At 37.0% G+C, this 57,671-nt stretch carries 49 protein-coding genes and 1 pseudogene (2 of these 50 running past the window's edge); 7 read left to right on the top strand and 43 right to left on the bottom strand.

Annotation, left to right across the window (positions count from 1 at the left end; genetic code table 11):
* Window positions 1-1,312 carry the 3' portion of a catalase gene (locus HBN42_RS02735; protein WP_165993485.1) on the top strand. Its footprint begins 398 nt before the window's first position, so only the last 1,312 of its 1,710 coding nucleotides appear in the window; its start codon lies beyond the left edge, outside the window; the stop codon is at window positions 1,310-1,312.
* Window positions 1,313-1,376: 64 nt separating this feature from the next.
* Here the strand turns inward: HBN42_RS02735 and HBN42_RS02740 are convergent, their stop codons facing one another.
* From HBN42_RS02740 to metK, 29 genes and pseudogenes are all read right to left on the bottom strand, one after another.
* Window positions 1,377-2,246, bottom strand: coding sequence for a CPBP family intramembrane glutamic endopeptidase (locus HBN42_RS02740; RefSeq protein ID WP_165993487.1), 870 nt, complete (start codon window positions 2,244-2,246; stop codon window positions 1,377-1,379).
* A gap of 90 nt (window positions 2,247-2,336) precedes the next feature.
* The gene (locus tag HBN42_RS10280; RefSeq protein WP_165993489.1) at window positions 2,337-2,684 is read right to left on the bottom strand and encodes a CPBP family intramembrane glutamic endopeptidase; all 348 of its coding nucleotides are present in this window, start codon (window positions 2,682-2,684) and stop codon (window positions 2,337-2,339) included.
* 865 nt (window positions 2,685-3,549) lie between these two features.
* The gene (locus HBN42_RS02750; protein ID WP_165993491.1) at window positions 3,550-4,584 is read right to left on the bottom strand and encodes a S66 family peptidase; all 1,035 of its coding nucleotides are present in this window, start codon (window positions 4,582-4,584) and stop codon (window positions 3,550-3,552) included.
* Window positions 4,585-4,871: 287 nt separating this feature from the next.
* The gene (locus HBN42_RS09970; RefSeq protein ID WP_207927370.1) at window positions 4,872-5,117 is read right to left on the bottom strand and encodes a hypothetical protein; all 246 of its coding nucleotides are present in this window, start codon (window positions 5,115-5,117) and stop codon (window positions 4,872-4,874) included.
* Window positions 5,118-5,171: 54 nt separating this feature from the next.
* The gene (locus HBN42_RS09975) at window positions 5,172-5,513 is read right to left on the bottom strand and encodes an MBL fold metallo-hydrolase (protein ID WP_328804319.1); all 342 of its coding nucleotides are present in this window, start codon (window positions 5,511-5,513) and stop codon (window positions 5,172-5,174) included.
* A 524-nt stretch (window positions 5,514-6,037) separates the two neighbouring features.
* Window positions 6,038-6,553, bottom strand: a complete 516-nt coding sequence (locus HBN42_RS02760) for an HNH endonuclease (protein ID WP_165993493.1) — start codon at window positions 6,551-6,553, stop codon at window positions 6,038-6,040.
* Window positions 6,534-7,163 (bottom strand): hypothetical protein, encoded by a 630-nt coding sequence (locus tag HBN42_RS02765; protein WP_165993495.1) that lies wholly within the window; start codon window positions 7,161-7,163, stop codon window positions 6,534-6,536. Before HBN42_RS02765 ends, HBN42_RS02760 begins: the two co-directional genes overlap by 20 nt.
* Window positions 7,164-7,418: 255 nt before the next feature.
* Window positions 7,419-7,490: pseudogene (locus HBN42_RS10285) on the bottom strand (cysteine-rich KTR domain-containing protein); the annotation flags it as partial.
* 138 nt (window positions 7,491-7,628) lie between these two features.
* Window positions 7,629-8,987: a 23S rRNA (uracil(1939)-C(5))-methyltransferase RlmD gene (gene rlmD, locus HBN42_RS02775; protein ID WP_165993496.1), complete on the bottom strand. Its 1,359-nt coding sequence runs from the start codon at window positions 8,985-8,987 to the stop codon at window positions 7,629-7,631.
* A 76-nt stretch (window positions 8,988-9,063) separates the two neighbouring features.
* On the bottom strand, window positions 9,064-10,482 hold the full coding sequence (locus tag HBN42_RS02780) for an LCP family protein (protein WP_165993499.1): 1,419 nt from the start codon (window positions 10,480-10,482) through the stop codon (window positions 9,064-9,066).
* Window positions 10,483-10,662: 180 nt separating this feature from the next.
* Window positions 10,663-11,154: a shikimate kinase gene (locus HBN42_RS02785; RefSeq protein ID WP_165993501.1), complete on the bottom strand. Its 492-nt coding sequence runs from the start codon at window positions 11,152-11,154 to the stop codon at window positions 10,663-10,665.
* Window positions 11,147-12,430 carry a 3-phosphoshikimate 1-carboxyvinyltransferase gene (gene aroA / locus HBN42_RS02790; RefSeq protein WP_165993502.1) on the bottom strand — a complete coding sequence of 428 codons (1,284 nt, stop codon included), beginning with the start codon at window positions 12,428-12,430 and terminating at the stop codon, window positions 11,147-11,149. Before aroA ends, HBN42_RS02785 begins: the two co-directional genes overlap by 8 nt.
* Window positions 12,431-12,519: 89 nt before the next feature.
* On the bottom strand, window positions 12,520-13,455 hold the full coding sequence (locus tag HBN42_RS02795; RefSeq protein ID WP_165993504.1) for a YihY/virulence factor BrkB family protein: 936 nt from the start codon (window positions 13,453-13,455) through the stop codon (window positions 12,520-12,522).
* 2 nt (window positions 13,456-13,457) lie between these two features.
* Window positions 13,458-14,318 carry a methionyl aminopeptidase gene (locus HBN42_RS02800; protein ID WP_165993506.1) on the bottom strand — a complete coding sequence of 287 codons (861 nt, stop codon included), beginning with the start codon at window positions 14,316-14,318 and terminating at the stop codon, window positions 13,458-13,460.
* A gap of 21 nt (window positions 14,319-14,339) precedes the next feature.
* On the bottom strand, window positions 14,340-15,623 hold the full coding sequence (gene spxR / locus HBN42_RS02805) for a CBS-HotDog domain-containing transcription factor SpxR (RefSeq protein ID WP_165993508.1): 1,284 nt from the start codon (window positions 15,621-15,623) through the stop codon (window positions 14,340-14,342).
* Window positions 15,616-16,167 carry a GNAT family N-acetyltransferase gene (locus HBN42_RS02810; protein WP_165993510.1) on the bottom strand — a complete coding sequence of 184 codons (552 nt, stop codon included), beginning with the start codon at window positions 16,165-16,167 and terminating at the stop codon, window positions 15,616-15,618. Before HBN42_RS02810 ends, spxR begins: the two co-directional genes overlap by 8 nt.
* A 473-nt stretch (window positions 16,168-16,640) precedes the next feature.
* A complete protein-coding gene (locus HBN42_RS02815; RefSeq protein WP_165993512.1) occupies window positions 16,641-18,365 on the bottom strand; it encodes a glycoside hydrolase family 3 protein in 1,725 nt (574 codons plus the stop codon).
* A gap of 27 nt (window positions 18,366-18,392) precedes the next feature.
* Window positions 18,393-20,183 (bottom strand): glycoside hydrolase family 3 protein, encoded by a 1,791-nt coding sequence (locus tag HBN42_RS02820; protein WP_165993514.1) that lies wholly within the window; start codon window positions 20,181-20,183, stop codon window positions 18,393-18,395.
* Between the two features lie 45 nt (window positions 20,184-20,228).
* Entirely contained in the window at window positions 20,229-21,035 is an 807-nt protein-coding gene (locus tag HBN42_RS02825; protein ID WP_165993516.1) for an HAD family hydrolase, read from the bottom strand.
* A gap of 128 nt (window positions 21,036-21,163) precedes the next feature.
* Window positions 21,164-22,690, bottom strand: a complete 1,527-nt coding sequence (locus HBN42_RS02830; protein ID WP_165993518.1) for a beta-glucuronidase — start codon at window positions 22,688-22,690, stop codon at window positions 21,164-21,166.
* A 69-nt stretch (window positions 22,691-22,759) separates the two neighbouring features.
* Entirely contained in the window at window positions 22,760-23,599 is an 840-nt protein-coding gene (locus tag HBN42_RS02835; RefSeq protein WP_165993520.1) for an SDR family oxidoreductase, read from the bottom strand.
* Between the two features lie 14 nt (window positions 23,600-23,613).
* Window positions 23,614-24,708 carry a mannonate dehydratase gene (uxuA, locus tag HBN42_RS02840; protein ID WP_165993522.1) on the bottom strand — a complete coding sequence of 365 codons (1,095 nt, stop codon included), beginning with the start codon at window positions 24,706-24,708 and terminating at the stop codon, window positions 23,614-23,616.
* 118 nt (window positions 24,709-24,826) lie between these two features.
* Window positions 24,827-26,224, bottom strand: coding sequence for a glucuronate isomerase (gene uxaC / locus HBN42_RS02845; protein ID WP_165993761.1), 1,398 nt, complete (start codon window positions 26,222-26,224; stop codon window positions 24,827-24,829).
* A 27-nt stretch (window positions 26,225-26,251) separates the two neighbouring features.
* Window positions 26,252-26,869: a bifunctional 2-keto-4-hydroxyglutarate aldolase/2-keto-3-deoxy-6-phosphogluconate aldolase gene (locus HBN42_RS02850; RefSeq protein ID WP_165993524.1), complete on the bottom strand. Its 618-nt coding sequence runs from the start codon at window positions 26,867-26,869 to the stop codon at window positions 26,252-26,254.
* A 120-nt stretch (window positions 26,870-26,989) separates the two neighbouring features.
* Window positions 26,990-27,664: a FadR/GntR family transcriptional regulator gene (locus HBN42_RS02855; protein ID WP_165993526.1), complete on the bottom strand. Its 675-nt coding sequence runs from the start codon at window positions 27,662-27,664 to the stop codon at window positions 26,990-26,992.
* Between the two features lie 159 nt (window positions 27,665-27,823).
* The gene (locus HBN42_RS02860; RefSeq protein ID WP_165993528.1) at window positions 27,824-28,849 is read right to left on the bottom strand and encodes a sugar kinase; all 1,026 of its coding nucleotides are present in this window, start codon (window positions 28,847-28,849) and stop codon (window positions 27,824-27,826) included.
* A gap of 70 nt (window positions 28,850-28,919) precedes the next feature.
* Window positions 28,920-30,464, bottom strand: coding sequence for an MFS transporter (locus HBN42_RS02865; protein WP_165993529.1), 1,545 nt, complete (start codon window positions 30,462-30,464; stop codon window positions 28,920-28,922).
* Between the two features lie 239 nt (window positions 30,465-30,703).
* The gene (locus HBN42_RS02870; RefSeq protein WP_165993531.1) at window positions 30,704-31,963 is read right to left on the bottom strand and encodes a UDP-N-acetylglucosamine 1-carboxyvinyltransferase; all 1,260 of its coding nucleotides are present in this window, start codon (window positions 31,961-31,963) and stop codon (window positions 30,704-30,706) included.
* 466 nt (window positions 31,964-32,429) lie between these two features.
* Window positions 32,430-33,617: a methionine adenosyltransferase gene (gene metK, locus HBN42_RS02875; RefSeq protein ID WP_165993533.1), complete on the bottom strand. Its 1,188-nt coding sequence runs from the start codon at window positions 33,615-33,617 to the stop codon at window positions 32,430-32,432.
* 423 nt (window positions 33,618-34,040) lie between these two features.
* Here metK and birA point away from each other — a divergent pair, with 423 nt between their 5' ends.
* On the top strand, window positions 34,041-34,982 hold the full coding sequence (gene birA, locus HBN42_RS02880; protein WP_165993535.1) for a bifunctional biotin--[acetyl-CoA-carboxylase] ligase/biotin operon repressor BirA: 942 nt from the start codon (window positions 34,041-34,043) through the stop codon (window positions 34,980-34,982).
* On the opposite strand, the gene HBN42_RS02885 is transcribed toward birA, so the two are convergent.
* The 5 genes from HBN42_RS02885 to udk form a co-directional block, all read right to left on the bottom strand.
* Entirely contained in the window at window positions 34,957-35,160 is a 204-nt protein-coding gene (locus tag HBN42_RS02885) for a DUF3272 family protein (protein ID WP_165993536.1), read from the bottom strand. The two genes, birA and HBN42_RS02885, sit on opposite strands and share 26 nt — an antisense overlap.
* 53 nt (window positions 35,161-35,213) lie before the next feature.
* Window positions 35,214-36,893: a DNA polymerase III subunit gamma/tau gene (gene dnaX, locus HBN42_RS02890; protein ID WP_165993538.1), complete on the bottom strand. Its 1,680-nt coding sequence runs from the start codon at window positions 36,891-36,893 to the stop codon at window positions 35,214-35,216.
* Window positions 36,894-36,895: 2 nt separating this feature from the next.
* Window positions 36,896-37,390 carry a GAF domain-containing protein gene (locus tag HBN42_RS02895; RefSeq protein WP_165993540.1) on the bottom strand — a complete coding sequence of 165 codons (495 nt, stop codon included), beginning with the start codon at window positions 37,388-37,390 and terminating at the stop codon, window positions 36,896-36,898.
* Window positions 37,391-37,509: 119 nt separating this feature from the next.
* Window positions 37,510-37,791, bottom strand: coding sequence for a DUF1294 domain-containing protein (locus tag HBN42_RS02900; RefSeq protein ID WP_165993542.1), 282 nt, complete (start codon window positions 37,789-37,791; stop codon window positions 37,510-37,512).
* Between the two features lie 12 nt (window positions 37,792-37,803).
* Window positions 37,804-38,436 carry a uridine kinase gene (gene udk, locus HBN42_RS02905; protein ID WP_165993557.1) on the bottom strand — a complete coding sequence of 211 codons (633 nt, stop codon included), beginning with the start codon at window positions 38,434-38,436 and terminating at the stop codon, window positions 37,804-37,806.
* Between the two features lie 148 nt (window positions 38,437-38,584).
* Here udk and HBN42_RS02910 point away from each other — a divergent pair, with 148 nt between their 5' ends.
* The gene (locus HBN42_RS02910) at window positions 38,585-39,667 is read left to right on the top strand and encodes a DEAD/DEAH box helicase (protein WP_165993559.1); all 1,083 of its coding nucleotides are present in this window, start codon (window positions 38,585-38,587) and stop codon (window positions 39,665-39,667) included.
* A gap of 148 nt (window positions 39,668-39,815) precedes the next feature.
* Here HBN42_RS02910 and HBN42_RS02915 read toward each other — a convergent pair whose 3' ends face one another.
* The 4 genes from HBN42_RS02915 to HBN42_RS02930 all read right to left on the bottom strand — a co-directional run bounded on the left by HBN42_RS02915 (window position 39,816) and on the right by HBN42_RS02930 (window position 44,855).
* Window positions 39,816-41,102, bottom strand: coding sequence for a polysaccharide deacetylase family protein (locus HBN42_RS02915; RefSeq protein ID WP_165993561.1), 1,287 nt, complete (start codon window positions 41,100-41,102; stop codon window positions 39,816-39,818).
* A 188-nt stretch (window positions 41,103-41,290) separates the two neighbouring features.
* Window positions 41,291-42,718, bottom strand: coding sequence for an NADP-dependent glyceraldehyde-3-phosphate dehydrogenase (locus tag HBN42_RS02920; protein ID WP_165993563.1), 1,428 nt, complete (start codon window positions 42,716-42,718; stop codon window positions 41,291-41,293).
* Between the two features lie 135 nt (window positions 42,719-42,853).
* Entirely contained in the window at window positions 42,854-44,587 is a 1,734-nt protein-coding gene (ptsP, locus tag HBN42_RS02925; protein ID WP_165993565.1) for a phosphoenolpyruvate--protein phosphotransferase, read from the bottom strand.
* A gap of 4 nt (window positions 44,588-44,591) precedes the next feature.
* The gene (locus HBN42_RS02930; RefSeq protein ID WP_012515399.1) at window positions 44,592-44,855 is read right to left on the bottom strand and encodes a phosphocarrier protein HPr; all 264 of its coding nucleotides are present in this window, start codon (window positions 44,853-44,855) and stop codon (window positions 44,592-44,594) included.
* A 529-nt stretch (window positions 44,856-45,384) separates the two neighbouring features.
* Between HBN42_RS02930 and nrdH the strand changes: the two genes are divergently transcribed.
* From nrdH to HBN42_RS02950, 4 genes are all read left to right on the top strand, one after another.
* Window positions 45,385-45,603, top strand: a complete 219-nt coding sequence (gene nrdH, locus HBN42_RS02935; RefSeq protein WP_165993567.1) for a glutaredoxin-like protein NrdH — start codon at window positions 45,385-45,387, stop codon at window positions 45,601-45,603.
* Between the two features lie 19 nt (window positions 45,604-45,622).
* Window positions 45,623-47,782: a class 1b ribonucleoside-diphosphate reductase subunit alpha gene (gene nrdE, locus HBN42_RS02940; protein ID WP_165993569.1), complete on the top strand. Its 2,160-nt coding sequence runs from the start codon at window positions 45,623-45,625 to the stop codon at window positions 47,780-47,782.
* A 363-nt stretch (window positions 47,783-48,145) separates the two neighbouring features.
* Complete coding sequence (nrdF, locus tag HBN42_RS02945) at window positions 48,146-49,105, top strand: class 1b ribonucleoside-diphosphate reductase subunit beta (RefSeq protein ID WP_165993571.1); 960 nt, start codon at window positions 48,146-48,148, stop codon at window positions 49,103-49,105.
* Window positions 49,106-49,370: 265 nt separating this feature from the next.
* Complete coding sequence (locus HBN42_RS02950) at window positions 49,371-50,642, top strand: chloride channel protein (protein WP_165993573.1); 1,272 nt, start codon at window positions 49,371-49,373, stop codon at window positions 50,640-50,642.
* Between the two features lie 21 nt (window positions 50,643-50,663).
* Here HBN42_RS02950 and alaS read toward each other — a convergent pair whose 3' ends face one another.
* The 5 genes from alaS to pepF all read right to left on the bottom strand — a co-directional run.
* Window positions 50,664-53,282, bottom strand: a complete 2,619-nt coding sequence (gene alaS, locus HBN42_RS02955; protein WP_165993575.1) for an alanine--tRNA ligase — start codon at window positions 53,280-53,282, stop codon at window positions 50,664-50,666.
* A gap of 409 nt (window positions 53,283-53,691) precedes the next feature.
* Window positions 53,692-54,639, bottom strand: a complete 948-nt coding sequence (gene prsA, locus HBN42_RS02960; protein WP_165993577.1) for a peptidylprolyl isomerase PrsA — start codon at window positions 54,637-54,639, stop codon at window positions 53,692-53,694.
* 61 nt (window positions 54,640-54,700) lie between these two features.
* Window positions 54,701-55,408 (bottom strand): O-methyltransferase, encoded by a 708-nt coding sequence (locus HBN42_RS02965; protein WP_165993579.1) that lies wholly within the window; start codon window positions 55,406-55,408, stop codon window positions 54,701-54,703.
* Window positions 55,409-55,553: 145 nt separating this feature from the next.
* The gene (locus tag HBN42_RS02970) at window positions 55,554-56,195 is read right to left on the bottom strand and encodes an HAD family hydrolase (protein WP_165993581.1); all 642 of its coding nucleotides are present in this window, start codon (window positions 56,193-56,195) and stop codon (window positions 55,554-55,556) included.
* A gap of 111 nt (window positions 56,196-56,306) precedes the next feature.
* Window positions 56,307-57,671, bottom strand: the 3' portion of a protein-coding gene (pepF, locus tag HBN42_RS02975; RefSeq protein ID WP_165993583.1) for an oligoendopeptidase F. 438 nt of this gene lie beyond the right edge of the window; only the last 1,365 of its 1,803 coding nucleotides appear in the window; the start codon falls outside the window, past its right edge; its stop codon occupies window positions 56,307-56,309.

The following is a 57,671-nucleotide window of genomic DNA, read 5'->3' on the forward strand; positions in this document are numbered from 1 at the left end:
TGCCCTTAAATTCTATACTGAAGAAGGCAACTGGGACATGGTTGGTAACAATACACCCGTCTTTTTCTTCAGAGATGGTAAACACTTTATTGACCTTAACCATGCTGTGAAACGTGATCCAAGAACCAATATGCGTTCTGCCAATACCAACTGGGACTTTTGGACTTCATTACCAGAAGCTCTGCACCAAGTCACCATTGTCATGTCTGACCGAGGTATTCCTTCATCTTTTCGTTATATGCATGGCTTTTCTTCACATGCCTATTCTTTAATTAATGCTCAAAATAAACGTGTCTGGGTTAAATTCTTCTTCAGATCCCAACAAGGAATTCAAAACTATACTGATCAAGAAGCTGAAATGGTAGTTGCTAAAGACCGTGAAGCTTCGCAACGCGATTTGTATGAAGCAATTGAAAAAGGAATGTATCCAAAATGGAAGATGTATATTCAAGTGATGACTGAGGATGAAGCTAAACAATTGCCTTATAATCCTTTTGATCTGACAAAAGTCTGGTACAAAGAAGATTTCCCACTGATTGAAGTAGGAGAATTTGAATTAAACAGAAATCCAGAAAATTACTTTGCTGATGTTGAACAAGCAGCCTTCTCACCAGCAAATATTGTCCCTGGTATTGGTTTTTCCCCAGACAAAATGTTGCAGGCACGTCTAATGGCCTATCCAGATGCTCATCGTTATCGTTTAGGAGTTAATCACCATCAAATTCCAGTCAACTATCCAAGAGGTGTTGAACACTACCATCCCTTCCATCGTGACGGACAAGTTCGCGTAGATGGCAACCTAGGCTCTGAGCTTCACTATGCCCCAAATTCCTATGGCAACTGGAAAGATCACCCAGAAATGAAGGAGCCTATGCAAGAAGGAGGACAGATCTTTGCCTATGATTTCCGTGAAGATGATCACGACTACTTCACCCAACCTGGCAAACTCTTTAATGCCATGACTGATGAACAAAAACTGGTTCTCTTTGAAAACACGGCACGTAATATGGCCGACTCAACTCTTCAAATCAAGTATCGCCATATAAACCACTGCTATCAAGCTGATCCTGAATATGGTAAAGGGGTTGCTAAAGCATTGGGACTTAAGCTTGATGATATTGATTTGACCCCAATGGAACACAAGACAAGAGAAGAAAATGACCGTGACAACGCACGAAATGCTGACTTACAAGAGCCAACCATGCCAGCAGATCCAGAATCAGCACGAGACCTTCCAGCAGAAGGCCGTGACACTAATGCAGCTGATCCAAAATCACTAAGCTCATGGGAAGACGACCCTTATCTTCTGTAAAAAAGTAAGTACCATCATAGTAAAAAGAGGCTTTAACAAGCCTCTTTTAAAATTTACATAAGTTCTAATAGGTAAGCAGTTTTTTCTCTTTATTTTTCCAAACATATAGCACTATGCAAGAAATAGTCATTAGGACTGCAGATAAGATGGTACCTTCTAGTCCAAAGGCAGTATTATATGCAAAGCTGGCATGAGTATTGTTAGCATTTAACTGGAAAATAGAATAGGGGAAACTTTCTCCGCTATTTGGCAGACCTAAGAGTATGCTCTGTGTAAAATTCCAGCTTGTATGAATCGCCATTGCCATCCATAAGCTATCAAAATAATAAACCACAAGGGAAAAGAAAATTCCTGTCATAAGCAAATCATAGAAAGCTAAAAAACTAATACCATCATTTGCCAAGTGAATAACTGCAAAAAACAAAGAATTAAGTAGGACAGCCCAAATAGGCTTTTCATTGGCATGTAAGAGTCTTTGATAGATAAATCCTCTACACAAGACTTCTTCTGCTGAAGATTGAACAAATACAGCAATAAATAAACCTAATACAGGAAGGAAATCAAAGGACAGAAATTTTAATTGAATATCACCATGAAGCCCTGCTATTAAGGCACATAGACCATTTAGTAAAAAGCCTAGAAGAAAACCAAAAAGTAAAAAGGAAAGAGTATTGCCTTTACTGTTCATCATGATGGTATCTTTCATATAACGATTTTTTTCAAAACAAAAAATCGCAATCAAAACAGAAACCCAGGTTGGTAAAAATTCCATATATGCCATCAATGTAAATAAGTAGGATTGACTTTCATGAACTTCTGGTATCACAAACATAGCCAGTAAATCCCCACCAAACATCACCAGAGACCCTGCTATTATTATCCAAATAATATTATCACGCCATTGTTTTTTCACTGCTGTGATTTTTTCTTCCATTAAGAAACTCCTTATCTTTTTGATCATATAACAATTTTAAAGTTTAGTTCCAATTACTAGAATATCTCAGATTATTAGCCACAGAAGACCTCAAGTGGCCTTTAAACAAAGCTTCGAAAGTGACATTAGGGCTTTAACTGATGGAAACTTATCATTTTGAGAATAAAAGAGCCAGGCTATTGTTGGTAAAATGTAATAAAATGACCAATCCAAACGATCAGTTTTTAAGTACAACCAGCCAAATATAAGGCCTGAATAACCATATAAAATCAGCTCAATGATATTTGAAGGACTGTGTATTAGGGCAAATCCAAGAGACGTGACAAAAAGGCCTAACCAATAGTGATTTCGAAATACTCCTTTTAATAAAAATCCTCTAAAAATCGGTTCCTCTAGTAGGGCTGGGATGACAGCATTAGTGATTAAACTTAAGCACAAAGGATAGTTGTTAACTGCTTTTTCTACTAAGGCCTAGTTTACCGTCGTACCCTTATTGAAATGTTTTAAAATAGGATCTATAAAGGTAATCCATAAATAAGAATGAACCACTAAATGGATCTGATTAAATGTCACTGCTTCTTTATGAAACAGTTTAAGTTTTCACTTGTAGATTAAGTAAAAGCCAATAATGGGAAACAGTATTCCAACTGTCATAGCAAAATAATATTTCTTAAAATACATGTCTATGGCTGCTGTTCCAGGTATGATAAGAAGAGCTAATAAAACAGATTGAACAAATAAAAGGCTGGATTTTTTATCACTGATAGGTTCGATACTATTATAATCTAAACTGAGAACGTCTTTAAAATCTTTCCAAAACTTCTTCCTTCATACTATATCCTTCTTCACTCTGAAAGATAAACCTGTCCTTTCTTACTTGGAAAAACCTCATTTTTAATATATTATTCTTTAATGATAAGTTGTAAACAAAAAAATTATACTATTATAATAATACGAAATCAAGTTATTTCAAAAAAAGTTTGATATTTAGCCTTTCAAAAAGCTATATTCTTTCTTGCTTAATTTCTTTTTCCACTGATGGTTCACTGGTTCTTAAACACATTTAATAGCATTTATTGCCAAACTTATATACCTAACCATGACTAATATCAATAAAAAATAGAGCCTGAGAATCTTTTTCTCAGACCGGACTTTCTTTTAGCTTTTCATATGTTTATGACAATTTTTTCTTTGAAAATAAGTAAGATTCTATCTTTATAGATCTACTTGACACTGTTTTGCACCTACTGTTTTCTGTGAGCATTCCCCAAAACAGATATTTTCAGGCTATCAATGGTTTTTCCTACTTATAATCAAAACTAATGACTTGGTCTGTTACATCTACTTTGGCATCAACTCCAAATGGAATAATAGATCTAGGTGTCGCATGGCCAACATTTAGGTTATAAACGATAGATAAACTCTTATTTGAAATTTCTTCTAATAAAATCTTCTTATATTCATCATAGTAGGTTTCATTCTGAGGTTTTCCTACTAAAAGCCCCGATATGACATCAAATATTCCAAATTTCTTTAATGCCCTGATCATTTTTCTATATTCTTCTGGGCCTGGCTTTTCTTCGCTAGTTTCAAGCAGTAGAATCTTATGCCTCCAATTATCGAGCTTTGGAAATAGCTGATATTTCTGGCATAGAGAGACGGTGTCTTCAAATCTAGAATTATCAAAAATGTCATAAATGGACTCTAAGCAACCTCCTAATATTTGTCCTTCAAAAACAGGATTTCCTCTAATTAATTCAAAACCAAGATTGGGGTAACTCTTCATAGTAAGACCAACAGCTTTATCACTAAAGTCTTCTCTTTCTTGATACCAAACAGAGCTGGGACGCACTTCTTTTATTCTTCCTGTTTGAATTAATTCTTCAAAATAAGTCTTTGTATAGGGTAATATTTCATTAGAAAGCTCACAGATATCTGGCAAGAATGCTTGACCGTAAAAAGTTTTTATTCCTACTTTATGTAACATCAAGTGATTCATTGTTGTATCAGAAAAACCTAGAAAAATCTTCTGTTTGACAGCATTTTTTAAGGCATTATTCTCAAACAAATAAGGTAATAACCTATAGGTATCTTCACCACCAATGGCACATAAGATCATATCAATAGAATCATCTTTGAAGGCAGCTAGCAAATCTTCGGCTCTACTTTCAGGATGAGCCTTTATATAATCAAGTCCCTTCAGTGCATTAGGCAAAAACTCCACTTCAATATCATATTCTTTTAACCTATCAATACCAATAGTGAGTTCATGTTTAATAACATCTTCACCCATAATTCCACTTGATAAGCTGACTATCCCTATTTTATGAATTGTCATAATCCACTTCCTTTTCTATCGCTTTAAATCTTCATAAGTTTAAACTATTAAATTTTTATTCCTACGCCCACTGGGACAGTAATATTTTGGTATACGTTTCTAGCTCTCTTAACATTCTTTCGCAATGCCCATCATCTTCCCAGATCCTAATATACATATTGGGATGCATGCTTCCATCGCATCTTCTGATACAAGCATCGGATGTATAAAAAGCATTATGTTTTCTTTCTATATACCCAAATCATACATGCTCATTTAATTTTTCTCCATAAATCAAATATATACTTCTAACACATATCCAAAAAACCATGGGTTGCTTTTTCTTCTATATCGTCTATTTCATCATAGCCATCATATGGTGCTTTTGGATCATGGACTTTAGGTTTTCGCCTTAATGCATTGCAAATTTCATCTGTATGAGCAAAAGTAAAGTCTATGTCATCCGTCCAACCAGTATGTCCTGTAATAATTTTTAATTTGAGGTTCCTCTTCCTAAGTATTTCTTCTAGCTTTTTGAGTGAGCTAATTTGCAACTTTTTATCTTCTGCAAGAATATTTAAAAATGCATAGCCATCGTCTGCTCCAAACTAAATCGTGTCCCCTGTAAATAAATAAGTATCATCAATCAGATATACGCGGTGTCCCCAAGTATGCCCTGGTACAAGAAATGCTTCTATCTTAATATTCCCAATATAAAAGACTTGACCATCATCAATTAAGACTTTTTCATTGCTGATATATACTTGGGGTAATTTATGTAATCCCCAAAAAACTTTACGCCGTTTGCGACCTTCTAAATACTCATTTTCGATTCTTCCAATATATATTTTTGATTCACTAAATAATCCATCACTACCTTTTTCAATAGCTCCGACATGATCTGTATCTTGGTGCGTAATCAAAATTTCTTTTATATCTATTAATTCAATTCATCTTTTCCGCAAGTCTATCATAATTATATCCAGCATCAATCATAATAGTATGACCGTCCTTTGTATAAAAGTAAATATTAGCAATATACTCTCTAATACAGCTTACTCTTTCATCAATAAAACCTGTATTTAAAAGCTTAAATATTTCCTTCCCTCGAAACAAGAAAGACATAACTTTTTTCTTGATTTTTAGATTCTTTTTTTGACATAAAACTTCACTTTCTCTTTCTCACTTACCTTATTTTCTTATAGGAATCAAGCGATTCACATTTTTGCAGTACTTTTCATTTTCATCTCCATGAATACCTTTAAGCCAATTCTTCTCAGTATTACTATGAACAAAACTTAATCTAAGCCACTTAATTGGGATAACAAGTAACAGTCAAAAATTGTGCCTTAAAAGGACTATCCCTATTAAAAATATCAACCATCCACTCACTATACATTGGATTTCTTGTAAGTTACATCTGTTGTCGTAAGTTTATTTTTTTAATACATTTACTTATATCAGTTTTAACGTCTTATTCTTTATTTAATTCCTTATAAATCATTTGAAGAGTACCTGCAACTGTTGCCTTATTTAGATGGGGTTCTCCAAAATGACGGATACTACCTTTCATTTTTGAAGCAAGAACTGCCTTAAAATCATCCAAGTTTGTTAAACCAAGTTCTTTCGCTTTTTCCAAAAAAGAGTAACCGTAGATTTTTTCATACTCCTCAAGTCCCTGGACAATCCAGAAAGTATCATAAAATGTTACTTTATAAGCCTTCAACCAGTCCCACATAATTTCTGGATCAGTAACATTGGGATTTTCAAGATGACATCTTTTACAAAGTAAAACTAAATTAGACGGAGAATCCTCACCGCCACTTGCATGGGGGATAATGTGGCAACGCTGAAGTTTAGTCTTATGAGCACACCGCCAACATCTTTCAGAAGCTTCTGACCAGTCCACACTTAGGTTTGATTCATCAATCCTAAGTGACCAATAATCAACTATATCTTGAGCACTTGTTTTATTTGTTCGTTTTTTCATTACATTCTCTCACTTCAGAAGGATCATAAGACTCATAGTAAACAGCTTTATATTTGCTCATAGTCAAAGTAGCTTGAAGGGTGGCCATTTCTACAAAAAATTCTAAATCATGTATGGGCGCCTTCTGGACGAAATCAGGACTAAAAAATATTTCTGGTTGTAACTTCTTCATAGCATGGTGCCAATAGTAGCTTTTCTCTCTAATTTTTAACCCTGCAACAAGTAAAATTTGACTCAATACTCTAGCTGATGCAAAAGAATAACAGTTCGAATAATGAGCCATAATATCTTCGGCAAAAGAAGCCAACCAAATTGCTGCAGATATTTCAGGATTATCTTTAAATTCATCTAATAATTCTAAAGTATGTAGAGTTCCTTTATTTAAACTTTCTGCATTTAGCAAAAATGCTGTTGGTTTTTCTGTTATAAACTGAATTCTTCTCTCATAACTAGAAATTTCAATCCAATCGTAACCTTTGATGCAAAATTCTGAAGACGTAAATGGAAACTCTATTTTTTTCACCTTGATATTAAAATCTCTTCCAAGATGAAAAGTAGCCGTTTTCCATAACTGATAGACCTCTTCCCAAGACAGATTATCTTGATTCATTTTATACCTCCCTGCATTTAGCTTATTTATCTTTAGATGATCTAATGATAAGTTTAGTATATCACTTTATTAAAAATATTTATTTCTATTTTTAAACTATTTATTTTACTGTAAAATTACTAAAAAATTATGTTCAAAACCTGAATAAATTAGTATATGCTTTCATTGAACGCAATTTCATTTGCTTCCTTCTACCTCTATATAATTAACTAAAAAATCATCTTAATAAATCATAAAGAGCCGATAGTGGAAGTTTTAGACTTCTACTATCGGCTCTGCTATTTTCGCACGAGCCTTTCTGCCACATATTGGACATAAAATCCAACTTTTCTCTAATCAGTTTAAATCAGCTCATTTTAAAAAAGCATGCTAGCAGTTTATAACTCATTAATGGTTTCTGTAATCACTATATTTGACATTCTTTTAGCGACTTACCTACCAACTGAAAAGCAAGTCGCACACTATTTATGCTTTCTTTTCAAGTAAACTCACACATTCTATATGGTGCGTTTGCGGAAATAGATCCACCGGCTGTACTTTTTTAAGTTCATAGCCTAATTCTTGATAGAGTTTGATGTCACGCGCCATGGTTGCTGGATTGCATGAGACGTAGGTGATTTTTTCTGGAGACATGGCCACACTAGCTTTGATAAAGCTTTCTGTTAGGCCTTTTCTTGGTGGATCAACTATGATAACACTTGGTTTAATCCCTTCTTTAGACCATTTTTCCATAGCTGCTTCTGCTGTATCGCTCACAAACTGTGCGTTAGTAATACCATTACGCTCAGCATTCTTTCGTGCGTCTGCCACAGCTTGTTCAATAATCTCAACGCCATATACTTTCTTAACATTCTTGGCAAAGGACAAAGCAATTGTACCAATACCAGAATAAGCATCAATAACGATATCATCTTTGCCTAGTTCAGAGAAATCAATGGCTGTCTGATACAATTTCTCTGCCATTTCTGTATTCACTTGATAAAAAGATTGGGCAGAAATTTCATAAGAATTGCCAAGCATTGTATCTGTAATGCTATCTTTACCATATAGGGTTCGGAATTCTTTTCCAAAAATGGCATTGCCAGGTTGATCATTAATATTTTGAATAATAGAAAGGACTGCTGGAAAGGCTTCTGTGATTTTAGCAATTATCTGATCCACACGGAAGACCTTTGGCCGTGTTGTGACAAAAATCAGCATCATTTCCCCAGAAGATTTACCACGGCGAACAACAAGATTTTTGATCAAACCTGTTTTTTCTTTTTCATCATAAGGACTAACTTCAAAACGTGCCAACAAATCACGGGTAAAACTAATCAGACGATCCATTTCCTTATCCTGAATAAGGTAGTCAGAGATAGGTAACAAATCATGAGAGTTCCTTCTGAAAAAACCAGTCTCTACTTTGCCATTGACACGGCGCACTGGAATTTGTGCCTTATTACGATAGGCATAAGGATATTCCATCCCCAAGGTTGGCCTTACCTCAACATCAGAAATCCCAGCTATTTTATAGAGATTGTCTTTGACTTGCTTGGCCTTAAATTTTAATTGTTCTGCATAGGCTAGGTGCCCAAGATCAGCAATACCAGTCCGCAAATAAGCTGTGTCTAAGTCATCATTACGGTGTTGTGACTTACTTAACCACTCTTCCACTTTACCAAAGCCAATCTTTTTGTTAACCTTTAGCACGCGCATCCTAATCTTTTCATCTGGCAGAGCATTCTCAACAAAGAAGACAAATCCATCGTGTTTAACAACACCAGCCCCATCATAACTTAAATCACTAATAGTTACTTCAACAATATCATTTTTTCTTAACATAATACTTCCTTTTCTGTTGACCACCATTGCCCTATAAAAAAAGAGTAACCAAAGTCACTCTTCATTATAACATATTTTAACGCAGCCCCATTTTTTTAAGAGATTTCTGGTATTTATCAAAATCAATATGCAAGGCTTGTCCCCCATAGCGATCATACTCATCAACCCAGTCTCCATTTTCAGGAATGGTAACATGATCTACTCCCTTGCCGCCAGTGAGGATGGAAAAACCATTTTGGGCTATAAAAGGAAAAGAAACATTGGTTGAGGTTAGGGCGTAAACCTTACCAATAGCCGCCGAACCCGTGAATAATTTGCTTGGATTTTTAATTTGCGACATGATTTCAGCCATAACCTGCTGCTGTCTAACTGTCCGACCATAATCACCATCATCATCTTTACGGAAGCGTGCATAATTTAGCAAGGTTCTTCCATTCATCTGTTGCTCACCAACTTTAATGGTCTGGTTTGGAACTACTCCATCTTTCATGCGTAAATCATCAGGAACTTCAACAGAATCGACTGCTTGACCACTTATGGTCGCAAATTTCGCATCAATCTTTACACCATTTGGAAAAAGAGAATCAATGGCTGAGGCAAAGGTTTCAAAATCGACCATCATATAATATTTGATATCAATATCAAAATTGTGTTTTAGGGTCTTACGAACAAGCTCTGCTCCTTGCCCATTTTCTTGTTCACCTAAATTAAAGGAACTATTGAGCTTCAGATCGTAATTATAATTATCATAGCTGTAACCAGGTATATTAACGAGGGTATCTCTCATAAAGCTAACCATTTTAATTTTTTTATCTTTATTGCCAACATTTACAACCATGATGGTATCAGTCCGAGCATCTGTCGCATTTTGTGTTACACGTTTATCAGATCCCAATACGAGGATATTAGTCCCGTCTGTAGTGTCTGTTCCATTAAATTTTTCTTTAACTGCAGGTTGGTAATTTTTATTATTACCTGAAGCATCAAACATCCCCTTGACAAACATAAAGACAATTCCCATAAATACAAGAAGAAGTAAGAATCCAAGGAACTTCAATACTTTTTTTACACTTCTTTTACGCTTCTTCCTAGGTTTTTTTTCAGGTAAAGTTGGGCTATCTTCTTCAAAGATTTCTGAACTATTATTGACAAAGGCAGTTTGTTCAGGTTCAATTCTACGCTTCTTCCTCTTTGATCTCCTTGATAAAGGTTGACTACTAGGATAGAGCGGCAAGTCCCCATAGCTTTCTTGATAGTCGTTGTCTTGCGGATACTCTTCCACAAAATGATTGTCAAAATTTTGTCCACTATAACTTTGATGGTAAGGATCAGAAGTTCGCTGATCTTTTCTGGGCTTTGGATCTGCTTCCATTTTTGACTTTAAATAACGGTATTCCATTTTTTCATTGTCACTAAGGTAAGCAAGATTCCTCAATAAGTAAAAATATCTTAATTCTTCGTGGTGGTTTAATCCACTATTTTTGTCTTTTGCCATATCATATCCAACTTTAAATTGTCCAATTTCGAGATTTCTGATTTAAATTCAACATTTCCATTATAACCTATAATAGACCTCTTGTCTTCCAATAGTTTGAGATTTTACCAAAAAAGCCCTAAATTTTAAAACAAATGACTTATTCCAGCATTTTTATATCCTACATGTTTGGGACAGGGTTTAGATGCTATTAATAATTCTCACGATTTCTTCTGGCGTCCTGTTGTCAACATTAATAATTAAATCAGATAAGCCCTCATACAAGGTCATACGTCTTTCAAATATCCCATGAAAATCTTCCTTTGAATTATTAAGAAAAAGGGGTCTTTGAAAAACCTTATCATTTTTTATCCTTTCATATAATACTTCAAAAGAAGCTGATAAAAGAATATTATTTTTCCTATTTTTTCGTAATAGAGCCCGATTGGTTTCACTAATAACAACGCCACCACCAGTAGAGATGATGGTATCTCCACCTTTTGCCATCAATTCCTCTAAAAGAGAAGATTCGATTTCTCGAAAGGCAGCTTCTCCCTGATGGACAAAAAAGTCGGCTATGGACATGCCTATTCTTTCTTCAATGATGATATCCATATCTAAAAATTTATCATCCAGGTAAGAACCAATGGTTGTTTTTCCTGCTCCCATAAATCCTAAAAGCACTTTAGTCATAATATACTCTTTCTAAATCTTTAAAAAATTCCGGGTAACTTGTTTGAATAGCTTCAGCTCCCTCTAAGTTTACGTGGTCATCTTTGACTAATAAGGCTGCTATGGCAGTCATCATGCCAATACGATGATCTAATTGGCAATCTATAGAAGCAGCCTTTAGCTCACTGCCACCGTCAATAATCATACCGTCTTCTTTTGCTTGAATGTGAACACCCATTGCACGCAAAATACGGGTCACCGTTTTTATGCGATCTGTTTCCTTCAATCTTAGTTCTTTTGCATCACTGATAACTGTCCGACCCTTGGCTTGGCTGGCCAATAAGGCAATTATTGGCAATTCATCAATCAATCTGGGAATAATCTCCCCACTGATGTTAATGCCATGCAAGTTAGAATAAGATACCCTTAAGGTAGCCGATTTATTAACTTCGTCGACCTTGGAATAAGTGATTTGCCCCCCCATTTCCCTGACCACATCCAAAATGCCTGTCCTTGTTTGATTGATACCAACATTTTCTAAAACAAGTTCTGAATTAGGAATGATCAGAGCAGCAACAATCCAAAAGGCTGCACTGGAAATATCACCTGGAATAAGTAGCTTTTGACCTGACAATCTTTGAGGTCCAAGCAGACGAATTTCTTTGCCTACCTGACTAATCTGTCCGCCAAATTGCTTGATCATGTCCTCGGTGTGGTTTCTAGTAATTTCCTTTTCAAAGATCGTCGTTTCACCCTTTGTTTGCAAGGCAGCAAGTAAGATTGCGGACTTTACTTGGGCTGAAGCAACAGGCAAGTGATAGCTGATCGGCTTCAAGCATTTATTACCTTGGATCTGTAAGGCTGGCAAGCACCTGTCCCCCTGACCTTCAATCTTTGCCCCCATTAAGTTCAAGGGGATAGCAATACGATCCATGGGCCGTCTTGATAAACTTGGATCTCCAATCATTCTTAGACTCATATCTTGAGCTGATAAGACCCCTGCAATCAATCGCATTGAAGTTCCAGAATTGCCCATATCTAAAATAGCTTCTTTGGGTTCTTTAAATTTTGGTCCCTTCCCATAAATCAAGATTTTACCATCTGATTTTTTGATATCAACACCTAAAGATCTAAAGGCATTGATGGTAGCTTTCACATCTTGACTTTCCAGTAGACCTTGGACTTCTGTCCGACCTTCAGCTAAAGATCCAAAAATAATAGCTCGGTGACTTATAGACTTATCACCTGGAATTCTTATCTTCCCTTTCAAAGCCTTGGCATCAGTTAAAAGTTGCATCCTTACTCCTTTTTCAATCTGTTTTATTCTACCATAAACTCATTTTAACTTCTAGCTCATTAAAAAAACTTCATCTCAGAGAGATAAAGTCATTTTTTATCATTAGTCTGTTTTCCAAAGGTTTTTTGAATGATGGAAGCCACATCGCCTCGGCGTCCTTCAAGCTTTCCTTGGTCAATTTCCTGATAGGTCGCATTAAAAACAGCTCCTAAAATCAAAATTCTAGCCAGGAAAATAAACCATAACATGATAATGAAGATCATGATAGATCCAAAGGCCTTAATATCGACCATTTTTTCCACATTATGAACAACATAATTTGCAATCATATTACTCAAGAATGTCATCACAAAGGCTGTAAAGAATGAGCCAGGTAGAATATACCTCAACTTATGAATCTTAACATTTGGCAAGATAAAATACAGCATCATAATCCCTAAGAATATAATCAGCGCGGTCGCTGGTTGAATTAAAAGGAGAAAGACAGATGTAATATTATCACTTAAATGATAGTGATGATCCAAGAGCTGTATAGCTGCTTTTGAAAAGGTTGAAAAGATCAGAACAAAGGTCAGTAAGAATAAAATGAAGACACTAATTAGTAAGCCCACAACATGCCCCACCAGAAAATCTCTGTGTTGTGAGGCACCGTAAGCTTTATTAATAGCCTTTTGCAAGGAAGTCAAGGATTTTGACATTGTCCAAAGCCCCGCTATAGAAGCAACTCCCAAGATGCCACCAGCAGGCTTAGAAAAGATATTGCTAACAACTCTGGAGGCTGGCTGATAAATATCCTTAGGTAAATTTTGTCTCATTAGACTTAGTAAGTCTGTAATATCAATATTTAAATAAGGAAAAATATTTGCAGCAATAATAATCAGTGGAAAGACTGTTAAAATCAGATAATAAGCAACTGCAATGGAGGATAAATCCATCTCAGCACTTGTAAAATGTTTCATAAAAGCTTGAACAGGTTCATACTGCCATTTAGCAATGATCCTTTTTATAAAACTTTTCTTTTCCATAGTTAATAGGTTCTCTCTTCTCCCTGGCTAGTTAAAATAACTGGGCCATCTTTTGTAATCACGAACTGATGTTCATACTGGCAAGATAGACCACCATCCAGGGTCTTATGTGCCCATCCTGTTTTCATATCAGTATCAATTTCCCAGGTACCAGTATTGATCATTGGTTCAATGGTCAAAACCATCCCCTCTTTTAGTCTTAAGCCTCGTCCAGCCTTACCATAGTTTGGTACCATTGGTTCTTCATGCATGGTTGGACCAACACCATGGCCAACTAAATCCCTAACAACCCCATAACCACGGCTCTCAGCATATTCTTGAATAGCAGCACCAATATCTCCGATACGGTTACCTACTTGTGCTTGTTCAATGCCTAAGTACATAGCCTCCTTGGTAACAGCCATCAGATTTTTCACTTCCTCAGAAGGCTGACCTACAGCATAGGCCCAGCATGAATCAGCCAAGCCACCAGAATAAGATTCTGTTAATTTTTTAAGTTCTTGGGTATTATTAAAATCTAACTTTGAGACATCGACGATCTTCTTATCCAAAGGTTCACTTAAGACCATATCAACCTTTAGTAAGTCACCGTCTTGAAGCATATAGTGTCTTGGAAAGGCATGGGCTACTTCATCATTAAGGGCACAACAGGTTGCATAGGGATAATCCATCAATTGACCATCTACACCAATTTGTAGAGGAAGGACATTTTCTTCCTTACAACGTTTGCGCACATACTCTTCAACCTCCCACATATCAACACCAGGCTGGATAATCTGACGTAAGCCTATATGAATACTGGCAAGAAAATCACCTGCTCTATCCATTGCTTCAATTTCACGTTCAGATTTCAATGTTATCATTAATTTATTCTCCTTAATATTCTAAGTAATTTTGCTTGTTATAATTGCCTTAGCGATAATTTGCTCTTCAACATAGATCTCAAAATCAAGTGTTCCACTTCTTCTATTTTCAATAATAACCTTGGGAACTATGCGTAGTAAATCATCAATTTGTGCAGCGTGTAAAAAGTATATCATCATTTGTTCAATTATGATATTCTTTTGATATTTTCTTGAGAATACTTTGAAACTAATTTCTTTTAGAACTTCTGAGATGACACCGTGTGCCAGATTACCTGTATTGTCAATCATACTTGGTTCCACTAGCAGATGGAAAAGATGATTGGTTTCTTCAAGATCCGAAAGAATTTGTTCACTATAAGTATTTCGACTGATATTCTGGTTACTTTGAAGGTTTTCCATTACTAATCTTCTGGTGATGACACCAATTAACTTTTGCTCTTCATCAAGCACAGGAAGCATATTTAAATCTTCAAAGATCATTTTTTGACTGATATTGGCCAAACTAGTATTAGGATTAGCTATAATAGGATTTTTAGTCATAACCTGATGTAATGGTAGCCTAAGGTTTTTATCCACAACATCTCTCATACTAACAACACCAACGATAGCTTGGTTCTTATCTAGTACAGGGAATCTTACCTGCTTTGTCTTTTTAATCAGGAGGTTAAAGTCACTTATGCTACTGTTTTCATACAAAAAACCATAGTCCTCAGTAGGGATCATAATCTGTTTAACTGTTTTTAAATCCGTTTTGATTCTAAAATTTAGCAGAGCATGGTTAATCAGAGTTGCCACAGTAAAGGTATCATAGTGGGTTACCATAACTGGAATACCCAATCTATTTGCTGTGAAAATAACCTTGTTAGAAATTGGAAAGCCACCTGTTACTAAAATAGCATTATGATTTTCCAAGGCTAAAAGTTGAATTTCTTCACGGTCTCCGACTATCAACAAGCCACCTTTAACCAAGTAGCGTCTGATATTTTTTTCTGTCATAGCACCGATAGAAAACTTACTAAACTCATGTCCCAGTCCAGCTGCTCCAGCTACGACGGTTGAATCTGATATTCTAGAAATTTCTGTGTAGGTCAGTTTATCAATTCTTACTTTAGATTTTTTTTCAACTCTAACAGTTCCGCTGCGCGGTTTTGTCTCTACAATACCACGGTTTTCAGCTTCTTTTATGGCTCTATAAGCAGTTCCATCACTTACTCCTAAATGGTTAGAGATGCTCCGTACACTGACTCTTTTGCCAATTGCTAGATTTTCTAAATAATCTAAAATTTCCTGATGTTTACTCATGATTCTTACCTACTTTTAGTTGATAGAGTAAATAGTCTCGCATCTTATGACTATACCTATCACTCCCTTTAAACTGTTTTTTGAGCTGAAAGCCAGCCTTTTTAGCGACTCTTTGGCTAGCCTTATTTTCCAAGTGTGTTATAATATTTAATTCTTTTAAATCAAACTCAGTAAAAGCTAAAAAAACAATATTCTTCACAACTTCTGTCATTAATCCCTTATTTCTAAACTCATACTTTAGAAAATAAGCAATTTCAGCACTAAATTGGGATAGTTGGATCTTCTCAAAACGGATCACTCCAATCATCTTGCCAATTTTCTTATCACAAATGGCCCAGCTGCCAAGAGGATTTTTTAAAAAGGCATGGACAAAGAGATAATCACTTTCCTCTTTACTGGGAGTCCTTGGAAAAATAAATTCCAAGTGGTCTTTATCTGCAGAAATATGATAAAAATCAGCAGCGTCTCCATAATTCAGTGGCCGAAGTGTGTAATCTTCAAGTTCATAAAAAGAATAACGTGCTAATTGGGTCCAAAAATCCATTATCTCCCCTTTAATTGCCTAGTTCGACAATATTATAACAAATTATTATACCTTTTACTATAACAGTTTATGTTTTTATGAGATCTGTATTAATTCAGACCAGTCTAAAGAAGCTTAAAAAGAGATTAGAATTACCTTCCTAATCTCTTTCATAGTGTAGATAAAGTTATTGTCTTTACTTTTTTGATACTTTTCTTAGGTGGTGGGGACAGCAACGATTTTCGTTCGAAATTCCATGCCTAAGCTTTGAGCCCCAGATCTCAAAGCTTCCCTGTAACTAAAAATTAAAGATCTTTTCAGCTACTAACACCACGGCGAAAACTATCTTTAGGGGCTCACTTCGTTCGCCTATCTTTTTTCCTGTCATAAGATTTCTCTGAGACATAATCAACTAAAAAGTGATGATCAAGAGAATCATCACTTTATCTACATTCTCAGAGATTAGAATTTCCTTTCTAACCTCTTTTTCTTTTTTACAGTTTAGCCTGCCATTTATTAGCCCAAACTAGGTCGTTGGCCTGACCAGCAAAGACTGTCTTACCTTCTAAGCAATCCAATAAGCTTTCGATGGTATTTTTATTATGGTGGTAGGCATTAATAGCCGTTTTGACCATTGTCACATCATGAAGATGAGTCGTATAGTTGAGAGAGACAAAAACGGTTGGAACCTCATGAACATACCAAGGAACCTCATTTGACATGGCTGTCTTCCACTGGATACGATAATTATTTTGAGCACCATAACCAATAACATTTGCGATTGTTAAAGCCAGATCAACCTGCTCACGATACTTGAGGGTTTCCCCCTTTACTCGAGTACTTCCATCATTAATATCAACCTCATAGCCTCGTCTTTCTAAGGCCGATTTGATATCTTCAATGACCCGATTGTTGGCTGACTGAATACCGTCTTTTTCCCCTTCTAAGTAGTAGAGACGGATGCGCTTATGGGTTCTGGGACTAATTGGTAGATTCTCTTGGCTATCTTTTAACAAGGTCATACTGCGCTGTGCAGCTTCTTTTTGCCAAATTAAATGTTCCTTACAGCCAATGATTTCTAATTCTTCTTTGTTTTTTAATAGGGTACCTTTAGCTTGTTTTTCATGCAAATTGAGCTTGGCTTTTAATCCTAGGATCCGGCGCACAGCATCATTTAAACGTTCCTCTGAGATGATCCCTTTCTCATATCCTTTCAACATGAAATGGAAATCTTCTTCCATATTATTGAAGAATAAAAACATATCACAACCAGCAGCAATTGCTTGAGGAACATAGTCCTCCCGACGCATGGCTGAGGTCATCCCCAACATATGGGAGGCATCAGTGATAACAAGTCCATTGAAATTTAGAGTGGTTTTTAGGAGATTATTGATAAGTTCCGGAGATAGCGTAGCTGGTAAGATGTCCTCATCTTTCAACTGTGGATTTAAGACTTGTTGATAGTAAGGTAAAGCAATGTGCCCAGCCATAATCATTTCGACCCCACGATCAATATGATTACGGTAAACACGACCGAAGCTCTTTTCCCACTCTTCTGGCTGCATTTCATTGACACCAAGCACTAAATGTTGATCACGCTCTTCTGTACCATCTCCTGGGAAATGTTTGATACATTGTATAATATTTCTTTCAGAGGTCAGACCATCAAGATAGGCATTAGAATAAGTAATGACATCCTCAGCATTGGTTCCATAAGCACGGGTATTAACAATAGTATTTCGCCAATTTTGGAGAATATCAACACAAGGGTCAAAATTGACATTAACCCCTAAGGCAGTTGCCTCACGCGCAGATACCAAACCTGCATGATAGGGAACCCAAGTATCACGGCTAGCCTCGGATTGGGCACCTGAGGCAATATAAGTTCCTCCCTTAACAGCTCCGTCACCACCAGAATCACAATTAGCTGCTATTAGAAGCGGCACTTTGGAATTTTCTTGTAAGTCATTCAGTAAACCTTGAACCTGCTCAGGGCTTCCATTCATATAACGGGCTCCGCCGATATGATATTTCTCTAAAATTTCCTTATTGGTCAAATGATTTCCTGAGAAAGCATCTTCTCCAAAAAAGAATAAATTGATAAAGAGCTGACCAATCTTTTCTTCAACTGATAAGCCAGCTAAGGTCTTCTCCACCCAGGACACTTGACTATCAGTAAGTTGATAAGGTTTTGCTTTTAAATCAACAAGTTTTGGCATTGTCTTTCCTTTCATTTAGTAAAATACTTATCTTTGGCGCCAAATATGGGTATCAATTAGGCCACAGTAAGCATCAACTGGTGAAACACCCGTAAATTCTGATTCTCCAGCAAGCTTTTCTACAAGGAAGGTCATGGTATTTTCTTTCCCATCATAAGCATTGATGTAAGTCCCTGTCTGAGGCATATCAGCTAGAGCAAAGGCGTGTTGAACTGAAACAACAATAGAAGGTACTTCATGTACATAGAAAGGTTGATCTGGGGTTCCTTTTGCTGCCGGCCAAACTATACGCTGTACCGTTCCTCCTGAGTTGACATCTACAAGGTTGATAATTAAATCAAAATGATCTGTCAGATTAGCAATTGGTTGTTTTTGGGCATAAACGTTAGCAATAGCTTCACCGCGTTCATCTTCAGGTAATTTCATAATCCGTTCTTCAGTTGATTCCCAGATACTTACCTGGTGTCCTCTTTCTTCAAGGAGCTTTTTAACGATATCTGAAGCACGTTTCTTTTTACCAGCAATCATGGCACCAAAACCGCCCTTATGACCTTCTACATCAACCAGCAAAATCCTTTTATAACGGTCAGGCTTAATTGGGAAAAGATCTTTTTGCCTATCTTTCACCAAGGTAATAGACTTATCAGCAACCTCATCAGCAATCCTTTGGGATTCTTCTGTATTAATCAATGCCATAGCTTCTTCTTTTGGCAATAAGATCCCTTCTCTGCGCCCTTCAAACTTGTGTAAGCCTAGGCGTGCTTTGAGTCCAAGAGTCCGACGTAGGGCATCGTGTAAACGTTCATCCGATAGAATACCATTTTCATAACCTTCTTTCATCCATTGCAAGTCTTCATCAGGATCATTAAAGAATAAGAAGAGGTCACAGCCTGCTTCAATAGCTGTTGGCAACATTTCTCTTCTAGGCATTGAAGCTGTCATGGCTACCATGTGTGAAGCATCAGTAACGATAGCACCATTATAGCCTAATTCACCTCTTAGCAATTCATCCAATAGGGTTTTATTAAGAGAGGCAGGAAGCATGTCATCTAATTCACGTTCTGGATGCATTTCTTTTTCTACATTTGGTAAATGAATGTGTCCAGCCATAATTCCTGGAAGCCCTGCTTCAGACAAGTCTCCATAAATACGACCAAAGCTAGCCATCCACTCCTCTTTAGTCATAGGATTTGAGGCAAAAGATAAATGGTGGTCACGTTCATCAATCCCATCACCAGGGAAATGTTTGGCAAATGGCATGATATTATATTCCATTATGCCTCTCATGTATTCCTTAGATAAGTTAATCACCTGATCAACATTTGCTCCCCAGTTACGGCTTGCAATAATTGGATTGCGCCAATTTTTTGTTAAATCAACAATAGGTGCAAAAGAAGCATTGCAGCCAACAGCAGCAGCTTCAAGTCCTGCAATACGTCCCATTTCATAGGCATACTTAGGATCATTTGTGGCAGCAACTTTAATTTCGTCACCAACCTTAGTACCGTCAGTCACTGCACCATCTCCACCAGCTTCAGTGTTTGCTGCTATAAGAAGAGGAATCTTAGATTTGGTTTGCAAAATGTAGTTTTGCTCCCAAATTTCTGAGGCAGGTCCTTTATTGTAGCGAACAGCTGAAATGTTGTAGTCTGTTAAGACCTGAGTCAAGTATTCTTCGGTACGGCTTGACCCCATATTAACAAAAAGTTGTCCAATCTTTTCTTCTAAGGTCATTCCTTTAATGGTATCTTCCACCCAATTAATGGCTTCTTGATCAAGCATATAAGGTTTCTTTTTCAAATCAACTAAATGTGTCATTATTTGTCCTTTCCATTTTCTGACAGGTTAGATTTTCTAGACTTACTATTTATCAAGGTTTTCCCAGAAAAGGTCAATTAAAGTTTCTTGTTGACTTTTTCCTAATTTACCATCAATAAAGGAATGCGCCACCTTTTCACTGAGTTCTGTCCAAGACTTAGCTTCATTTCCTACTAAAATAGGATAAAAAGCAACGCCATTTTGCTGAGCAGCCTCTAAATCTCCTGGTGAGTCACCAACCATTAGAATCTTATCTTTTTGATAGCCTTCTTTAATAAGAGCTGCAATCACGGCTTCCTTCTTACCACGATCCTGACAATAAAGGTCATCAATATGGTTGATCAGACCTTGGTCTTGCCATTCTTCTTCAACAGCCTCTTTATTGGCAGAGCTTACCACATAGACTTTACCTAGTTTATGTAATTCTTCTAAACCTTTTAAAGCACCTGGAAATGCTAAGGCATCTCCCTCATAGGCCTTAATTTGTCGGTTGACTTCATTTGACCAAATCAGAGCCTTTTTAAGATCATCACTTCCTACCTTATTAATTTCCTCTTCTAGAGAAAGGTTTGATAGGGAGCTAGTGTCTTCTACCCAGTTCTTTAGCTTATCAATATTGGAAAGTCCCGCATAGGTCAGTCCCATAAGGAGACCCACAAAACGGTTAACCCCACGTGTACGGGAATAGAGATTGACCTTTTCCCATTCTTTTAAGAACTGGTCACGCTTATCCACCTCAAAAATGTCAGCTGCGATTGGTCCAAAAAAGAGCTGATGTTTATAAGTCATTGTATCCATGGCACAGCCATCTGAATCAACGCAAAAGACAAATTCTTCACTTTTATTTGTCATGAGTACCTCCATTCAAAGCATAAATCATCTGATGATTTAATTATATCATAGCTTGAAACCGCTGTCAAATTTTAATTATATTTTAAAATGGGCAAAAATCATATGACCTTTTCCCATTTTTTCACTTTTTACAAGATAATAAAAGCACAAGAACAAGGAGGTAACAGATAGGAACCCTTGTCCAAATCAACTGCTAATAAGTCTGGTAGGTCACCATTTTCTTTTAGCTTTAAGACCTTGCCATTCAAGGTCATTTGTCTGGCTCTCTTATCAGCATTTTCCCCTTGAAGCAGGTAAATTTCTGCTGATTTTGGCAGTTCTAATAAAGTATTTTGACTTTCTGAATTATTAATAGCCAGATAAGCCTTACCTTCTTTTCCATCCTTTCGGGAATGTGCAAAAATATGAGCTCCTTCTTGCACTGCAATGTCACTATCAAAGACAGTATCTCCCATTAGACGTTTCCACAACAGCACAGCAAAATAATTTGGCCGAGGATTAAAAAGATTCCTTTCTAAGAAGCCATAATCTGATGAGGCTAAGGTATTGTGGAAGATAACACCATCTGTAAGTCTGGCAAAGCTTCCCAATTCATTGAGAGTCCGTGGTACATCTAAATAGGTTGAAGCCCAGGTATTGCCACCTCCTCCTGCATCTCCAGATTCAGTCACCCACATGGGTGAACCTGGGACGTACTTGTCTCTTAAGGGCAGATAAGTTTTACAGAAGTTTGTAGAAACACAAAGGTAAGCTTCTGTTAAAGCTTCATCAGTAGACCAGTGCCCACTAGGTATAAGAGAGGCTAATCTTTCTGAAACACCATTATAATAATGGTAAGAAAAAACATTTAAAGGAATTCGTGTCCCCTCTAACAAATCAGAACAGTTGAGTAGGTTTCTAGCAATCTGTTCAACACCACCACCTGTTTGATTATCATCCTTACCAAAGACAACATTATCACCACCAGTAGAGCTTGGTCCCACCTTCAAACATTGTGGATAGTTCACGTCTAGCCATTCAAAAAACAAATCCTGGTCACGACGGTAGTCCGCAGCAGTATAGCCAGCTGGAAAACCTGTATCTTCAAGCATATTGGGTTCATTTGCAAACTCTACAGCTTCAATGGGGACGCCATAGGCTTTACTAAAAGCAAAAATCTTTTCAGCTTCTTGGGGATGCCAGGGTTGATCAGCCGAGTGCAGTCCCGGACAATTGGCCATGGATATTTTTAACTTCCCATTAACAGCTTTTACAAAATCAAGAACACCCTTCCATTGATCTTTAGTCAATATATTCAGATAACCTTCAGGGACCTGACCATTAGTGCTATTGTCAAAGTCATAGTAGGTTTTGGTTGCCCAGGTTCCTGAAACACGGATCCAAGAAGGACCAAGTTCCTTGGCAAGGTAGCGCAGCTTCGGATCATAAAGATTGATAGGTTCAAATACCTGCATTAAATCTTTATACATTGCTGCAATACCATCTGAAGAAGCTTCTACATGAAACTGTGCCTGCCCTGAAATTTCTTCTTCTGTATAAGATTTCCAAAAGGTACCACCTGTAACCTCAGCAAATTCAATATTATAGGAAACTAATCTGGGGTCAATTGTTCTAAGCCTTGTCAGACCTTCACTTTTTAAAGTCAATGGGTTCATTATCCTTATTCCTTTCTTGCAAAAAACCACTTAACAAAAATCTTGTTAAATGGGGAAGCATTCTTTATCTTACACGCCAGAGTAAGCTGCAAAACCACCATCAATTGGTAAAACAACACCATTGACAAAGCTTGCTGACTGTTCATCTGCTAAGAAGAAGAGCCCGCCAATGAGTTCTTGCGCTTCTCCAAAACGTCCCATTGGGGTATTGTTAAGGATTTTTTCAGCACGAGCTGTAGGCTTACCATCTTCTGAGAAAAGTAAGGCACGGTTTTGGTTTGTGACTAAGAAGCCAGGTGCAATGGCATTGCAGCGAATACCAACCTTAGAAAAGTGTACAGCTAGCCACTGAGTAAAGTTGCTGATAGCGGCTTTAGCGCCTGAATAGGCTGGAATCTTAGTAAGTGGTGTAAAGGCATTCATAGATGAAATGTTAATGATATTAGCTCCCTTACGTCCAACCATGTCTTGAGCAAAAACTTGTGTTGGTAATAAGGTTCCTAGGTAGTTTAAGTTAAAGACAAAACTGATGCCGTCTTCATCCAGATCAAAAAAGGTTTTTGTGTCTTCTGGAAGACCATTTTCATGGAATTCATTGTCAGTTGTTGCTTTAGGGCTGTTACCACCAGCTCCATTAACCAAAATATCTGCTGGTCCAAAATCAGAAAGAATAGATTGACGCACCTGCTCTAAATTCTCTTTAGACAAAACATTTGCTTTGTAGGCTTTGGCAATGCCACCTTCTGCTTCAATCTCATCAACAAAGACCTGTGCTGCTTCTTGATTAAGGTCTAAAAGGGCAACTTTAGCACCAGCCTTGGCAAATTCTTTAGCCATATAGCCACAAAGAACACCACCAGCTCCGGTTACAATTACTACTTTATCTTTAAATTCAATTACTCGAGTCATTACTTACCTCTTTCTTATTTTTGACCAACAGTTTTTACTGTGGTTCCAAAATCTGGAGTTTTTCCAGCTGCACGCATGTTGGCCTCATAGAGCCCATTGAAATAGGTTGCTCCAAGAGCACGGTCATAAAGTCCATAACCTGGAGTTGTAGTTTGATCTCCCCAAATACGACGACCATGGTCAGGACGAAGAGAGCCTTGCCAGTCATAGTCAACCAACAATTTTACCACAGCGTTCATATCAATATCACCCGCTTCTGATAAGTGAGCTGTTTCTTGGAAGCCCCAATCACCAGCAGTCACATTACGTGTATGCATGAAGTTGATACGATTACGCTTAAGGGCATATTCTGTCATAGCAAGAACGTCATTCTTTGGATCAGAAGCATATGAGCCCACACACATGGTAATACCATTATTTGGTGAATCATAGAGGTTTAAGAAGCGTTCAACAGCTTCTTGTCCAGTGATAATACGTGGCAAACCAAAGATTCCATAAGGAGGATCATCTGGATGAATAGCCATTTTAACACCGGCTGCTTCTGCGGTTGGCATAATGGCCTTAATGAAATACTCAAGGTTTTCCCACAAATCTTCCTCAGAAATATTTTGACGATAGTTTTCAATGATGGCTTTCATTTCTTCCTTAGAGTAAGAAGAATCCCAGCCTGGTAAGTTCAAATCGTCAGCAACAGGATCTACACCTTCTAAGTCTACTTTTAAGAAGGCAAGTGAGCTTGATCCATCTGGTAGTGGATGGTTAAGGTCTGAACGTGTCCAGTCAAAGACTGGCATGAAATTATAACAAACCACCGGGATCCCTGCTTTACCAACATTGATAATAGACGTTTTGTAGTTCTCAATCAATTGATCACGATTAGCTTTTCCTTGCTTGATATCTTCGTGAACTGGAATAGATTCGATGACCGAAATTTCTAAGCCTGCATCTTCAACCAGTTTTTTCAATTCAAGGATATTTTCTAATGGCCAAGCCTGCCCAACTGGCACATCATAAATAGCTGTTACAATTCCCTGCATGCCTGGAATGGCTTTGATTTCTTCTAAAGTAACTGGATCATGTTTACCATACCAGCGAAACGACATTTTCATGTTCAAATACCTGGAGCTAGGACTAACTCCTTTTCCTTTCCTTATTCACCCTTTGTAGTGTCACTTAAAGCTTACTGTCAGAGAGATTCTCTTTGTCAAGCTCCAAATGCTTATTATCTTAGTTAAAATAGTTAACTGCATTATGATAGGCAATGTCCTTAGCCACTCTTCCAAGAGCTGTCAAGTTTTCTGGAACTTCACCGTCTTCCATCCATTCTCCCAAATAGGTACAGAGAATGCGTCTGAAATAATCATGACGTTGATAAGACAAGAAAGAGCGAGAATCTGTTAGCATACCGACAAAATTGGCTAGCATGCCTTGTTCAGCTAAAGCATTCATTTGACTAATCATACCAATCTTGGTATCAGCGAACCACCAACCAGCACCAAATTGCAAGTAACCAGCCACGCCTTCTTCATTAGCTTGGAAATTAGCCAGTGTATTAGCGACAGCGATGTTATAGCTTGGATTTAAGTTATACCAAATCATTTTTGGCATGCTATCTGTCTGAACCAAATGATCTAATAGACGATTCATATTAACTGTTAAAGCGGTTTGATCACCTAGTGAATCCACACCCACATCAGCACCTAAACGTTTGAATAGACCAGAATGGTTATTTCTTAAAGCACCAAAGTGAACCTGTGTCACAAAACCAAATTCTTTATAAAACTGACACAACTCTGCAAAAACGGCTGTTTGCCACTGATTAATTTCCAACTGACTTGGCTGATGACCAGCTAAAGTCTTTGCCATAAGCTGATCTAATTGCTCTGAATCAGCCTTTTCAAAGACAATTTCAGTGAAACTAATGTCACTTGCCTTACAGCCCTTATCTGCGAAGTAAGCAATGCGCTCTCTCATAGCAGCCATGAAAGACTTGAAATCAACAATAGGGCTTTTTGTCACATCAGCTAAACGCTCAATGAATTTTGCAAAATGACGGTGTTCGATGAAAGCTTCATCTGGTCTAAAGGTCGGTGCAACTACCGTTTCAAAGGTCTCATCTTCAGCAAGCTTTTGATGCCATTCCAAGCTGTCCAAAGGATGATCAGTGGTACCAATAAAAGTAACCTTACTATCAGCAATTAATTTTCGAGGACTGACCTCTTTTTCCTTTAAAATCCTGTTAAGACGATTATAAATGTCCTCTGCATTATCTTGACCTAGAAGCTCATCAATTCCAAAAACATTTTTCAATTCCATCGCAGTCCAATGATAGACCGGATTGCCATATGCTCTTTCTACTGTTTTGGCAAAGGCTTTGAATTTATCTAATTTAGAAGCTGAACCAGTGATTTCTTCTTCAGAAATGCCATTAGCTCGCATCAAGCGCCATTTATAATGGTCACCACCCAACCAGAGGTCAACAATATTTTCAAAAGGCTTATCTTCAAAAATTTCTTTGGGATCCAAATGACAATGGTAGTCGAAAATAGGTTGATCTTTAACTTCTTCATAAAGTAACTTTGCAGAATTATTTTTTAACATAAAGTTTTGATCATTAAATGTCATCATCGTTTCCTTTCCTAAGCTAAAGATCTATTTAAGAGCGTCTACAAATGATTTTGCGATTTGAGTAACACTGTCATAACCATCTGTAGCTACCTTGCTAGCAAGGGCTGAACCAACTCCAACTGCTACAGCTCCAGCTTCTTTCCAAGCAGCAACATTATCTATTGAGACTCCACCTGATGGCATTAAATCAACTTCTGGAATAGGACCATGAATATCCTTGATAAATCCAGTTCCTAGCACACCACCAGGGAAAAGTTTAATAATAGGACAGCCACTCTTCATAGCTGTAACGACTTCAGTAGCTGTTGCACAACCAGGGAAATAATAGGTTGATTGCTCGTTTGCAATGTCTGCAATTTCTTTAGAGAAGTGTGGACTAACGAGAAAAGAAGCACCTGCTGCGATAGCATCTCGAGCTAAGTCTTCTGTCATCACAGTTCCAGCACCAATAACAACTGTCTTATCATCCTTAAAGTCATCTGATAACTTTTTGATAACATCTAAGGCATCTGGCGTTGAAAAAGTGATTTCAATATTACGAATACCACCCATAATAGCGTGCTTTGAAATTTCAATGGCATCTTGGGCTGTCTTACCACGAACCACAGCAAAAAAGTAATTTTCTTTCAATTGATTCAGCATAAGTTCCTCCTTTTAATGAAACCGTTATCTTACATACATTATATAAATCATCTGATGATTTGTCAAGAAAAAGAAGAAAAAAATAGTCACTTTTAGAAAATGACTACTTTTATCGATAACTCATTCATCCTTTAGGGCTGCTCTTCTAACAGTCATAATATGCAGTAACATAGCGTCGTGAGCAGCAACTGGATTTCTTTCCTTGATTGCTTTTAGGATATCACGATGGGCTTGTAAGCTGTTTGATTTCATCTGATGGTTGGTATAGTTTGTGTTAATCAAATGAATGGATTGGTTAATGACTGGTAACAGACTATCCATGGCAATATTGCCACTTAAAGCTGCTAACATGGAATGAAATTCCACGTCTAATTGCATATGTTTAGGATCGCCTGCTTTAACAGCAACTTCAATCTCCTCAACAATCTTTTCTAAGGCCTGAAACTGCTCTTCTGTTGTTCTTTGTGCTACTAATTCTGCAATCCTAGGTTCTAACAAAAGCCTCAACTCAAACAAATCTGAAGTCAAACGAGCTGTGTCTTTGACCAGAGAAAAGCCTAAAGGATCCTCTGAAACACCTTTTTTTGAACTAATATAAGTCCCTGACCCCTGTCTTACTTCCAAAATATTTCTTGTCGCAAGGCTTCGAACCGCCTCACGGATGGTACTGCGGCCCACATCCAAGTCGCTTGCCAGATCATATTCATTTGGAAGCTTGGCTCCCACAGGGTATTCTCTTTCTAAAATTAATGCTAACAAACGTTCAGCAGTCTGTTCAACTAATGGTTTAGCCATACTCTCATATACCTCTTCTAAATGACATTACATCGCTACTATTGTACACTATTTTTTCTGATAATGGCAATGTTAATGCAATGAATTGCTGATTCCTTCTAAATTTAGAGCCCCAGCCAGTTTCTTGCTTGATGAAAAGGACTAGACAATCTCCTAGCTTTAGCGCCTGATCTCATGAGAATCATTCCCCAGTAAAAGATCAATATCATGCTTGGTAATGACATTGATATCCCCTTCAATCGTATGCTTATATTTAAAACAAGCCATAGCGGTCTCTAAGATAAGTTGTGGACTTTTCTTTTCCAGAAGTCCATGAATAATCCCAGCTGTGAACGCATCTCCAGTGCCAACACGGTCTAAGACCTGAATGCCTGATTTTTCAGTCTTATATAAATGATTATCTTGATATAAAAAAGCCTTTAGCTGGTACTCATTAGTATGACTGGCCTCTCTTTGTGTAAAAGCAATGCTTTCTAGCTGGTACTCTTCAGCCATGGCCTTAAGGACCTCTGTTAAAATTTTTTCATTCTCATAAGGCCTTGTCAATCCTAACTCATCCTTTAAATCCTTAACTTTTCCATGTAAGACAATGGGTTCAATGCCTATACAAAGGTCTGCCATTTTGATAAAAGGCGAGAGTAACTCACGGGCTTCTTGGAAGGAATCCCATAGACTTGCCCTAAAATTCAAGTCAAATGAAATCTTAACACCACATTCTTTGGCTTTGAGCATTAAGAGATAGGTTATATCATAAAGATCTGCTGTTAGAGCAGGCGTAATTCCAGAAAGATGAAACCAATCAACACCCTTAAAAATATCAGTAAAATCGTAATCCTCTACTTTGCTTTCCCAAAAAGCAGAATATTTCCTATCATAGGTAACCCGGCTTGCTCTCAGTGAAAAACCTTTTTGATAAAAATAAATACCAAGACGTTCACCTTTTTTGATTAAAAATTCTTGACCAATCTGTTTAGAAAAAAGAAATTGTTGGGTCATTCTTCCCAGATCATTATCAGGAATTGCTGATAGCAAAGAAACCTTATGGCCTAGTTGAGCTAGAGTCGCCAAAACATTGAGTTCTGAACCGCCAAATTGACAATCAAGCTGACTGGCCTGTACTAAGGTCTGATACTGAGGTGGAGATAACCTTAGTAAAATTTCCCCTATTGAAATCACTTTTTTCATTTGAACACATCCTTTCTTATTTTATCCTAAAAATAGAAACAGCCGCTCTAAAGAGCAGCCGTTCAAAAAACTATTTCTTATTGACTGGGTATTTGGTTACATCAACGAAATCCATATCAGTTAAAGGTACATTTTCTGCAATATCTTTAGCACGTTCTTTTGTAGAGGCTGCTTTCATCACTTGAATTTTTTCTTGGATACGAACCATTTCTTCCTTATCTAGCTTGTAAAACTTCATTAAAAATAGAGCAACAAGAAGAGATAAAAATGGTATACCAACTAATAAGACTAAGGTTGCCATCTTCAATTCAGGTGTTAATGGTGTCTCAATTGTTGGAAATGCTTTTGAGAAGCCAATCGTAGCAAGGACACCACCTACCACCATTGGGGTAAATGAAGAAGCAATAGAATCAGTTAGTGAGAAGATTGTTCCAATCATCCCTGAAACATAACGACCAGATTCTGAAGTTTCATAGTCTGAAATGTCTGCTCCCATGGTCAATACCAATCCTGCTGGTGCTTGAGAAGCGTAGCGGGCAAATATGTAAGTAACAATGAAGCAAATTGTATATAGATTAATATTCTTTAAACTGAGGTCTCCAGATTTTCCAAAGTATAAAACGGCACCAAAAGCAAGAAGTGAAATAAGACTAACTTGGAGAGCCTTAACATATGAAAAACGTAAACCATTTTTACGAGCAATGCTTGAGAAGAAGATATTAAGTAAGACACCTGGAATCACAAATAGTAGTGAGAATTGTCCTGATAAAGCATAATTACCAAAGACGATACCATAAAGCATAACCATTACTACTGAATCACCAAAGAATTGAACGGTAAATTTAACCAGCGCAGCAGCAATTGAAAGGACCTGTAGAGGTTTATTATTTTTAATAACTTTCCAGTAATCCTTAAGTTCTGTTTTTTGTGTGTTTTCACCAAGTCCAAAGAATTCTTTTCTATCTTTTGACCAGATACCAATAACAGCAAGAAGACCTAAAATAGCTGAGATAACAATAGTACCGTAGACTAAGACATTGAAAAATTCTGGAGTGAAGTTACCAAATTTTGGAACTAAAAATCCTGAAACAACAAACTGACCACCTGTCATCAAACTTGTAGTCATGACAGCATCAACAATATTGAAAATAGGTCGTTGTTTAGGATCATTGGTCAAAGCTGTTTGTCCAGCTTTTGTAATAGTTTGCTGCATTGAATATCCAATTTTATGGATAATTAAAACGATTACAAAGAGTGGGAAGCGAACACCCTTATCAACACCACTCAAAGATAGTAAGAAGATCAAAGATAAGGCAGTAACAATATTACCAATAATCAATATAGGACGGTACTTACCAAATTTCGTATCAGTTTTATCAATCAGAATCCCAATAGCTGGATCAATAAAACCATCAAAAATACGAATATAGCCCATTATTTGACTGACAAATATTGCTGCCAAGCCTAAAACTCCAGTTGAGAAGTAAGTTATAAACATAAAGGTAAAAAGATATATGTTTGTTGAAGCGTTATTTAAGGCAAATAAAATCAGTTGCCAAACCTTAGCACGGTTATAGCTAACCTCTTCAACTCTTTGATCAATTGTTTTCTCCATCAGAGAAACCTCCTTATTCATTACACTTTTGTAAGCGTTTTATATTTAATTACATCATACTATTCATCTGATGATTTGTCAACGTATTTTTTTATTTTTTTAAATAAATATATGATTATCACTGTATTTAACAAGTTTTTCTTATTTTTTAAGGAAAATTAATTTTAAATCATCTGATAACTAAGTCTTGAATATCTAAAGTCATCAGACAAGAAAAAGAGAATCCTAAGATTCTCTCCTTATTCTTCAACTAACTGAATATCTGCACCAAGCTTTTGCAATTTTTCAATAATATTGGCATAGCCTCGTAAGATAAATTCAATATTGCTAATTTCTGTCTGTCCCTCTGCCATTAGTCCAGCTGTAACAAGTGCTGCACCTGCTCTAAGGTCCGTCGCCTTGACTTTTGCACCGGTCAATTTGTTAGGTCCATGATAAATTATTTTCCCACCTAGGATTGACAGATTGGCACCCATTCTTGCCAGCTCGGGAACATGGTTGACCCGCTTTTCATAGATAGTATCAATGATGGTCCCTCTCCCCTCACTTGTTAAAAGTAGAGGTGTTAAGGGTTGCTGTAGATCAGTGGCAAAACCTGGGTAAGGCGTTGTTTTAATACTAACAGCCTTTAGATAGTTTTGTTTTTCAACAAAAATGGAATCTTCTTCAACGGTCATATGCACGCCCATCTCTTCTAGTTTTGCAATAAAACTTTCCAGATGCTCGTAGAGTACATTACTGATCCTAATGCCATCTCCAATTGCTGCTGCCATGGCTATATAAGTCCCAGCTTCAATGCGATCAGGAATAACCTGGTGGCTGGTCCCATGAAGTTTTTCCACACCTTCAATGGTAATAATGTCCGTACCAGCACCACGGATATGAGCACCCATATTGTTCAATAAGGTAGCAATATCAATAATTTCTGGTTCTCTTGCAGCATTCTCTATTATTGTTTTGCCTTCAGCTTTCGTGGCCGCAAGCATGGTGTTGATAGTCGCACCAACGCTGACAGTATCCATATAAATATGAGCACCATGCAATCTACCAGACTTGGTAGAAAGGTGCATGTTTTCTCCTTCAAAGGATATCTGAGCACCCATTGCTTCAAAAGCTTTCAAATGTAAATCAATTGGTCTTGGTCCTAGATCACAACCACCTGGTAAACCAACTGTGGCTTCTCCAAAACGTCCTAATAAACTACCATAAAAATAATAGGAAGCACGTAAACCATTTATTTTGCCATAAGGCATTGGGACTCTTTGAACCTGTCTGGGATCAATTTTTAAAGAATCATTTGCGAATTCAACCTTTGCCCCCATAATTTTCATAATCTCAACCAAGCTGTCAACATCACTTATTGACGGAACTCCGTCTAAAGTAACAATATCATCAGCTAAAATGATTGCTGGAATAAGGGCAACCACACTATTTTTTGCTCCGGAGATAGTAACTTCCCCGGATAAAGGCTTTCCACCATTAATTATAATCTTTCGCATACTTCCTAATCTTTCTTATACTAGAATTCAACTTTTACATTTTATCATAATTTTAAAAGCAACACAAATGGCAGAAATACTGTTATTACCCCCTATAGGACACCTTTTCACTAGCTATATCAACTGATAAGCTCTAAAAAGATAGAAATTTTAATTTTTTATCTTTCAGAACATAAAAAAATAATGAACTTTCCTACTTATTCATTTTTAGCTTCCCTTCATTTTATAACCTATAAAGGTATTGGTGAATTCAGTGAATCCTCATAGCTTGTCTCCTGATAAAGAGTAACTAGAAAATTTTTACTTCTCAGCCTGCTCAGAAAATTTCGAGATCGTTGGATCAGAGCTTCAGCATGGAATTTTTAAAAGAAAGTTGTAAGTATTCCACCAACTAAGAAAAGGATCAAAAAAAGATTGAAGAAAGATTTTTCTTCAACCTAAAATAGAAAACTAAAATTTTCAGCCTTTAACTAAGAATATCTTTTAAGGCCTCAACCTTATCTAATCTTTCCCATGGTAAATCAATATCAGTTCTTCCCATATGACCATAGGCAGCAGTCTGCTTGTAAATTGGTCTCTTCAGATCTAACATTTTGATAATTCCAGCAGGTCTTAAATCAAATAATTGACGGACAGCAGCTTCAAGTCTAGCTTCAGAAATTTCAGACGTTCCAAAAGTATCAATTCTGACTGAAACAGGTTGAGCCACACCAATGGCATAAGCCAGTTGCACTTCTACCTTTTTGGCAAAGCCAGCAGCAACAATATTTTTTGCTATATAGCGTGCAGCATAAGAAGCCGAACGATCGACCTTTGTAGCATCCTTACCTGAGAAGGCACCACCACCGTGCCTTGAATAACCCCCGTAAGTATCTACAATAATTTTACGTCCTGTTAACCCTGAATCTCCCTGAGGACCACCAATCACGAAGCGCCCAGTCGGATTAATATAATAGTGGGTCTTTTCATCCAATAAGTTTTCTGGTATAACGGCTTTAATAACTTTTTCAATAAGGTCACAACGAATGTCTTCGTTAGTCACATCTGGATCATGCTGAGTAGAGATAACAACTGTATCTACACGAATCGGTTTATCATTCTCATCATATTCCACTGTCACTTGTGATTTAGCATCAGGACGCAAATAAGCAATCTCTTTTGATTTTCTCAAATCAGCCAATTTTTTAACTAATTTATGAGAAAGAGAGATTGGTAAAGGCATTAATTCTTCTGTTTCATCAATTGCAAAACCAAACATCAAGCCTTGGTCTCCAGCTCCTATAAGATTCAAATCATCCTTTTGACCTTGGCGGGCTTCTAGAGCCTGATTTACACCCTGTGCAATATCTGCTGATTGTTCAACTAATGATGGATGTACTCCTACTGAATCCGCAGAAAAGCCGTATTCTGCTTTGGTATAACCAATTTCTGCAATGGTATCACGAACCACTCGATTGATATCAACATAGGCAGTGGTTGAGATTTCACCAAAGACATGCACTGAGCCTGTATAAACAACTGTTTCGGCAGCGACATGGGCATCTGGGTCTTCCATAAGAATAGCATCTAAAATAGCATCAGAAATTTGATCGGCAATTTTATCCGGATGCCCTTCTGATACAGATTCAGACGTGAAAAGTTTACGTTCTGACATAAAAATGTCCCCCTTTTAGTATAGTCAGTTGGTTCACCGATCTCACTCAAGATCAGTCTTAATGATAATGATTTTACACACCTCATCTTGCCAAGTTAAAAAGTTACAAAGTTCAATCTTTCTTATTGATTTTTAGTTCTAGACTACATTGAGCTAAAAGATCAGAGCAAAATAGTCTATTTTTTATCAAGAAGAAGAAAGCTTTTCGGGACTCATTAACCTATTTATTATATCATTTTTTTAATTTATAGCTAGTTACTTTTTTAACCTGGACCAATTTACAAAAGGGTAATCAATCTTTTGACTTTCTTTTTTTCATTAATCCACTTGAAAACTCAAAAATTTCCTTTCATAAGTAAATTCAAGCTTGCTTTTATCTGTATTTAACCTTGAAATATTAAGCTAATATACTATACTAGAGATATGAAAACTACAGAAAAAATTTATCGGCTCTTAAGTGAAAATCAAGATTTCTTGACGGGAAGTTTCTTATCAGAAGAACTCAATCTGTCACGAACTTCCGTTTGGAAGGCCATTAAAACCTTAGAGACACAGGGACTACACTTTGAAAAATCAAAACAGCTGGGCTATCGTTTAATTGAAGGGGATTTACTGCTCCCAGACGAAATCAGCCGCAAAGTGAATATACCGGTGACCTTAAATGAAAAGAGTATCTCTACCCAGACTGACGCCAAACAAAATATGAAAAACAATCCTAAGTGTCCTCATCTTTACCTCGCAAATAGTCAAAAAGAGGCCAAGGGACGCTTGGATAGACCCTTTTATAGCAGTAAAACTGGCGGCATCTACATGTCCTTACATATCAAACCCAATCTCCCCTATGAAGAAATGGAACCTTATACTATGATGGTGGCCTCATGCCTTGTCAAGGCCATCTCAAGATTAACCGGCATCCAAACAGAGATTAAATGGGTAAATGATATCTACTTAGGAAATAAAAAGATAGCCGGGATCTTAACTGAAGCCATTACCTCAATGGAAACTGGTTTAATTACAGATGTTATCATTGGCATTGGCATCAATTTTCACATTAAGGATTTTCCCTTAGAACTTCAAGAAAAGGCGGGTTCTCTTTTCCAAGAGCAGCCAACTATTAGCAGAAACCAGTTAATCAGTGAAATATGGAAGCTGTTTTTTACCGTTCCTCTTAAAGATCTTTTAAAAATCTACAAAGAAAAATCACTCGTTTTAGACAAACAAGTGACCTTTATTGAAAATAATCAAAAAATAAGTGCCAAAGCTATCGACATCACTGATCAAGGATATTTGATCATAGAAAACGATAGGGGAGAAATTAAGACCTTACGAAGTGGCGAAATTAGTCTTTCTTCTTGGACGAGTTAGCGGCTTCACTTAGTTTTTTTGAAAACAAAGAAATAGCACGCGCTTTTTTCAAATCTCTAAAGAGCAAAAATCCCCAGAAACCAGCAAATAGGTATTCACCAGTTAGCAAAGTGTCGTTAAAAAAATAAGTTTCAAAAGCACAAATACATGCTATAAAAATAAATTGTCTAAATGTCATATCACTATTATAGCAATAAACAGAAAATTCTTCGAAGGATTTTCTGTTTTTCGCTAATCCTCAACTACTTTTAATTTTTCACTTAAAAAATCAAATCCTTGAGGCAACTGATTTTCAACTTTTTTTTCAGTTTCCTCAACTGTTTTTGTTTTCATTTGTTTAGCAAATTCACCACGAATTTGATTGAAATCAGATTTAGGGACAGCCAGTATATTAGGAGAAAAACCAGCCGCCTTACTCATGATATTTCCAAATATAGCATTCAAGTCCTGTCGATTCATGGCTTGTTCTGCATTAAAGGCTGCTTCAAATGCTAAGATAGCATTTTCACTATTTGCCAAGACAGGCTCTGACCCTAAAAGTAAGGCACGGTCTTGCGCAGAAATACTATCTAAAATTTCATTCCAGACCGTCTTTAAGGAATCAAGATACTGGCGAGATTGCTCACTGTCTTGGACAGTTTCTTCCATGATTTTAAAGATTTTTTGACGATCCACCTGATAGGTAAAAGTCTTTCGACTTATTACTTCATTCTTACTGATACTTTGTGGATTGCTATCACCTCTTGAAGTGATCTGAGAAATACTTTCCTTTAAAACCCGCAATTCTTCCTTCATTGCTAAGAGTTCATCCCTTAGACTTTGTGGATAAGCTTCTTCTGACAAGCTCTTTCCTTCTTGAGCTAGTTCAATTGTCATCATCTCCGTATAAATCCTAGGATGACTACCATTTTTAATTTCCGGAATATGCTTTGTCACAGTGGATATCATTTGGAAAATCTCATCTGTCCCAAGGGATAAAAGATTAAGAAATACTTCTGACTGATAACCGCTATCTCCCCCTGTTTTGGCAATTAAGAGATCTCTCAGATAGGCTAGTAAATCTGCAGCAAAACGATTCATACTTTTACCATTGTCAAAAATCGTCGCTAGGTTTGCCAGAGCTTCTTGGGTATCATGCTGGACAAGATGGCTGACATAGTCATCTAAGGCTCGAAAACCAATGGAGCCCGTTATTTCCTCTGCCACCTTTAAAGTAAGCTTATCTTCTGGTGACAAACTCAAGGCTTGGTCTAAGATGGATAAGGCATCACGCATACCACCTTCTGCCCGCCTAGCTATTAAGCCTAGAGCCTCTTCTTCAAAAGCAATAGCCTCCTTATTTAAAATCCCTGCTAGGTGTTTTTCAATTGCAGCTTGTTTGATGGCTTTAAATTCAAAGCGCTGTACCCTTGATAAAATAGTTGCTGGTATTTTATGGAGTTCAGTGGTTGCTAAGATGAAGACAACATTTTCTGTTGGTTCTTCCAAAGTCTTTAATAAAGCATTAAAAGCCCCAGTTGATAACATATGGACTTCATCGATGATGTAGACCTTATATGTTGCCCTACTAGGAGCATAGGTTGATTTATCCCTAATGTCTCGAATTTCATCAACACCGTTATTAGAAGCTGCATCAATTTCAATCACATCTTCCAGGCTGCCATTAGTAATATCCTGACAAATATCACATTCATTACAAGGCTCCCCATCAATTTGATGAGGACAATTCATGGCTTTTGCAAATATCTTGGCAGCACTTGTTTTTCCTGTTCCTCGAGGGCCAGAAAAGAGGTAGGCATGGCTAATTTTACCTGAAGCCACAGCCTGTTTTAAGGTTGTAGCAATAACATCCTGACCAACCATTTCATCAAATGTTTGACTGCGGTATTTTCGATAAAGTGCTTGATACATGACTATTCTACTCCAAACATTTCAAAATTAAAGGTTGTTTTTTCAACCAATAACGATACAAAGTCTTCCAAATTTTTCTGGTCAATATCATCATAGTCAGCTACTAAGCTAGAGTCTAAATCTAAAACACCAATTAATTTTCCATGCTTAAACATGGGTACTACGATTTCACTCATGGCCGCAGAGTCACAAGAGATATAATTGGCATGATTCTTAACATCATCAACAATGACTGTCTGTCCGCTTTGAGCAGATTGACCACAGACACCTTTACCCATAGCTATATGAACGCAAGATACCTTACCCTGGAAGGGACCAAGGATGAGCTCTTTTCCATTAAATAAATAAAAACCAGTAAAAACAGAATCCGGTAGAGTCGTTTTCAATAAGGCGCTTGCATTTGACAGGTTGGCTAGAGCATTATCTTCATTAGAAAACAAAGCCTTAGCTTGTGCTAGCATGAGATCGTAATTTTCTTTTTTTGTCCTTTTGTTCATGTTTCTTATTATACCACAAGAATAGATTTTCTTTAACCATCTTTCGTCTAAGTAAAGAGAAAAGGCCTAGGATTAGGGTAATCCTAGGCTTTATGGACTATCTATAGAAATAAATATTTTCATCCTTGAAAAAAGTTTAGCCTGTAAAGGAAATAAAAACTGACAAAAAGAATAACCAAGCCAAGAACCCAAGCTAGTTGAAAATACCATTTGCGTGTTTTATGATGGCAGAGCTTTGCTGCTAATAGAGCACCCACAGCACCATAGAAAAGTGTCGCTAACAAGAGGATTTTCTCAGGAATCCGCCACTGGTTCTTAATGGCCTTTCTTTTATCAATGGCATATAGCAAAAAGACAAGCACATTCCAAAGAAAGAGGCAAGTTAATAGGACAGGTAACATATTCTCTTTCCTTTAATCCTCGTTTTCGACTAAAATGCTGGCTATTTTAGTGTTGATCAAATCAATAGCTACAATATTACTAACACCTTCTGGCACAACGATATCAGCATAACGTTTACTAGGCTCAATGAACTGATGATACATAGGTTTGACAACTGTGGTATATTGTTCAATGATGCTATCTAAACTGCGACCACGTTCCATCATATCACGTTTGATTCTGCGAATAATACGAATATCATCATCTGTATCGACAAAGAGTTTAATATCCATTAGCTCTCTCAGACGTTCATCTTCTAAAACCAAAATTCCTTCCACTATGATCACGTCTTGAGGATCCTGACGAAAGGTCTTATCACTTCTGGTATGCATCGTATAATCATAAATAGGAATGTCAACTGGACGCCCATCTAACAATTCTTTTAATTGTTCAATCATAAAATCGGTATCAAAGGCCAAGGGATGATCATAGTTGGTTTTAACTCTCTCTTCAAAGCTAAGATGAGCCTGATCTTTATAATAAGAATCGTGTTCAATCATGGCAATCCGAGCATTGGGGAAACTATCTAAAATAGCTCTCGAAACGCTGGTTTTTCCTCCGCCAGAACCACCTGTGACACCAATTACTATGGGTTTTTTACGCATTTTCCACTCCAAATCTAAAAAGTCTTCCCTATATTTTAACAAAAATTAGAATAATAATCTAGGAAACTTATGGAAGAAAGTCTCCCCAAACTTAGTTTATCAGCTAAAAACATGCTATAATGAAAATAAGAAAGTAAAAGGACACAAAATGATTTCAGAATTTCCACATAAATGGCAAGAAAAACTAGCTCAGTTAAACTTTGCCAATTTAACACCAATCCAAGAACAAGCCTTCTCATTAATTACAAATAAAGAAAACGTCTTGGGGATAAGTCCAACAGGGACAGGAAAAACCTTGGCTTATCTTTTACCAAGCCTTCAAAAGATTGACAGCAAAAAAGCACAGCAGCTCCTAATTCTAGCTCCCAACACTGAACTGGCTGGTCAAATTTTTGAAGTAAGTAAGGAATGGGCTGAGCCAATTGACCTTCAAGCACAGCTTTTTATCTCAGGAACCAGTCAAAAGAGACAAATTGAAAGGCTAAAAAAAGGGCCACAGATCCTCATTGGTACCCCTGGCAGAGTTTATGAACTCATTAAGCAGAAAAAAATCAAAATGATGTCTGTTGACACCATTATCTTAGATGAGTTTGATGAACTTCTAAGTGATTCACAGTATGAATTTGTGCAAAAAATTTGTCACCATGTTCCACGCCAGCACCAAATGATCTATATGAGTGCCACCAATAAGGTTGATAAAAATGCCCTAGCTGAAAACACTAAAACCATTGATCTTTCCAATCAGACACTGCCTGCTATTGAGCATTATTATATTTCAGTTGATAAAAGAGAACGCATTGATTTATTGCGTAAGTTTTCTAATATTCCTGATTTTCGAGGCCTGGTTTTCTTCAATGCTCTTTCTGACTTAGGGGCTGCTGAAGAAAAGCTTAACTATTGCGGAGCTTCTGCTCTTTCTTTAGCTAGTGATGTTAATGCTAAGTTTAGAAAGACCATCCTAGAACGGTTTAAAGATCATCAAATAGCCTTACTACTTGGAACTGACTTAGTTGCCCGAGGTATTGACATAGATAACTTGGAATATGTTATTAATTTTGAAGTAGCTAGAGATAAAGAAAACTACATTCATCGCGCTGGTAGAACTGGCCGTATGGGGAAAAAGGGAGTCGTTATCACCTTTGTCAACCATCCTGAAGACATCAAAAAACTCAAAAAATTTGCCAAAGTTTCTGAACTGCAACTGCGTAATCAAGAATTACAGAAAAAATAGATCCTAATCAGATTTTAGATTGAAGTAAAAATCCACATTTGGAGACTTACTTCAATCTTTTATTTTTTTGACAAAAAACTCCCCAAGACACTGAAAATTCAGCCTTAGGGAGCTTATTTATTCTTATAATGTTGACTTGGCCTTATTGTTAGTGTCCCATGACCTGACTGACGGTTACACATTTATAACCCTGACTCTTAAGATAGTCTAGAACTGTTGGTAAGGCATTAACTGAGGTTTGGTGAATATCGTGCATAAGGATGATACCACCTGGTTGCAGCTGGCTTCTGATATTAGCCATAATAGCTTCAGTATTATGATTTTCCCAGTCTCTTGTATCCACTGTCCAAAGTACTTCTGTCAAGCCTGATATACGTCTGACATTATCATTGGTTGCCCCATATGGCGGCCTCAAATAAATAGGCACCTTACCACAGGCCTTAGCGATAGCGTCGTTAGTATTTCTAATTTGGAATCGAACTTGGTCCTCACTTAATTTTGTAAGATCTGGATGATCCCAAGAATGGTTGCCAATCTCATGGCCGGCACTGATGATTTTTTTAACAAGACTTTCATTACCAGAGATCTTTGAACCCATCATAAAGAAAGTAGCTTTGGCCTGATATTTATCTAAGAGGGACAATACCTGAGGTGTTGTATCTGGATTAGGACCATCATCAAAGGTTAAGGCGACAAGCTTTTCATTCTTTCTCTTAGCTTCTTCTTCCTTTTTCTTGCTTACAAAGAGATCATATTCTTGTTTAAGGTCGCCTTCTAACAACTTAGCATCAACCACATCAAACAGATCCTTATATGGAATTTTCAGTTTATCTTCTAAGACAAGCTTGTCTTCAGATAAATCAAAATAGTCAGATAATAATGAGCCTTCTTCAGTTAATTTTGAAGCTAAACTCTTATCAAAACTTTTCCCAGAAGAGTGTTTGCCAACTTCTTTAGCCAATTTGTCCATATGTCCTGAAACAAGATCTGACAGATTAAAGGGACTAAAATCTTCTTTTATATGATAATGACTGATGACCTTGTCGGAACTTTTGGCCAGCTTAAAAAGTTCATGCTTGTAAGTGATCTTATGAATCGTCACCAAGTTAACTCCCTTTAGCGGAGTCTTTTTGATCACCGGCCTGATAAAAATCTCTTCTTTATCTTTTACTTTTTCCTGATAAAGCGAAAGAGGTAAATTGTTGTTATAAAATTTTTTATTGTTTTTCAAGGGTGAGAAATAATAAAAACTTTGTTTATCAGACTTGATTTTTTTGAGAGATTTGATTTCAAAATCACCGTCTTTTTTCTTCATCTCTTGATTAATTGTAGATTGTAGTTGGTTATTTATTTGCCACTGATTAAATGCTAAAGCTGATAGGCCTAGCAAAAAAACAATCAGTAAACTGACTAGTGTATAATATATTTTTTTCACTGTATCCTCCTAACTGCAACATTATTGTAACATAATGAATTACAAAATCAAATGAAATGGTGAGAAAAAAGCATAAAATTTTGAAAAAATACATTATATTGTCTGAATATTGAAAACGATGTCAATAAAAAAAGATCTTTCTAAATCTTAGAAGGATCTCTTTTATATTTTAGTAAAAGCTGACTAGTTTATTCGATATCAAAGACAATTGATTTAAGGTTTGTCATAGCATCAATTGAATATTTCACACCTTGAACACCAGCTCCAGATTTCTTTGCACCTAAGAATGGGAAATTATCTGTACCACGTTGTGTCTTATTGTTGATGTGTACTGTTCCAACTTCTAGCTGCTCTGCAATTGCAAATGCCTTTGGAAAATTATTAGTAAAGACTGAAGCTTGCAGTCCATACTCAGAAGCATTTGAAATTTGGATAGCTTCTTCAACAGAATGGATTCTGATAAATGGTAGAACAGGGCCAAATGGTTCTTCCCAAGCTAATCGCATATCAGTTGTAACATTATCAAAAAGAAGAGGTGAGATCAAATTTCCTTGACGTTTATAATCAGCTGAAGCTTTGGCACCCTTATTCTGTGCATCTTTAACCAATTCTTCAACAAAATCAGCAGCCTTGGTATCAATCAAAGGTGTAATATCAGCATTGTCTGCTGGCATACCGACTGATAGTTTGTCTACTAAGCTACCTACATTTTCAATCAGTTGATCTGCTACACTGTCCATTACAAGAACACGTTTAACAGCTGTACAACGTTGACCAGAATAGCCAAAGGCACCAGCAACAATATTTTTTGCGGCCATGGCCAAATCAGCATCTTCAAGGACAATAGCTGAGTCTTTTCCACCAAGCTCAAGCATGATAGGACGTATACCAGCTAATTGACCAATTCTTTCGCCAACTGGTGTAGAGCCAGTAAAGTTGATGAAGTTTACTGCTTCATGCTCTACTATGTAATCTCCAATAACAGAGCCTCGTCCAGTAATGGTATTGAAGACACCTGCTGGAATACCAGCTTCAGCAAAAACTTCAGCTAAGAGTAATCCTGAAATAGAACCTTGTGTAGGTGGCTTAAGGGCTACTACATTTCCTGCAATGAGGGCTGGTGCAATTTTTGAACCAGCTAAATTGATAGGATAATTAAAAGGTGAAATGGCTAAAACCAATCCTACTGGCTCATGACGCACAATAGCAATTTTTTTCTTGCTGGCTGCTTCAAAGCTACCACCCTCAAGAACTTCACCTTCCATGCGGATACCTTCTTCAGCAGCATAGTTGATAATCTCCGCAGTACGAATCACTTCACTGACAGCTGCTTTATGTCCTTTTGCAACTTCTTTAGATAAAATTGCACCAATTTTTTCGACATCACGAACTAAGATGTCTGCTGCCTTGTGAAGATAAGCGGCACGTTCAACATAAGAAAGTTTACGCCATTCAGGATAGGCTTTCTTAGCAACTTCGTAGACAAAGTCTACTTCTTCTGTTGACATTGCTGGAACACTACCAAGCTCCTCGCCATCAGCGGGGGCATAGATTGTGATCTTGTTTTTGGAAAGTTTCCATTCCCCATTGACAAGATTTTTGTATTCTTTAGTCAAATTAATATCTCCTTTTTCAATATTAACTCTATTCTATCACTTTTTGTAGAGAATTCAAACTTCCGCTATAGCTGCCTAGAAGCGGCATTGCAAGTTTGAACATCAAAAAAAGGGTGATTAATCAACCCTTCTATATTAGTGTTTTGATAAATATTCTTTAGATAGTTCAAGAACTTCTTCAGCTGTTGAGCATTCTGTGAGAGCACGCTGTGCATATTCACGCATTTTAGCACTATCAAGTACCTTCATTAAGCTACGTGTCCGTAAAACAGAGGTTGCTGACATTGAGAACTCATCAAGACCCATACCAACTAATAGAGGTACAGCCTGTTGATCTCCAGCCATTTCACCACACATACCAGCCCATTTACCTTCAGCATGCGCTGCTTTAATAACATTATTGATCAAACGCAAGATTGATGGGTTATATGGTTGATAGAGGTAAGAAACTTGCTCGTTCATACGGTCAGCGGCCATTGTGTACTGGATAAGGTCATTTGTTCCAATAGAGAAGAAATCAACTTCCTTAGCAAATTGGTCAGCAAGCATAGCAGCTGCTGGGATTTCAATCATGATACCAACTTGAATCTCGTCAGAAACTGCCACACCTTCAGCAAGAAGATTTGCTTTTTCTTCATCAAAGACTGCTTTTGCTGCACGGAATTCTTTAAGAAGTGCTACCATTGGGAACATGATACGCAATTGCCCGTGAACAGAAGCACGTAAAAGAGCACGAATCTGTGTACGGAACATATCTTTTCCAGTTTCTGAAATAGAAATACGTAAAGCACGGAAACCAAGGAATGGATTCATTTCTTTTGGAAGATCGAAATAAGGAAGTTCCTTATCACCACCAATATCCATAGTACGAACGACAACAGGTTTACCATTCATTCCTTCAAGAACTGCCTTATAAGCTTCATACTGTTCATCTTCTGTTGGGAAATCTTGAGAGTCCATGTAAAGGAACTCTGTACGGTATAGACCTACTGCTTCGGCACCATTTTCATTGACACCTGCAACGTCTTTTGGAGTACCAATATTTGCTGCTAACTCAAAGTGTTGACCATCAGCTGTGACTGTTTTTGCATCCTTAAGGAGGGCCCATTCAGCTTTTTGTTTAGCATATGATGCACCAGCTTCTTTAGAAGCAAGAATTTGTTCTTCACTTGGATTAATGATGACTTCACCAGTAATACCGTTAACTGAAATAATGTCGCCATCTTTCACACGTTTTGTGATATCGTTTGTTCCTAAAACTGCAGCAATTTCTAAAGTTCTTGCCATGATTGCTGAGTGACTTGTACGTCCACCAATGTTAGTAACAAAAGCTTTTACAAAGCGTTTATCTAATTGAGCTGTATCTGAAGGTGTTAAGTCATGAGCAATAACGATAGATTCTTCATCAATTGCAGCTGGGTTAGGAAGTTTGACACCAAGAAGATGTGATAAGACACGTTTTGCCACATCACGAATGTCTGATGCACGCTCTTGCATGTATGGATTATCTTCCATACCTTCAAAGATCGTGATGAACATATCTGTTACTTCTTTAAGTCCACTTTCAGCATTGGTTTGTTTAGCACGAATCGTTTCTTTGATTTGACTGATCATCTCTGGATCAGAAAGAACCATTAAATGGGCATCAAATACCGATGCGGCCTCTTCGCCTAAGCTCTCTACTGCTTTCGCGCGGATAAGAGAAAGCTCGTCTTGTGAAGCTTGTAATGCAACATCAAGGCGAGCTTCTTCTGCATTTGTATCTTCGACTGTGATAGTGTCGAATGACAAATCCGGTTGAACCAATAGATATGCCTTAGCAACCGCAACACCGTCAGAAGCTGCAATTCCTTTAAGCATTTCTGTCATAATATTATGCCAATCCTTCTTTAGTCATAGTCTCTTCAATTGCTGCGATTGCATCATCAGCATCAGCACCTTCAGCTGTGATAGTAACGTCAGCACCTTGACCAACACCTAGGCTCATTACGCCCATAATTGATTTAAGGTTAACTGCTTTTCCTTTATAGTCAAGTGTAATATCAGAAGCAAATTTGCTTGCTGTTTGAACTAACAATGTAGCTGGACGTGCGTGAATTCCTGTTTCCGCAACAATGTGAAAATCTTTTGAAGCCATAGTATGGTTCTCCTTTGAATAGTTGTGTATATTTGAGTTACCAGATGATAACCCTTACACTAACAGATTATAGCATAATGGTTTTTGATTTTCAAGATTAAATCTTCAGCTAAGGAAAATACTTGAAATATTTTCTCATTTTTTCATTTACTATTAAATAGGATAAAATCTAGCTTCTACTGCCAAAAATCATCTTTTTATTTTCATAATTTTTGACTTTTTATCTTATTTTTTGACTTTTTTGATCTCCTTAATTCAAACTAAGTTAACCAAAATATCTAACCTAAATGAAAGCAAACTTTATTTTTATGAAAATTATCATAGATGTTTTCTTATACTGACCGACTTTGATCTTCATTTTACAGTTTGGCTTATAGCAAGCCTTCACACAATATATAGATGTCCTATTGTTCGGATACCCCAAAATATTGTGGTTTTTACAAATAAAAATCTTGCTTTTTATTTGTAAATTTTATATGCTAGTAGAGTATTTAATTCTCGGTATGAGAAATGTTAAGGAGAAACGATTATGATTACTGTCTATTCAAAAAATAACTGCATGCAATGCAAAATGACAAAAAAATTTTTAGAACAAAATGGCGCTAATTTTCAAGAGATCAATATTGATGAACATCCTGAAAAAATTGATTATGTTAAAAGTCTTGGATTTTCTGCTGCACCAGTTATTGAGAGTGACACTTTAGTATTTTCTGGTTTTCAACCTGCAAAATTAAAAGAACTTCTTTAATTAGATAAGGACATTTACTATGAGTTTAAAAGATATTGGGGAAATTTCTTATTTCCGCTTAAACAACGAAATTAACCGTCCTGTCGATGGGAAAATTCCTTTGCATAAAGATAAAGAGGCACTCAAAGCCTTCTTTAATGAAAATGTTATTCCTAACACCAAACAGTTTCCTTCCATCACTGAGAAAATTCACTATTTAATAGAAAACGATTACATCGAAGCTGGTTTTATTGCTAAATACTCTAGTCAGTTCATAGAAGACTTAGCCGCTACTATCAAGGCAGAAAACTTCCGCTTCAAATCTTTTATGGCTGCCTACAAATTTTATCAGCAGTATGCCCTAAAAACTAATGACGGAAACTACTACTTAGAGAGCCTTGAAGATCGCGTCATGTTCAATGCACTCTATTTTTCTGATGGAAATGAAGAGTTGGCTAAAGACCTAGCCATTGAAATGATTAACCAACGTTACCAACCAGCTACTCCTTCTTTCTTAAATGCTGGGCGTAGCCGCCGTGGTGAATTGGTCTCTTGTTTTCTTATCCAAGTCACCGATGATATGAATTCTATTGGACGATCTATCAATTCAGCTTTGCAATTATCACGAATCGGTGGGGGAGTTGGGATCACACTTTCTAACCTGCGTGAAGCTGGAGCGCCTATTAAAGGCTATGCAGGAGCTGCATCTGGTGTTGTTCCTGTTATGAAACTATTTGAAGACAGTTTTTCTTATTCTAACCAGTTAGGTCAACGTCAAGGAGCTGGAGTTGTTTACCTCAATATCTTCCATCCAGACGTTATCGCCTTCTTATCAACTAAAAAAGAAAATGCTGACGAAAAGGTTCGTGTTAAAACATTATCACTTGGCTTGACAGTTCCTGACAAGTTTTATGAATTGGCTAAGAATAATGAGGATATGTACTTATTCAGTCCTTACAGTGTTGAAAAAGAATACGGTATTCCTTTTAACTATATTGATATCACTGAGAAATATGATGAATTAGTAGCCAATCCTAAAATTGCTAAAACAAAAATTAAAGCCCGCGATTTAGAAACTGAAATTTCGAAATTACAGCAAGAATCTGGTTACCCATACATCATAAATATTGATACTGCAAACAAGACTAATCCTGTTGATGGTAAAATTATCATGAGTAACCTTTGTTCTGAGATCTTACAGGTTCAAAAACCAAGTGTCATTAATGATGCTCAAGAGTTTCTTGAAATGGGAACAGATATTTCATGTAATTTAGGCTCAACAAATATCTTGAATATGATGACGTCACCTGATTTTGGACGTTCTATCAAAGCTATGACACGGGCTCTAACTTATGTTACGGATTCTTCCCAAATCGAAGCGGTTCCTACCATTAAACATGGCAACCAAGAAGCCCATACCTTCGGTTTAGGAGCTATGGGGCTCCATTCTTACCTTGCTCAGCATCATATTGAATATGGTAGCCCAGAATCTGTTGAATTTACAGATATCTACTTTATGCTATTGAATTACTGGACCCTAGTAGAATCTAATAATATTGCTCGCGAACGTCAAACAACCTTTGTTGGCTTTGATAAATCAAAATATGCTGACGGAACTTATTTTGATAAGTATGTTAGTGGTCAGTTCACACCAAAATCTGATTTTGTTAAGGAACTTTTCAAAGATCATTTTATCCCTCAGGCAGCTGACTGGGAAGCCTTACGTCAGGCTGTTCAAAAAGATGGCCTCTATCACCAAAACCGTTTAGCAGTTGCTCCTAATGGATCTATCTCCTATATTAATGACTGCTCTGCTTCTATTCACCCAATAACACAAAGAATTGAAGAACGTCAAGAGAAGAAAATTGGTAAGATCTACTACCCTGCAAATGGTTTATCAACAGATACCATTCCTTATTATACTTCTGCTTATGATATGGATATGAGAAAGGTCATTGATGTCTATGCAGCTGCTACTGAACATGTGGATCAGGGCCTCTCTCTAACCCTGTTCTTAAGAAGTGAACTCCCTAAAGAAATTTATGAATGGAAGACTGAAAGCAAACAAACAACACGCGACCTTTCTATCCTTCGTAACTACGCTTATAACAAGGGTATCAAGTCAATCTATTATATCCGCACCTTTACAGATGATGGCGAAGAAGTTGGAGCTAACCAGTGTGAGAGTTGTGTGATTTGATTGGTTAAGAAGTAATGATGCTAAAGTGTCTATTGCTTCTACGGCAGTCGCCGTTTAGCTATCTGCCTAAACCACTCACTAACTAGGTAAGTTAAGTAGTATCGACTTAACTTACTTCGTGTCGTAATTCTTTAGTTAGTAATGTTGCTCAAGCATCTCTTCCTTCTTAGGAATGGGCTGCTTGGTCTTGATTTTTATCTGTTCTGACTTTTTGCAGTCTCATCAATATCCCTTAACTTATTATTCGAATTTCTTTGACACAAAATTTATTCATATCGTAAATAATTAGTAGCTTTACTCAAGATCAACTACTGTTTTATGATAGTATTTTATCCCTTATTACTCTTTAGGAGACTAAAAACCATGACAACATATTATGAAGCCATAAACTGGAACGAAATTGAAGACGTTATTGACAAATCAACCTGGGAAAAGTTGACGGAACAATTTTGGCTGGATACACGTATTCCTTTATCCAATGACTTAGATGACTGGCGAAAGTTACCAGCTGTCGAAAAAGATTTAGTTGGTAAGGTCTTTGGTGGTCTAACTCTTCTTGACACCATGCAATCTGAAACTGGTGTAGAAGCTATCCGTGCAGATGTTCGTACTCCTCATGAGGAAGCCGTTCTTAATAACATCCAATTCATGGAATCTGTTCATGCCAAATCTTACTCTTCCATTTTTTCAACTTTGAATACAAAAAAAGAAATTGAAGACATTTTTGAATGGACAAATAATAACGAATTCTTACAAAAGAAGGCTAAAATCATTAATGAGATTTATGCTAATGGCGATGCTTTACAAAAGAAAGTTGCTTCTACCTACTTAGAAACCTTCCTTTTCTACTCTGGCTTTTTCACACCCCTTTATTATTTGGGAAATAACAAATTGGCCAATGTTGCAGAGATCATCAAATTGATTATTCGTGATGAATCTGTTCATGGAACCTATATTGGTTACAAATTCCAACTCGGTTTCAATGAATTGTCGGAAGAAAAACAAGAGTCCTTTAGAGAATGGATGTATGATTTACTCTATCAACTTTATGAAAATGAAGAAAATTACACCAAAACTCTTTATGATCAAGTAGGATGGACCGAGGAGGTTATGACCTTCTTACGTTACAATGCCAATAAGGCACTGATGAACCTTGGTCAAGATCCACTTTTCCCTGATACTGCTAATGACGTTAACCCTATTGTTATGAACGGGATTTCTACTGGTACTTCTAACCATGACTTTTTCTCACAAGTAGGAAATGGTTACTTACTAGGTTCTGTGGAAGCTATGTCTGATGACGATTACAACTACGGGTTATAAGAGTGAGAAAAACCTAAAATGGTCCACTGGACCTTTTTAGTCTCACAAGTAGGAAATGGTTACTTACTAGGTTCTGTGGAAGCTATGTCTGATGATGATTACAACTACGGGTTATAAGAGTGAGAGCGGAATCAGTCCTCACCATAACAGTCAAAAGCTAGCCTTTCAGTTTTAAAAGACACCTTTTGGTGTTTTTTATTTTGTCTCTGACTTAGAAAATAACTTATCCTGTCTATCACTCTCTTCATCTGTTATAATAGTAGGTATGAATAAAAACTTGCATAAGCTTTTAAAATGGTTAATTCTTTTATTACTGACAGGCATAACTGCAGGTGTTGTTGCCAGCCTCCTCATAGAACTAATCCGTTCTATTCAGACCCTTAGTTTTGGCTATAATCCCGAAGCTTCTTTAAAACAAGATATTAGGGGAGTAGCAGCCTCCAGACGTTTTCTTTCCGTCTTACTTGCCGGTTTTGTCGCCGCATTTGGATGGCATCTAATGGCTAAAAAAATGCAGCCCCTACGGACAATAAAAGAAATTATCCACGACCAAAAATCCTTTAATTCTTTGACTCATTTTTACCATGGCCTTATCCAATTAATAACAGTCTCAATGGGTTCTCCACTTGGGCGAGAAGGTGCAGCTCGAGAAGTCGCCACTGCCCTCACAGGATTCTGGTTAAGATTCTGGAAAGTGGATAGAGAAGACAAGATTCTTTTACTGGCTTGTTCCTCAGGAGCTGCCCTGGGAGCTGTCTATAATGCCCCTTTAGCAAGCCTTATCTTCATTATCGAAAATATAGTTCGCAAATGGAATCGAAAAAATCTCACAGCAGCAATAATTGTCTCCTTTGTAGCTGTATGGACAGTGCGTTTCCTGTCTGGAAGAGAAGTTCAGTACCAACTACCTCAACTGAAATGGAATCAAGACCTCTTTCTCTGGGCAATCTTTGCAACAGTCCTAATCACTTGCATCATCCTAGCCTATCAAAAATTACTGACTTCAATCCCCCAAAGAAACCTTAAATCAAAAAAATTCTTCCTCTTTACCCTACTAGCATTCTCCCTTGTGGCCTGCCTCAGCATCTTTTACCCACATATTTTGGGAAATGGCAAAGCAGGATTAATTTATTATCTACATGACAAGTTTGACTTGTCATATGCCCTAGGCTTACTCTTAGCCAAAGGCTTTGCAGTTTACATTACCTTTTTTGCAGGGGCCTACGGTGGAAGGATTGCACCATCCATGATGATGGGTGGCGGACTGGCACTTCTTTTAGCAAGCTTTTGGAATAAGACTTTTCACAGCCAAATCCCCATCCAATTCGCTATCATTATAGGTGCAGCTATCTTCCTAGCAATAATCAATAAAATCCCCCTAGCAGCTACCTTATTTCTCATAGAAATAAGTGGTCAACCCCTGATCAATGCCTTACCAGTCGCCCTTGCAATGACTGTAGCCTACCTAACCCAAGCAATACTCTCTAAGCTCTTTAAAAAAGCTTCATCCTTACAAAGTAAAAAACAGAAAAGTTAAACTTCTCTGTTTTTTTGATTCTTATAAATGATGAGCTACTTCTTCTAGTAATTTGTCTATCTTACTTGCGTCAGACCCACCTGCCATAGCCATGTCAGGCTTACCACCGCCACGACCAGATACAAGTGGTGCAAGAACCTTGATCATATTTCCAGCATGAACAGCTTTAGTCTTACTTGCTACAAGAACATTAACCTTCTCACCAATTGCTGCTACCAAAACTAAGACATCTGAATAATCCTTTTGTTTCCACTGGTCAGCAAAGGTACGAAGAGCTCCAGCATCTGAAACTGAAACTTGGCTAGCAATATAAGTGATTCCATTAACTTCCTTAGCATCTTTGAAGATATCACCTGCTTGAGCAGCTGCAGCCTTTTCTTTTAGTTCCGCATTTTCTTTTTGTAAATCACGAACCTGTTCATTTAAAACCTGCACTTTTCCTGCCACCTGATCAAGCTGTGGTGATTTGATGCTTGCAGCAATATCTTTAAGAGCATCTTCTTGACGACGATAAGCTTCAAAGGCTTGCTTACCCGTAAGAGCAAGAATACGACGTGTACCTGACCCAATACCTTCTTCTTTAACAATCTTAAAGATGCCAATTTCTGATGAATTTGAAAGGTGAGTACCACCACAAAGTTCGACAGAATAATCACCAATGGTTACAAGACGAACCACCTTACCATACTTTTCACCAAAGAGAGCCATTGCCCCCATTGATTTAGCAGTTTCAATATCTGTTTCAATGGTTTTAATTGGGAGAGCATTCCAAATCTGTTGGTTGACTTCTTCTTCAATACGGCGCAATTCATCAGCACTGACAGCTTCAAAGTGGGTAAAGTCAAAACGTAAGAATTCTTCTTCATTGAGAGAACCAGCCTGTGTGGCATGCTCACCAATAACATTGTGAAGAGCGGCATGAAGTAAATGTGTCGCTGTATGGTTTTTCTCAACAGCAAAACGACGCTTATGATCAATTTCTAAAGTATAAACACTATCCAAGGATAGACTTGCCAAAACTTCTACAGTATGTAAGGATTGACCATTTGGTGCTTTTTGCACATCAATGACCTTAGCAACAACCCGACCCTTACTATCTTTAACGTAACCATGGTCAGCAACTTGACCACCCATTTCTGCATAAAAAGGCGTACGGTCAAAGACCAGCAAGGCCTGACCTTCCGAAACGACTTCACTACGTTCATTGTCCACAACAATAACAGACAACTTGGCATCTAAGGTTTCTTCATGGTAAGAGAATTCAGAAGGCTCTATGATTCCAGCTAAGGTTTCATTTTGCATACCCATAGAACCACCCTTGACAACAGCAGCACGCGCCCTATCTTGCTGCTCCTTCATAGCAGCTTTGAAACCTTCATGGTCAATTTTATAACCGGCATCTTCTGCCATTTCTTCTGTTAATTCCACAGGGAAACCATAGGTATCATATAGTTTAAAGATATCTTTACCTTCAAGAGTATCCTTGCCAGCTTCTTTTAATTGGTCTAAGATCTGATCAAGATGACCTGAACCTGCATCAATAGTTCTGGCAAAGGTTTCTTCTTCACGCTTTACAATTTTTTCAATAAAATCTTTTTTCTCTAAAATTTCTGAATAGTAGGACTCCATGATATGACCAACAACTGCCACCAATTTATAGAGGAAAGTTTCCTTGATGCCTAATTTACGACCATGCATAACAGCACGACGAAGCAAGCGACGAAGCACGTAACCACGGCCTTCATTTCCAGGAAGAGCACCATCACCAATGGCAAAAGAAAGTGCCCGTATATGGTCAGCAATGACTTTAAAGCTCATATTGTCACCATCAGGATCATAAGTTTTTCCTGATAGCTTTTCAACTTCGGCAATAATTGGCATGAAGAGGTCGGTTTCAAAGTTTGTTTTTGCCCCTTGCATAACAGCAACCAGACGTTCTAAACCGGCACCGGTATCAATATTTTTATTTGGTAATTCTTTATATTCAGATCTTGGAAGTTCTGGATCAGCATTAAATTGTGACAAAACAATATTCCAAATTTCAATATAACGATCATTTTCCAGATCTTCTTCTAATAAACGAATTCCAATATTTTCAGGATCAAATTCTTCACCACGGTCGAAGAATATTTCTGTATCAGGACCTGAAGGACCAGCACCAATCTCCCAGAAGTTTTCTTCTAGTGGAATGAGGTGACTTGGTTCTACTCCCATTTTAACCCAACGATTATAGGAATCATGATCATCTGGATAATAAGTCATGTAAAGTTTATCTTTAGGAAAATCAAACCATTCAGGACTTGTTAACAGTTCAAATCCCCATTCAATGGCTTCATCACGGAAATAATCACCAATAGAAAAGTTCCCTAGCATTTCAAACATAGTATGGTGACGAGCTGTCTTCCCAACATTTTCAATATCATTTGTTCGAATTGATTTTTGGGCATTGGTTATCCGTGGATTTTCTGGAATAACTGAACCATCAAAATATTTCTTCAGAGTCGCAACGCCGGAATTAATCCATAACAAGGTAGGATCATTTACTGGTACTAAGTTAGCAGAAGGCTCTACTGAGTGTCCTTTTGATTTCCAAAAATCCAACCACATTTGGCGAATTTGAGCAGATGTCATTTGTTTCATAATTAATAAGATGTAGGGATCGAAAATGCATTTCTAAAAGTCAAAAACCCTTACTTAGCTTTGTTCAATAAAAGCTTCCGTCAGATTTTACAGTTAAGAGTCTAGTCACAAAGAATCTTAAGACTGCACTTTGCTTTTCTATTTTCGATCTCAGTTCCTTTCTTTAAAGTGAATTCCACAGGTAAAAAAATAAAACAAGTCCAAATCACAGAGGGCGAAAACCGCGGTACCACCTCTATTCAATGAACTTGTCATTCTCTTTATTTTTTAAATTTTTAAGTTGAGTAGCATATAAGATCTGTTTTCCATGACTTGCAGCACCCGTCACTTTTCTAAATCAAACATTTGAAATTATAATTCTCAACTTGTTCATTATACAGTCTTTTTTCTTTCTGGTCAAACCAAAACTCTATTTATTACCTACTGAAGATTTAAGGGCGTCATTTGATTTTTTCTTGTCTGAAGCAAATTGAGATAAGATGTTTGCGAAGGCCTTGTCTTTGATCTTAACATTTGCTTTTTCTAGGGTATCAGAAATTACCTTGTTTTGGAATTTTGTATCCTTAGTCTTTTCTGCCAAGATAATTTCTTTCAGACGTTTCTTGTATTCTTTCCAATCTTCTTTTTTATCAGTTTTTTTGTTGAGGTTAACAATATAGAATTTCTTCTGATAAGTTGCACCGTCCATAACAGTAATAACTTCTGATTTGTCACCTTCTTTTAGCTTTGCAGCTTCCTTAATGACTTCTGATGGAAGATTGGTATCTGCTGAATCGAAAGTATAGTCAACTTTTTTATCTGTGGCAGTTGTTTTATCTTTAGCAATTTTTGCAAAATCTGCACCTTCAGCTTTTGTTTCTCCTAAAACTTTTTTAGCTGCTGCTTCATCATCTAAAACAATCACTTGGGCAGTCATTTTGGGAGTATAGTCTTTAAAGGCTTTTTTATAATTTTCGTCAGTTAATTCTTTTTTAGCTTTCTCTTTAACAGCATGTTCAACTAGCATTGTTGTTCGAATTTGCTTTTTATAAGAGTCAGTGGTCAAACCTGCTTGAGCTAAAGCCTCAGAAAATGATGAACCATATTGTTCTGCTGTTTTATTATAAGATTTCTCAACCTCTTTTTCTGAAACTTTTTTACCATATTCTGATTCAAATACGCGAGATAAAACGAGACTTAACATTGATTGTTGCGCAGCACTTGATGACTTGGCTTCATTATAAAAATCAGTAACTGTGATCGTGTCACCTTTCATCGTCACTACCTTTGTATTTTCATTAGTTGAGTGACATGCTGCAAGGGTTATAACTGATGCAAGGGTTACAAACCCTGTAACAATTTTTTTTGTATTTTTCATATAATTATGAACTCCTTTTCTCATTAACTAAGTCATTATATCATATTTTCTTAAACATTACTTAATCCGGTATGTCAATTGTCTCTTGGTTTTTCCGAATCATCAAAAGTCCGTCACTAAGTGGGATCAGACTTGAAGATAGACCTGGATTATTCAAGGTAGCATCAAAGAGTTTATGCAGACCTCGATAAATAGTCCTTTGTCCCCTTCTGACCTCTTCTAATGATTTTACAACATCGCCTCCTTGGAATACATCGTCCATAATAATGATTCCGCCTACTTCTAAACGTTTTAGGATTTCTGGTAAAAAAACAATATATTTAGACTTGGCAGAGTCTAAGAAGACAAAATCAAAACGCTGATCTAACCTTTTCAATAAATCAGCAGCATCTCCTTCAAGTAAGGTAATTTTGCCAGCTCTATCATATTTAGCAAAATTCTTTTTGGCTAGGTCTATCATTTCTGGATTTCTGTCAATAGTGATAATTTCAGCATTCGGAGCATTTTCAGCCAATAACAGTGTTGAAAAACCTATGGCTGTTCCAATTTCCAATATTCTTTTGGGAGCTAAGGCTTTAATTAAAACCCGAAAATAAGCCACAACTTCATGTTGAATAATGGGAATATTTTCATTTCTAGCAAAAGTCTCTAATTCAGCTAGATAACCTGAGTTTTGCTCCTGCTTACTTCGCATGTAAGCAAGTATTTCTTCTTTGACAACAGGACGACGCATGTTATGATTTGCATTTTTACTATAAGATTTAACCATAAGTCATATTATATAAAAAAACTCTAGGCATTGCTAGAGTTTCATTTTAAAAGATTTTAGCCTGGAGTAAAGGTTGAGACTTACTCTAAAAGCTATTTCTTCCCCAAAATGTCAGAAGCAATGATTCTTCACATCATTTTAAGCTTTAGTCAAACAAATCGTAAGATTGACTAAAATCATTGAAAATATAGTCACAGGCTGATAGATCCTGTAGAGGATAATCTGGATTAGCAAAGCCGATACAGGTCATCTGAGCAGTTTTGGCAGCTCGGCTACCGTTTTTTGTATCCTCAAAAACAATACAGTTCTTGGGATCTGCTCTTAATAATTCTGCTGCCTTCAAGAAAACATCTGGTTGAGGCTTTGAATGCTCCACTTCCTCACCACTAACAAGATGTTGAAAATAGTCAGAAATACCTAACTCTCTTAGATTACGTTCAATATCTGCCTTAGGAGAGGAAGAAGCTAGGGCTAGCTCATAGCCCTTTTCTTTCAAGTATTTGATTAAAGAGATAGCTCCTTTTACCGCCCTTACACCATCCCTAGCGATCATTTCTTCTCGTCTTTGATTCATCTCATTTATCAATTCTTCAATACTATCTTTTAAGCGACATTCTTCTTTCATGACTGTCCACATATAAGCAAAGGTTGTCCCCATAAACTGGTATTGATAGCTTTGATCGGTATCAATCCCTCTATCTAAAAGCATCTGTGTTTTACTGGATAAAAAGGTGTACTCTGAATCAACAATCACACCATCCATATCAAAAATGACATATTTTCCCATTTTTTACCCCAGTCTTTGCCCTTTGTTTTTTCTCCTTGATGACCTGTGTTACAGTTTTTGCAATCACTAAATGGTCTAAATCTTTTTAAGAGCAAATCCTCTTACTCTTTTCTACAGGTGAACACCTTTTTCTACAAGCTCTTCTAATTCCTTCAAGCGTTCTTCAAAGATATCAAAGGCTTGGTTCAAGTAATCTACCTTAGTCATATCTACACCTGCTTTTGCAATGACTTCTAGTGGATAGTCTGAGTTTCCTGCCTTCAGGTAATTCAAATAATGATCAATATCTTCTTGACTGCCATGAACAATCTTATTGGCTAAAAAGCTAGCTGCTGCAAAACCTGTAGCATATTGATAAACATAATAATTATAATAAAAATGCGGAATACGAGCCCATTCATACTGGATATAATGGTTATCTTCCTTAGCTAATCCATAATATTTTTCATTCAAGGAAGCATATAAGCTATTCAAAAATTCGCTAGTTAATACCTGACCATTCTGATCAGCTTGATGAATAGCATGTTCAAACTCAGCAAACTGTGTTTGACGGAAGATCGTTCCACGGAAACCATCCAGATAATTATTTAAAATAGCAAATCTTTCTTTTTCATCTTTCACCTCTTTTAATAAGGCTTCTGTTAAAATATTTTCATTTGTTGTTGAAGCTATTTCAGCTAAGAAAATACTGTAATCTCCATAAACATAAGGTTGGCTTTCACGAGTAAAGGTTGAATGAAGGCTATGGCCGGTTTCGTGCACAAGGGTATAGAGATTGTCAAGATTGTCTTGCCAGTTTAAGAGCATAAAGGCATTGGTATCATAAGATCCACCTGAGTAGGCACCTGATCTTTTTCCCTTATTAACATGAACATCAATCCAACGTTCACTAAAGGCACGGTGAACACGATCAGAATAATCCTTACCTAAAACAGACAAAACTTTTTCAGCCTTTTCAATAGCTTGATCATAAGTGATCTCTAAGTTAGCTTCTGATAAAGGAGTATAGATGTCATACATCTTTAATTGGTCTAAGCCTAGTATCTCTTTTCTTATTTTTAGATAACGCTGTAACAAAGGCAAATGCTTATTAACAGCCTCTAACAAAGTGTCATAAACAGACTCAGGTATAAAGTTAGCAGACATTGCTGCTTGTCTGGCAGACTCATACTTATGACTACGAGCCTGAAAATTTTGTACCTTCACATTTGTCTGCAAGGTTTTAGCATAAGTATGTTGGAATTGTTCATAAGTACTGTACATGGCTTGATAGGTAGATCTACGAACACTTCTGTCCTTAGACTCCATCAACTTAATAAAGTTGCCATGAGTGATTTCAACTTCTTTTCCGTCTTCATCTTTTACAGTTGGGAAGATCATATCAGCATTGTCTAAGATACTAAAAGTTTCTTCTGCCCCATTAAAGATTTCTTGTGCGCCTGCTAAGAGCTCTTCTTCTACCTGTGATAAGACATG

Source organism: Streptococcus catagoni, assembly GCF_011421425.1.
GTDB lineage: Bacteria > Bacillota > Bacilli > Lactobacillales > Streptococcaceae > Streptococcus > Streptococcus catagoni.

What these genes read in the sequence shown, in the direction of transcription:
- HBN42_RS02855 (WP_165993526.1), bottom strand. Translation starts at nt 27,664, where the DNA reads ATGGCTAAACCATTAGTTGAACAGACTGCTGAACGTTTGTTAGCATTA.
- HBN42_RS02970 (WP_165993581.1), bottom strand. Translation starts at nt 56,195, where the DNA reads ATGGGAAAATATGTCATTTTTGATATGGATGGTGTGATTGTTGATTCA.
- HBN42_RS02825 (WP_165993516.1), bottom strand. Translation starts at nt 21,035, where the DNA reads ATGACAAATAAAAGTGAAGAATTTGTCTTTTGCGTTGATTCAGATGGC.
- uxuA (WP_165993522.1), bottom strand. Translation starts at nt 24,708, where the DNA reads ATGAAAATGTCGTTTCGCTGGTATGGTAAACATGATCCAGTTACTTTA.
- HBN42_RS02765 (WP_165993495.1), bottom strand. Translation starts at nt 7,163, where the DNA reads ATGAATCAAGATAATCTGTCTTGGGAAGAGGTCTATCAGTTATGGAAA.
- nrdE (WP_165993569.1), top strand. Translation starts at nt 45,623, where the DNA reads ATGAGTTTAAAAGATATTGGGGAAATTTCTTATTTCCGCTTAAACAAC.
- HBN42_RS02910 (WP_165993559.1), top strand. Translation starts at nt 38,585, where the DNA reads ATGATTTCAGAATTTCCACATAAATGGCAAGAAAAACTAGCTCAGTTA.
- HBN42_RS02750 (WP_165993491.1), bottom strand. Translation starts at nt 4,584, where the DNA reads ATGACAATTCATAAAATAGGGATAGTCAGCTTATCAAGTGGAATTATG.
- HBN42_RS02895 (WP_165993540.1), bottom strand. Translation starts at nt 37,390, where the DNA reads ATGAACAAAAGGACAAAAAAAGAAAATTACGATCTCATGCTAGCACAA.
- prsA (WP_165993577.1), bottom strand. Translation starts at nt 54,639, where the DNA reads ATGAAAAATACAAAAAAAATTGTTACAGGGTTTGTAACCCTTGCATCA.
- nrdF (WP_165993571.1), top strand. Translation starts at nt 48,146, where the DNA reads ATGACAACATATTATGAAGCCATAAACTGGAACGAAATTGAAGACGTT.
- uxaC (WP_165993761.1), bottom strand. Translation starts at nt 26,224, where the DNA reads ATGACATTTAATGATCAAAACTTTATGTTAAAAAATAATTCTGCAAAG.
- HBN42_RS02795 (WP_165993504.1), bottom strand. Translation starts at nt 13,455, where the DNA reads ATGGAAAAGAAAAGTTTTATAAAAAGGATCATTGCTAAATGGCAGTAT.
- dnaX (WP_165993538.1), bottom strand. Translation starts at nt 36,893, where the DNA reads ATGTATCAAGCACTTTATCGAAAATACCGCAGTCAAACATTTGATGAA.
- HBN42_RS02850 (WP_165993524.1), bottom strand. Translation starts at nt 26,869, where the DNA reads ATGCTGAATCAATTGAAAGAAAATTACTTTTTTGCTGTGGTTCGTGGT.
- HBN42_RS02800 (WP_165993506.1), bottom strand. Translation starts at nt 14,318, where the DNA reads ATGATAACATTGAAATCTGAACGTGAAATTGAAGCAATGGATAGAGCA.
- alaS (WP_165993575.1), bottom strand. Translation starts at nt 53,282, where the DNA reads ATGAAACAAATGACATCTGCTCAAATTCGCCAAATGTGGTTGGATTTT.
- rlmD (WP_165993496.1), bottom strand. Translation starts at nt 8,987, where the DNA reads ATGTTAAGAAAAAATGATATTGTTGAAGTAACTATTAGTGATTTAAGT.
- HBN42_RS02820 (WP_165993514.1), bottom strand. Translation starts at nt 20,183, where the DNA reads ATGACACATTTAGTTGATTTGAAAAAGAAACCTTATATGCTTGATCAA.
- udk (WP_165993557.1), bottom strand. Translation starts at nt 38,436, where the DNA reads ATGCGTAAAAAACCCATAGTAATTGGTGTCACAGGTGGTTCTGGCGGA.
- ptsP (WP_165993565.1), bottom strand. Translation starts at nt 44,587, where the DNA reads ATGACAGAAATGCTTAAAGGAATTGCAGCTTCTGACGGTGTTGCGGTT.
- HBN42_RS02965 (WP_165993579.1), bottom strand. Translation starts at nt 55,408, where the DNA reads ATGGTTAAATCTTATAGTAAAAATGCAAATCATAACATGCGTCGTCCT.
- HBN42_RS02865 (WP_165993529.1), bottom strand. Translation starts at nt 30,464, where the DNA reads ATGGAGAAAACAATTGATCAAAGAGTTGAAGAGGTTAGCTATAACCGT.
- HBN42_RS02860 (WP_165993528.1), bottom strand. Translation starts at nt 28,849, where the DNA reads ATGAAAAAAGTGATTTCAATAGGGGAAATTTTACTAAGGTTATCTCCA.
- HBN42_RS02835 (WP_165993520.1), bottom strand. Translation starts at nt 23,599, where the DNA reads ATGACTCGAGTAATTGAATTTAAAGATAAAGTAGTAATTGTAACCGGA.
- HBN42_RS02900 (WP_165993542.1), bottom strand. Translation starts at nt 37,791, where the DNA reads ATGTTACCTGTCCTATTAACTTGCCTCTTTCTTTGGAATGTGCTTGTC.
- HBN42_RS02785 (WP_165993501.1), bottom strand. Translation starts at nt 11,154, where the DNA reads ATGACTAAAGTGCTTTTAGGATTTATGGGAGCAGGAAAAACAACCATT.
- HBN42_RS02870 (WP_165993531.1), bottom strand. Translation starts at nt 31,963, where the DNA reads ATGCGAAAGATTATAATTAATGGTGGAAAGCCTTTATCCGGGGAAGTT.
- HBN42_RS02830 (WP_165993518.1), bottom strand. Translation starts at nt 22,690, where the DNA reads ATGAACCCATTGACTTTAAAAAGTGAAGGTCTGACAAGGCTTAGAACA.
- nrdH (WP_165993567.1), top strand. Translation starts at nt 45,385, where the DNA reads ATGATTACTGTCTATTCAAAAAATAACTGCATGCAATGCAAAATGACA.
- HBN42_RS02815 (WP_165993512.1), bottom strand. Translation starts at nt 18,365, where the DNA reads ATGCCAAAACTTGTTGATTTAAAAGCAAAACCTTATCAACTTACTGAT.
- spxR (WP_165993508.1), bottom strand. Translation starts at nt 15,623, where the DNA reads ATGAGTAAACATCAGGAAATTTTAGATTATTTAGAAAATCTAGCAATT.
- HBN42_RS02930 (WP_012515399.1), bottom strand. Translation starts at nt 44,855, where the DNA reads ATGGCTTCAAAAGATTTTCACATTGTTGCGGAAACAGGAATTCACGCA.
- HBN42_RS02950 (WP_165993573.1), top strand. Translation starts at nt 49,371, where the DNA reads ATGAATAAAAACTTGCATAAGCTTTTAAAATGGTTAATTCTTTTATTA.
- birA (WP_165993535.1), top strand. Translation starts at nt 34,041, where the DNA reads ATGAAAACTACAGAAAAAATTTATCGGCTCTTAAGTGAAAATCAAGAT.
- metK (WP_165993533.1), bottom strand. Translation starts at nt 33,617, where the DNA reads ATGTCAGAACGTAAACTTTTCACGTCTGAATCTGTATCAGAAGGGCAT.
- HBN42_RS02885 (WP_165993536.1), bottom strand. Translation starts at nt 35,160, where the DNA reads ATGACATTTAGACAATTTATTTTTATAGCATGTATTTGTGCTTTTGAA.
- aroA (WP_165993502.1), bottom strand. Translation starts at nt 12,430, where the DNA reads ATGCAACTTTTAACTGATGCCAAGGCTTTGAAAGGGAAGATAAGAATT.
- HBN42_RS02740 (WP_165993487.1), bottom strand. Translation starts at nt 2,246, where the DNA reads ATGGAAGAAAAAATCACAGCAGTGAAAAAACAATGGCGTGATAATATT.
- HBN42_RS02780 (WP_165993499.1), bottom strand. Translation starts at nt 10,482, where the DNA reads ATGGCAAAAGACAAAAATAGTGGATTAAACCACCACGAAGAATTAAGA.
- HBN42_RS02760 (WP_165993493.1), bottom strand. Translation starts at nt 6,553, where the DNA reads ATGAAAAAACGAACAAATAAAACAAGTGCTCAAGATATAGTTGATTAT.
- HBN42_RS02810 (WP_165993510.1), bottom strand. Translation starts at nt 16,167, where the DNA reads ATGGATTTTTGGACCCAATTAGCACGTTATTCTTTTTATGAACTTGAA.